The 57,671-nt window shown below is 73.4% G+C and carries 41 protein-coding genes and 1 tRNA gene (1 of these 42 running past the window's edge); 9 read left to right on the top strand and 33 right to left on the bottom strand.

Annotated features, from left to right (window positions below):
- On the bottom strand, positions 1-473 hold the start of the coding sequence (locus tag AC3EVP_RS33945; protein ID WP_435136821.1) for an ATP-dependent DNA helicase. It extends 1,534 nt beyond the left edge of the window; only the first 473 of its 2,007 coding nucleotides appear in the window; it begins with the start codon at positions 471-473; the stop codon falls past the left edge of the window.
- Positions 474-605: 132 nt separating this feature from the next.
- On the opposite strand from AC3EVP_RS33945, the gene AC3EVP_RS33940 reads away from it, so the two are divergent.
- Positions 606-1,775 (top strand): FHA domain-containing protein, encoded by a 1,170-nt coding sequence (locus tag AC3EVP_RS33940; RefSeq protein WP_435136818.1) that lies wholly within the window; start codon positions 606-608, stop codon positions 1,773-1,775.
- A gap of 40 nt (positions 1,776-1,815) precedes the next feature.
- On the top strand, positions 1,816-3,048 hold the full coding sequence (locus tag AC3EVP_RS33935; RefSeq protein WP_435136815.1) for a serine/threonine-protein kinase: 1,233 nt from the start codon (positions 1,816-1,818) through the stop codon (positions 3,046-3,048).
- On the opposite strand, the gene AC3EVP_RS33930 is transcribed toward AC3EVP_RS33935, so the two are convergent.
- The 5 genes from AC3EVP_RS33930 to AC3EVP_RS33910 form a co-directional block, all read right to left on the bottom strand.
- Positions 3,026-3,613 (bottom strand): FHA domain-containing protein, encoded by a 588-nt coding sequence (locus AC3EVP_RS33930; RefSeq protein WP_335978925.1) that lies wholly within the window; start codon positions 3,611-3,613, stop codon positions 3,026-3,028. The two genes, AC3EVP_RS33935 and AC3EVP_RS33930, sit on opposite strands and share 23 nt — an antisense overlap.
- 63 nt (positions 3,614-3,676) lie before the next feature.
- Entirely contained in the window at positions 3,677-5,440 is a 1,764-nt protein-coding gene (locus AC3EVP_RS33925) for an IucA/IucC family protein (RefSeq protein WP_435136812.1), read from the bottom strand.
- A 128-nt stretch (positions 5,441-5,568) separates the two neighbouring features.
- The gene (locus AC3EVP_RS33920; RefSeq protein WP_435136830.1) at positions 5,569-6,366 is read right to left on the bottom strand and encodes a GNAT family N-acetyltransferase; all 798 of its coding nucleotides are present in this window, start codon (positions 6,364-6,366) and stop codon (positions 5,569-5,571) included.
- Positions 6,363-8,186: an IucA/IucC family protein gene (locus AC3EVP_RS33915; RefSeq protein ID WP_435136809.1), complete on the bottom strand. Its 1,824-nt coding sequence runs from the start codon at positions 8,184-8,186 to the stop codon at positions 6,363-6,365. Before AC3EVP_RS33915 ends, AC3EVP_RS33920 begins: the two co-directional genes overlap by 4 nt.
- A gap of 154 nt (positions 8,187-8,340) precedes the next feature.
- A complete protein-coding gene (locus AC3EVP_RS33910; protein ID WP_435136806.1) occupies positions 8,341-9,822 on the bottom strand; it encodes a diaminobutyrate--2-oxoglutarate transaminase family protein in 1,482 nt (493 codons plus the stop codon).
- A 184-nt stretch (positions 9,823-10,006) separates the two neighbouring features.
- Between AC3EVP_RS33910 and AC3EVP_RS33905 the strand changes: the two genes are divergently transcribed.
- Entirely contained in the window at positions 10,007-11,182 is a 1,176-nt protein-coding gene (locus AC3EVP_RS33905) for a trypsin-like serine peptidase (protein WP_435136803.1), read from the top strand.
- A 131-nt stretch (positions 11,183-11,313) separates the two neighbouring features.
- On the opposite strand, the gene hflX is transcribed toward AC3EVP_RS33905, so the two are convergent.
- From hflX to miaA, 5 genes are all read right to left on the bottom strand, one after another.
- Complete coding sequence (gene hflX / locus AC3EVP_RS33900; RefSeq protein ID WP_335978918.1) at positions 11,314-12,813, bottom strand: GTPase HflX; 1,500 nt, start codon at positions 12,811-12,813, stop codon at positions 11,314-11,316.
- A gap of 215 nt (positions 12,814-13,028) precedes the next feature.
- Complete coding sequence (locus tag AC3EVP_RS33895) at positions 13,029-15,245, bottom strand: RelA/SpoT family protein (protein WP_435136799.1); 2,217 nt, start codon at positions 15,243-15,245, stop codon at positions 13,029-13,031.
- A gap of 222 nt (positions 15,246-15,467) precedes the next feature.
- Positions 15,468-16,373, bottom strand: coding sequence for a diaminopimelate epimerase (dapF, locus tag AC3EVP_RS33890; protein ID WP_435136796.1), 906 nt, complete (start codon positions 16,371-16,373; stop codon positions 15,468-15,470).
- A 73-nt stretch (positions 16,374-16,446) separates the two neighbouring features.
- On the bottom strand, positions 16,447-16,902 hold the full coding sequence (locus tag AC3EVP_RS33885; protein WP_435136827.1) for a hypothetical protein: 456 nt from the start codon (positions 16,900-16,902) through the stop codon (positions 16,447-16,449).
- A 354-nt stretch (positions 16,903-17,256) separates the two neighbouring features.
- Positions 17,257-18,189, bottom strand: a complete 933-nt coding sequence (miaA, locus tag AC3EVP_RS33880) for a tRNA (adenosine(37)-N6)-dimethylallyltransferase MiaA (RefSeq protein WP_435136793.1) — start codon at positions 18,187-18,189, stop codon at positions 17,257-17,259.
- Between the two features lie 262 nt (positions 18,190-18,451).
- Between miaA and AC3EVP_RS33875 the strand changes: the two genes are divergently transcribed.
- A complete protein-coding gene (locus AC3EVP_RS33875) occupies positions 18,452-18,706 on the top strand; it encodes an antitoxin (protein WP_335978900.1) in 255 nt (84 codons plus the stop codon).
- 193 nt (positions 18,707-18,899) lie between these two features.
- Here AC3EVP_RS33875 and AC3EVP_RS33870 read toward each other — a convergent pair whose 3' ends face one another.
- A complete protein-coding gene (locus AC3EVP_RS33870) occupies positions 18,900-19,664 on the bottom strand; it encodes a class III extradiol dioxygenase subunit B-like domain-containing protein (RefSeq protein ID WP_435136790.1) in 765 nt (254 codons plus the stop codon).
- Between the two features lie 35 nt (positions 19,665-19,699).
- Positions 19,700-21,220 carry a tRNA (N6-isopentenyl adenosine(37)-C2)-methylthiotransferase MiaB gene (miaB, locus tag AC3EVP_RS33865; RefSeq protein ID WP_435136787.1) on the bottom strand — a complete coding sequence of 507 codons (1,521 nt, stop codon included), beginning with the start codon at positions 21,218-21,220 and terminating at the stop codon, positions 19,700-19,702.
- Positions 21,221-21,367: 147 nt separating this feature from the next.
- On the opposite strand from miaB, the gene AC3EVP_RS33860 reads away from it, so the two are divergent.
- Positions 21,368-22,378 (top strand): TAXI family TRAP transporter solute-binding subunit, encoded by a 1,011-nt coding sequence (locus AC3EVP_RS33860; protein ID WP_335978895.1) that lies wholly within the window; start codon positions 21,368-21,370, stop codon positions 22,376-22,378.
- A 90-nt stretch (positions 22,379-22,468) separates the two neighbouring features.
- Here AC3EVP_RS33860 and AC3EVP_RS33855 read toward each other — a convergent pair whose 3' ends face one another.
- Positions 22,469-23,905 carry a sensor histidine kinase gene (locus tag AC3EVP_RS33855; protein ID WP_435136783.1) on the bottom strand — a complete coding sequence of 479 codons (1,437 nt, stop codon included), beginning with the start codon at positions 23,903-23,905 and terminating at the stop codon, positions 22,469-22,471.
- A 22-nt stretch (positions 23,906-23,927) separates the two neighbouring features.
- The gene (locus tag AC3EVP_RS33850; protein ID WP_435136780.1) at positions 23,928-24,677 is read right to left on the bottom strand and encodes a response regulator transcription factor; all 750 of its coding nucleotides are present in this window, start codon (positions 24,675-24,677) and stop codon (positions 23,928-23,930) included.
- A gap of 366 nt (positions 24,678-25,043) precedes the next feature.
- Here AC3EVP_RS33850 and AC3EVP_RS33845 point away from each other — a divergent pair, with 366 nt between their 5' ends.
- Positions 25,044-26,810 carry an FAD-dependent monooxygenase gene (locus AC3EVP_RS33845; RefSeq protein WP_435136777.1) on the top strand — a complete coding sequence of 589 codons (1,767 nt, stop codon included), beginning with the start codon at positions 25,044-25,046 and terminating at the stop codon, positions 26,808-26,810.
- Positions 26,811-26,843: 33 nt separating this feature from the next.
- Here AC3EVP_RS33845 and recX read toward each other — a convergent pair whose 3' ends face one another.
- From recX to AC3EVP_RS33810, 7 genes are all read right to left on the bottom strand, one after another.
- Positions 26,844-27,422 carry a recombination regulator RecX gene (gene recX, locus AC3EVP_RS33840; RefSeq protein ID WP_435136774.1) on the bottom strand — a complete coding sequence of 193 codons (579 nt, stop codon included), beginning with the start codon at positions 27,420-27,422 and terminating at the stop codon, positions 26,844-26,846.
- 4 nt (positions 27,423-27,426) lie between these two features.
- Positions 27,427-28,572 carry a recombinase RecA gene (gene recA / locus AC3EVP_RS33835; protein ID WP_435136824.1) on the bottom strand — a complete coding sequence of 382 codons (1,146 nt, stop codon included), beginning with the start codon at positions 28,570-28,572 and terminating at the stop codon, positions 27,427-27,429.
- 225 nt (positions 28,573-28,797) lie between these two features.
- On the bottom strand, positions 28,798-29,916 hold the full coding sequence (locus AC3EVP_RS33830) for an AI-2E family transporter (protein WP_335978887.1): 1,119 nt from the start codon (positions 29,914-29,916) through the stop codon (positions 28,798-28,800).
- 83 nt (positions 29,917-29,999) lie between these two features.
- Positions 30,000-30,194, bottom strand: coding sequence for a DUF3046 domain-containing protein (locus tag AC3EVP_RS33825; protein WP_335978886.1), 195 nt, complete (start codon positions 30,192-30,194; stop codon positions 30,000-30,002).
- Positions 30,195-30,234: 40 nt separating this feature from the next.
- The gene (locus AC3EVP_RS33820; RefSeq protein WP_335978885.1) at positions 30,235-30,552 is read right to left on the bottom strand and encodes an AzlD domain-containing protein; all 318 of its coding nucleotides are present in this window, start codon (positions 30,550-30,552) and stop codon (positions 30,235-30,237) included.
- The gene (locus AC3EVP_RS33815) at positions 30,549-31,262 is read right to left on the bottom strand and encodes an AzlC family ABC transporter permease (protein ID WP_435136768.1); all 714 of its coding nucleotides are present in this window, start codon (positions 31,260-31,262) and stop codon (positions 30,549-30,551) included. The genes AC3EVP_RS33820 and AC3EVP_RS33815 overlap by 4 nt, the downstream gene beginning before the upstream one ends.
- A 75-nt stretch (positions 31,263-31,337) precedes the next feature.
- The gene (locus AC3EVP_RS33810) at positions 31,338-32,174 is read right to left on the bottom strand and encodes an AraC family transcriptional regulator (RefSeq protein WP_335978882.1); all 837 of its coding nucleotides are present in this window, start codon (positions 32,172-32,174) and stop codon (positions 31,338-31,340) included.
- A 92-nt stretch (positions 32,175-32,266) separates the two neighbouring features.
- On the opposite strand from AC3EVP_RS33810, the gene AC3EVP_RS33805 reads away from it, so the two are divergent.
- The gene (locus AC3EVP_RS33805) at positions 32,267-36,955 is read left to right on the top strand and encodes an ATP-dependent helicase (protein ID WP_435136764.1); all 4,689 of its coding nucleotides are present in this window, start codon (positions 32,267-32,269) and stop codon (positions 36,953-36,955) included.
- A 115-nt stretch (positions 36,956-37,070) separates the two neighbouring features.
- A complete protein-coding gene (locus AC3EVP_RS33800) occupies positions 37,071-37,910 on the top strand; it encodes a DNA-formamidopyrimidine glycosylase family protein (RefSeq protein ID WP_435136761.1) in 840 nt (279 codons plus the stop codon).
- Between the two features lie 449 nt (positions 37,911-38,359).
- Here the strand turns inward: AC3EVP_RS33800 and AC3EVP_RS33795 are convergent, their stop codons facing one another.
- From AC3EVP_RS33795 to AC3EVP_RS33755, 9 genes are all read right to left on the bottom strand, one after another.
- The gene (locus AC3EVP_RS33795; RefSeq protein ID WP_335978877.1) at positions 38,360-38,830 is read right to left on the bottom strand and encodes a Dps family protein; all 471 of its coding nucleotides are present in this window, start codon (positions 38,828-38,830) and stop codon (positions 38,360-38,362) included.
- Between the two features lie 247 nt (positions 38,831-39,077).
- A complete protein-coding gene (locus AC3EVP_RS33790) occupies positions 39,078-39,479 on the bottom strand; it encodes a helix-turn-helix domain-containing protein (protein ID WP_335978875.1) in 402 nt (133 codons plus the stop codon).
- Between the two features lie 131 nt (positions 39,480-39,610).
- Entirely contained in the window at positions 39,611-40,237 is a 627-nt protein-coding gene (locus AC3EVP_RS33785; protein ID WP_335978874.1) for a CinA family protein, read from the bottom strand.
- Complete coding sequence (pgsA, locus tag AC3EVP_RS33780; protein WP_435136756.1) at positions 40,234-41,115, bottom strand: CDP-diacylglycerol--glycerol-3-phosphate 3-phosphatidyltransferase; 882 nt, start codon at positions 41,113-41,115, stop codon at positions 40,234-40,236. Before pgsA ends, AC3EVP_RS33785 begins: the two co-directional genes overlap by 4 nt.
- The gene (gene rimO, locus AC3EVP_RS33775; protein ID WP_435136753.1) at positions 41,112-42,788 is read right to left on the bottom strand and encodes a 30S ribosomal protein S12 methylthiotransferase RimO; all 1,677 of its coding nucleotides are present in this window, start codon (positions 42,786-42,788) and stop codon (positions 41,112-41,114) included. The genes pgsA and rimO overlap by 4 nt, the downstream gene beginning before the upstream one ends.
- Before the next feature lie 132 nt (positions 42,789-42,920).
- Complete coding sequence (locus tag AC3EVP_RS33770; RefSeq protein WP_435136750.1) at positions 42,921-43,742, bottom strand: helix-turn-helix domain-containing protein; 822 nt, start codon at positions 43,740-43,742, stop codon at positions 42,921-42,923.
- A 316-nt stretch (positions 43,743-44,058) separates the two neighbouring features.
- Positions 44,059-46,860, bottom strand: coding sequence for a DNA translocase FtsK (locus AC3EVP_RS33765; RefSeq protein WP_435136747.1), 2,802 nt, complete (start codon positions 46,858-46,860; stop codon positions 44,059-44,061).
- A gap of 200 nt (positions 46,861-47,060) precedes the next feature.
- Positions 47,061-47,768, bottom strand: coding sequence for a response regulator (locus AC3EVP_RS33760; RefSeq protein ID WP_335978864.1), 708 nt, complete (start codon positions 47,766-47,768; stop codon positions 47,061-47,063).
- Between the two features lie 310 nt (positions 47,769-48,078).
- A complete protein-coding gene (locus AC3EVP_RS33755; RefSeq protein ID WP_435136744.1) occupies positions 48,079-53,637 on the bottom strand; it encodes a hybrid sensor histidine kinase/response regulator in 5,559 nt (1,852 codons plus the stop codon).
- Positions 53,638-53,965: 328 nt separating this feature from the next.
- On the opposite strand from AC3EVP_RS33755, the gene AC3EVP_RS33750 reads away from it, so the two are divergent.
- Positions 53,966-56,593, top strand: coding sequence for a SpoIIE family protein phosphatase (locus AC3EVP_RS33750; protein WP_335978860.1), 2,628 nt, complete (start codon positions 53,966-53,968; stop codon positions 56,591-56,593).
- Positions 56,594-56,678: 85 nt separating this feature from the next.
- Here AC3EVP_RS33750 and AC3EVP_RS33745 read toward each other — a convergent pair.
- Positions 56,679-56,751: transfer RNA gene (locus AC3EVP_RS33745), tRNA-Thr, on the bottom strand.
- Positions 56,752-56,813: 62 nt separating this feature from the next.
- Positions 56,814-57,539: a DegT/DnrJ/EryC1/StrS family aminotransferase gene (locus AC3EVP_RS33740; RefSeq protein ID WP_435136740.1), complete on the bottom strand. Its 726-nt coding sequence runs from the start codon at positions 57,537-57,539 to the stop codon at positions 56,814-56,816.
- Positions 57,540-57,671 lie beyond the last annotated feature (132 nt).

Below are 57,671 nucleotides of genomic sequence, written 5' to 3'. Positions count from 1 at the left end.
TCGTCGGCCCAGTCCCGCAGCCGCAGCAGGTCCTTGCCTAGCTTGCTCGTGGGCGCGGCGGCCTCGAAGGGGTCGAAGAGGCCGTCCTCCTCGTCCTGCGGCACTCCTTCGTGCAGGCGGTGCAGGCACAGGTAGTTGGACCGGCCCTTGAGCATCGCGAACTGCGGCTCGCGGCGCAGCAGCGGCTTCAGCGCCTGGACCGTGCGCGGCAGGTCCCGCTCCACCAGCTGCCGCTGGAGGGCGAGGGTGGCGGTGGCCACCACCACGGGCTCGCCGTGCGCCAGGGCGGGCACCAGGTAGCCGAGCGACTTGCCGGTGCCGGTGCCGGCCTGGACGAGCAGATGGGACTGGTCTTCCACGGCGTCGTGTACGGCCTGCGCCATGGCGACCTGGCCTTCCCGCTCCACTCCGCCGACGGCGGTGACGGCGGAGTGCAGCAGGTCGGTGAGAGCGGGTGGGGTGGTGGCAGTCATAGGAGGGCCAGCCTACGGCGCCGCACCGACAACGCCGTCCGGGTGAGACCGGTCCGGTCACCGCGCGGACCTTCGCCGCACCGTCCCGGTCAGGCGGTGCTAGCTTCTGGTCACATGCAGTGCGAGAGCCGTATGACGCTTGATGCCTCGGCCGCGGAATATGTGATCGACGTGGCGAACGTCGTACGGGCGCCGGCCCTGGGCGGGGACCGGGCCGCGGACCTCGGCCGCTTCGAGGCGCTGCTGGACGCTCTGGCGGAGTTCGCCCGCGACCCGGCGGTGCAGGTCTATCCGATCACCGACCGCTCGCTGCTGACCGACGGACGGCTCACCCCGCAGGAGCGCGCCCGGCTCGACCGCTGGTACCGCGACCGGCTGCTGGAGGTCCTGCCCCGCGCCGACGACCGCATCCTGGAGCTCGCCGACACCCTCGAACTGCACGTGGTCAGCGCGGACAACTTCCTGGACTTCCACCGCGCCTATCCCTGGATACCCGGTGACCGGGACCACTTCCTGCGCCCGCTGCTCGGGCCGGACGGGGTGCTGGTGGTGCGCCCCCGGATCATGCCGGTGCCCCCGGAGTGGCAGATCTCGCGCAAGGAGGAGGAGGGCCTGCTGCTGGAGGCGGGGGTGCTCAGGCGCTGGGCGCCGTCGGCGCACCGCGATGTGCTCAGCCGGGAGTGGCGCTGCCCGGAGGCGCACTGCCCGCTGTTCGGGGCGGGCGAGCACCCGAGCGCCGCGCTGCCCCGCCGGCGGGGCAGGCGGGTGCTGTGCCCGACCCACGGGGTGCCGCTGGAGGATGCCGGGCCGCGGCCGCGCCGCGCCCAGATGAAGGTGCTCATGGACGGCACCGTGCGCGGCCGCTTCATGGTGACGGCCGGGCAGCCGCTGGCGGTCGGGCGGGCACCGGCGGGCGGCGGGGTCGCCCTGGGCGCCTGGATCGACGACAAGGCGGTGGACTCCGTCAGCCGCACCCATGTGGTGCTGGAGTACGACGGGACCGGGCTGACCGTCGTCGACGAGCGCAGTGCCAACGGCACCCGTATCCGGCGCCGCCGCCCGTCAGGTGACGAGATGCTGCCGCTGTTCCACGGCACGCGCTGGCAGTTGCGCCGCGGGGACGCGGTCGTGCTGCACGAGCGGCTGGAACTGCTGCCCAGCGGCCGCCAGTTCGTGTTCGAGGACGACGCCACCGACGGTACGGTCGGAGCGCAGCAGGCCGCCGCGGCCGCGGAACCGACGATGGTCGGCCTGCCGTCGGACCTGTGGCGGTTGGCCGGCGAACCGCCCCCGCAGGGGTGAGCGCCGGGCAGCGGCGGTGTACGCACGGGAGGGCGCGCGGGTGAGCGGGAACATGGTCGGCGGGAGTGGCGGGCCGCCGGACGGGATCGGCGCCGGGACGCTGCTCGGTGGGCGCTTCCTGCTGGCGGACCGGCTGGGCGGGGGCGGCTTCGGCCAGGTCTACGCGGCCGTCGACCAGGGTTTGGGACGCCGGGTGGCGGTAAAGGTGCTGACCTTGCGCGCCGAGTGGGCCGAGGACGAGCGCAAGGAGCGGCAGGGCCGTTTCCGCCGGGAGGCCGTCGCCGCCGCGGCGCTCGGCCATCCCAACGTGGCGACCGTCCATGACGCGGGCGAGCACGAAGGCCGCCCCTTCCTGGTGATGGAGCTGCTGACCGGCCAGGACTTCGGCGCGGTGCTGCTGGACCGGGGCGGCCTGCCGGTCGACGACGTCCTCGGCTACGGCGCCCAGATCGCCGCGGGCCTCCAGCATGCCCACGAACACGGGCTCGTGCACCGCGACATCAAGCCGGAGAACCTGATGCTGCTGCCGGACGGCACCGTCAAGATCTGCGACTTCGGCCTCGTGGTGCAGAGCGACCCGCGGCGCGTGCGCCACACCGACCCGCAGGCGGTGCTGGGCTCCCCGCCGTACTTCTCGCCCGAGCAGGCGCACGGACGGGAGGTCACCGCCCGGTCCGACCTGTACTCCCTGGGCTGCGTGCTGTACGCGCTCCTCGCGGAGGGGCCGCCCTTCTCCGCGGGCAATGTCATCGGGTACGCCTACGCGCATGTGCACGAGACGCCCGAGCGGATCGAGCGGCGCCGGCCGGAGGTGCCGCCCGAGCTGGCGCACCTGGTGCACGAACTCCTCGCCAAGGACCCCGCCGACCGGCCCCCGACCGCGGAGTTGGTGGCCTCCCGGCTGCGGGCCATGCGGCGCCCGCGGCGTGTGCCGCGGACGCCGACCTCGTTGGACCGGGGGACGCAGCACGTGGTGTGGACCCTGCTGGAGGAGGGCGAAGGGCTCCTGACGGCGGGGCACTTCGCCGACGCGGACCGCCGGTACTGGCAGGTGCTCCAGCACCTGGCCCGGCAGGACGCCGACCGGGCGCCGGCGGCCTTCGCCGCCCGGTTCGGGCGGGCGCGGGCGCTGGAGGGGCTGGGCGGCGCGCCGGCGGCCGCCACGCGTCTTGCGGAGCTGGCGCGCGAGACGTCCGCCACCCTGGGTGCCGAGCACCCGCTCGCCAGGTGTGTGGCCTCCTATGCGGCGGTCAGGGCAGTACCCGGACCGTGACGTCCGCGGCGAGCCGGACCACGTCGCCCGGGTTGAGGACCGCCGGCTCGTTGGGCGGGAGCCGGTAGCCGTGCAGGAAGGTGCCGTTCATGGAGCCCTCGTCGGTGATGGACGCCGATCCGTCCGGCTCCACCGCGACGGTGGCGTGCAGCCGCGACAGGTTGTCGTGGGCGGCGAGGAAGGCCACGGCGGGGCACAGGCGCCGCTCGCGGCCGAGCCGGATGTGCCGGCCTGGCTCGACCGCGACGACCTGTCCGCCCGGGAAGCCCAGCCGCAGCGCGAGCGCCGGCGCGTCCCTGCGGGTGCTGTCGCTGCCCGCACCGGCGTCGCCCCTTCGGCCGATGACACGGGTGTGCTCGGTGTGCGGGTCGGCGGCCGGACGGGCGTCCGCGGGCTGCGCGGACGCCATGGCGTCGACCGCGCCGGCCGGCGCCATGGCGTCCGGCCCGGCGGGGGCCGCCATGAGTGCGAAGGGCACGTAGCAGCCCTGGCAGACGAGTTGCCCGGGCTGGGCGCCGGTGGTGCCGCACGCCGGGCACCTGCCGCCGCCAGTCTCCTCGCCCATCCCACTCCCACCGTCGGGCCGTTCGCCGGTGCGGCCGTCGTCGGACCGATCGTAGCGGTGCGGTCAGGGTCCGCAGAGCGGGTTGGCCACGGTTCCGTGCACGGCCGCGTGGGGGCGGCTGGGCCGGTCGCGGTAGCCGTCGAGGTGCAGGCGGTTGCGGTTCAGGCACAGCCGGGCGATCCGCGGGGTGAACAGGTCGAACAGCGCGAACCGCTCCTTGAGTTCCGGGAAGCGGTCCTGGTGGCGGAGGATCTCGTCGCGCACCAGGGTCCAGAACTCGTTCTCGGGCACACCGAGCTGCTGTTCGCACAGCGGCGCGAGATAGCGGAACACTCCGATGAACAGACCGGAGTGGATGAACTGGGTGAGGAATTCCGGCGCCTCGGTGAGCAGCACGGCGCGGACGTCCGCCGGCATGGTGGCGTGTTCCGGCAGCCGGTGCGCGGAGACGTTCACGTCGTCGACGAAGTCCTTGACCGCCAGCCGCACCGGAACGTCGTGCTCGTCGTAGACGACGATCGCGTTCTCCCCGTGCGGGGAGAAGACCGTGCCGTACCGGTAGAGGAAATGCAGCAGGGGCGGGAGAAGCGCGGCGAACAGGTGCCGCAGCCACACGCGGGGGGAAAGCCCGGAACGGGCGACCAGCTCGGCGGTGAAGGCGCGGCCGTCGGGGTCGGTGTGCAGAAGCGCGGCGAGAGTGCGGGCGCGCTCCCCGGGTGCGAGGTACGCCGTCAGCGGCTCACGCCAGATGCAGCCGAGCAGTTCGCGGTACTGGTACGGCACCTGCGGCATCTTGTCGTACTGGGGGTGGGCGACGGTGACGGAGGCCACCTCGCCGAGGAGGATCACCCGGGTCTCGTCGCGCAGGAAGCGGTCGTGGTCGCGCAGGGTGTGCACCCAGGCGGTGACGGCGGGGGCGGCCAGCGTGCGTTCGGTGGGCAGACCGCGCCAGACCAGGGTGTTGAGCACTGCCAGCGGGAGCTTGACCGTTCGCCGGTGCGGGCGACTGGTGTTGAGGAAGGTGCGGACGGACTGCTGCGGCAGCCGGAGGTCGTTGTCAGTGGTGAGGTGGATGATGGACCCGTCGGCGATCGCGGGTGCGAAGAGCGGGGCGACGACCTGTTCCCACTGCCAGGGGTGCACGGGCAGCAGCAGGTAGTCGGCGGGTTCGCGGCCGTGCTCGGCGAGGGTGCGGTGGAAGGTGTCGAGGACGTCGGGGGCGAGTTCCTCGGCGTAGAGCTGGTCGGAGGTGGTCAGGGTGCCGGTGCCGCGGTATTCGGCGAGGTCGCGGTGGACCGCGATCCAGGGCAGCAGGTGGCGTCTGCGGGCCTCGGGCGCCCAGTGCGCCGCGTCGGCGTCCGAGAACCCGATACGGCCCTTGTTGGCCACGAGCCAGGGGTGCCCGGTCTGGTGCCCTTCGAGTTCCGCGTAGCCGAGGTCGGCGAGTTCGGCGACCGGCAGCGCGGTGGCGTCCAGCCGCAGATCGGCGCGGAGCGTGGTGAGCAGTTCTCTGATCAGGTGGCCGGTGGTGTCGCCGCTGAGGCCGAGCACGCTGTCGTGGCCGTGCGCCAGGAAGTGCATCGGGTCACCGGTCGGGGTGATGCTGCCCGCGTCCACGTACCAGCTGCCGTACGAGCCGCGGCGCGCTCGGAAGCGGTAGGTCACGTCGGGGGTGAGGTCGACCCGGTAGGTGTCGGGGCCCGACGCCGGGTCGGGTAGGGGCGCGATCACGTCTTCGTAGGCGAACTCGGCGAGCATCTTGGCGAGCAACCGCCGGGCCGCGCGCTCCCAGGCGGCGCCGGACTCGGTCAGGGGTGTGATCGTCACGGGGTGCTCCTGCGGACGGGAGGGACAAGAGGGCTGCTGGCGAGGCGGCCGTCACCGGTCGGACGGCCGGCGCGGCCACGTGCACATGGCAGGTGGCCGGCCGCGGTCGGGCGCGGCCGGCCACTGTGTCAGATGCGATGGCGCAGGGCTCGGTCACGGATCATCAGGGCGGCACGTTTGTCCGGCAGGTCCACCTCCTCGGACAGTCGGAAGCCGGCGGCGAGGAAGGCCGCCACGGACGGGGTGTTGCGCAGGTCGGGTTCGGCGATCACCCGGCCGCAGGCGGGACGGTGGTCGAGGACGAGGTCGGAGACGGCGCGCAGCAGGGTGCCGCCCAGGCCGCGGGCCCGGTCGGCGACACCGCCGATGAGCAGGTGGACCCCGGTGTCGTGCGGCCGGGCCGGGTAGTAGCGCGCGACCGGGTCGAGGTCGGCGCGGTAGATCTCCCAGTAGCTCATCGGGGTGCCGTCGAGGACGCCGAGGCAGGGCACGCTGCGGCCGTCGGCGTCGAGTTGGGCCCGTACGTGGTCTGCGGTGACCTGCTGGTCGCCGGCCAGCTCCCAGAACTCCGCGACTGCCGGATCGTTCATCCACACGGTGAGGGTCGCGAGGTCCCGCTCGAGGTCGACCGGGACCAGTCGGAAGGTGCCCACTGCCGTCTCGGCCGCCCGCCAGGTCGCGATGCGGTCGAGCAGCCCGCTCGCGCCGCCGCCTGCCGCCCCCGCCTCCCCGCCGGGCGGCGCTGCCGTCGCCGCTCCTTCCGCGAACAGCGCGAGGACTTCCGGGGGCAGTTTCAGGTCGAGGGTGTCCTCGGTGCTGGAGTCGGCGTTCGGCAACGGTGCTCCTTCCTGTCCCGACCGGACGCGAGACGGGCGCGCGGCCGGGACATGGCGGGCGGTAGGAGGGGTCGGGGCGCCGCCGGTCAGCGGGCCAGCGGATTGGGCAGGGTGACGTACACGGACTGGGTGTCCACCGGCCCGACGAGTTCGTCCATGCCGTGCAGCCGGGTCAGCAGGTTGGCCTTGCAGCGCAGGTGCGGACTGTGCAGCAGGCGCTCGGGCAGGCTGCTGGAGCCGCCGGCGGCGTCGGTGAGGAAGCGGCGGAAGGCGGCGAGCAGGACCTCCTCGTCGGCGAGCCGCTGGGCGCCGAACGCGCCGATCAGGCCGAGGACGTTGTTGATGCCGAGGTAGTAGGCGAAGCGCTCGTCGGCCACCTCGTCGGTGACGAAGGTGTCGCTCTGGGCGCCGATGCCGGGCAGTTGGCGCTCCAGCGCGTCCCGGTGCGACTCGCGGAAGTAGTAGCCCTGGTTGTCGCGGTAGTGTCCGCCGTTCGGCCAGCCGTCGGCGTCGAGCAGCACGAGCGTGTTCTGCTGGTGCGCTTCGAGGGCGATGCCGGCCTCGCCGTCCAGCCACAGCACGGGCCGGACCACCTCGTCGAGGTAGCGCAGGAACCATTCGGTGGCGACCGCGGTCGCGGGCCGGCCGGTGCGCTCGGCGAGGCGGCCGACGATGACCGCGAGCCGGGAGGCGAGGGCGGGTGCGGGCATGCCGGGCCAGGGCCGGGGCGAAGTCAGCCCGGCGACGCAGTGCGCCTGCGCCCCGGGGCCGAACGGGCTGTGCCGCAAGGCGACGTCCAGGCCGGTCACCGGGCGGCCGTCCGGGTCGTCCACGGCGAGCCAGGCGGGGTCGCGGACGATGTCGAAGCGGGGGTGCGCCTCGTACCAGCGGGTGGCCAGCCCGCTGCGCAGCAGCCGGTGCACCTCGGCACCGCGCTGCAGTTCCTTGCGGAGGTTCTCCCGGCGGGAGTTGGTGATGCGCAGCGCCAGGGACAGCTTGAGCATGATCTGCGTACCCGGCCGGTAGACGGTGCGTACCGAGGAGGTGGGGTGCCACTGCTCGCCGACGGGGCCGAGGTCGTGCAGCAGGCCCGCCTCGAACAGCGCCCGCACGGCGGGCCGGTGGCCCACCTCCCGGGCCTGCCACGGGTGCAGCGGCAGCGGCGCGGTCCCGGCGGGCAGCGCCAGGTCGGGGCCGGCCAGCGCCGTGAGCAGGTCGGGTGCCGGCACCGGCCGGCCGCGCTCGGTCCACGCCGAGTCGGTGGCGAGCAGCGACCGGTCGACCGCGAACCAGTGCAGGGGGAAGGAGCCTCGCAGTTCGGGTGAGTAGGCGGCCGCCTCCGCGTCACCGAGGCCGTCGCGGCTCTTGGGCGTGGGGTGCAGCGGGTGCCCGAGGATCAGCGCCTGCTCGGAGTCGAGGAAGGGCAGTTCGGGCTCGCTGCTGCCGGGGTGCCGGCGCCGGTCGGCGACGAAGACGGCGGTGCGCCGTACCGAGTCGGCCACCCTGGCGACCAGGTCGGCGCCCTCCTCGGGGTCCGCGCCGCTCTCCCGGGTCAGCAGCGCGGCGAGTTCGACGGCGGTCAGCGGCCGGTGGTCGGCGGCGGCGAGCCGGGCGGGCCCGAAGCGGTGGTGGCCGGTGGCGGACCAGTGGTGGACGACCGCGCCGACGGCGGTGCCGGCCGCGGGCAGCGGCACGCGCAGCATCCCGTCGGACGGTTGTGGCAGGCCCTTCTCACGGGTCCAGCAGCGCAGCAGCGCCTCGGTGCCGGCCGCGTCGGCCACGGCGTACGGCTCGTCGCGTGCCAGCGGGTCGGTACCGGTCGGGTTCCAGGGGGTGCGTGCCCGCTGCTGGGGCACGGAGGTGGCGGTGTCGTGGCGGTCGATGCCGGCGGGGTCCACGGGTGCGGTCATGCCTGGGGCCTCACTTGTCGGTACGGCGCTGCGGCGGTACGGCGGGGAAGTACGGCGGTGGGGGTGCGCGCCGGTCTGTCGGGGTGCTCCGGCACCGCGGCGGCGCGCGCCGGGGCGGCTCGGTGGCGCGTCGGGCAGGCGCCGGGGCCGGCTCTCACGAGGCACCCGCCGTCCAGGCGTCGGCGCGGGCGGCGCGGGCGCCTCGGTCGGAGCCGCGGGTCCCGGCAGGGCGGGTCCCGGCGGGGCCGCTTCCTTCGGCCTGGTCGGCCGCGGCGATGGCGTCGGCGAGCCGGTCCAGTACGGCGTCGGCCTGCTCGTCGGTGATCGTCAGCGGTGGGAGGAGGCGGACGACGCTGGAGTGCCGCCCGCCCAGTTCGATGATCAGACCGCGACGCAGGGCCTCCTGCTGGACGCGGGCGGCCAGGCGCGGCGCGGCCGGAAGCGTTCCGCGGTCGTCGGGTTCGGCTGCGGTGTCGACGAGTTCGACGCCGATCATCAGGCCGCGGCCGCGTACGTCGCCGATGCAGGCGTGGTCGCCGGCCAGCGCGCGCAGTCGACGCAGCATCAGGGACCCGACCTCCTCGGCGCGCCGGTGCAGCGCGTTGCGCGCCACGTAGCGGATCGTGGCGGCGCCTGCCGCCATGGCGAGTTGGTTGCCGCGGAAGGTGCCGGCATGGGCACCAGGGTGCCAGGCATCCAGCTCCTCGCGGTAGACGATCACCGCGAGCGGGAGGCTGCCGCCGATGGCTTTGGACAGCACCATGACGTCGGGCACGATCCCGCTGCGCTCGACCGCCCAGAACGTCCCGGTGCGGCCGACTCCGGTCTGCACCTCGTCGGCGATCAGCGGGATGCCGCGGTCCGCGGTGATCTCCCGCATCCGGCGCAGCCAGCTGCCTGGAGCGGGGATGACGCCGCCCTCGCCCTGCACCGGCTCCAGCAGCATTGCCGCGGGCTGCCGTACGCCGCCCTTGGGGTCGTCGAGCAGGCTGGCGGTCAGCCGTGCGGACAGTTCCGCGCCCTGCTCGCCGCCGGTCCCGAACGGGCAGCGGTAGTCGTACGGGTAGGGCAGCCGGGTGACGCGGGTGTCGGCCTCGACGGTGGCCCGTGCGGCGGTGTCGCCGGTCGCCGCGAGGGCCGCAGCGGTCATGCCGTGGTAGGCGCCGGAGAAGGCGACCAGGCCGCTGCGGCCGGTGGCGATCCGGACGAGCTTGATGGCCGCCTCGACCGCGTCGGTGCCGGCGGGGCCGCAGAACTGGATGCGGCCGCGGTCGGCGAGCCCGGGCGGCAGCGTGTCGAACAGCGCGGTGGTGAAGTCGTCCTTCACGGGCGTCGCGAGGTCCAGCACGTGCAGCGGCGCCCCGGAGTCCAGCACGCGCCGCACGGCCTCCAGGACGACCGGGTGGTTGTGGCCGAGCGCCAGGGTGCCGGCACCTGACAGGCAGTCCAGGTAGCGGCGGCCGTCGGCGCCCTCGACGGTCATACCGCGGGCCCGGACCGGCACCACCGGCAGCGACCGCGCGTACGTGCGCGCCGCGGACTCCCGCTGCGCCTGTCTGTGCAGGATCGCTTCCCCCGAGTCGAAGTCTTCGGCGGGTGCCGTGAGTTGTCCCGGCACGCTCGAAGTGGCCACCACGTGTGTTCTCCTCCTGCTCGGTGTTCCGCCCCGCTGTCCCCCATACGTACCAACGACGCGGTCACCGACCGATCACGGGCCGCCACCGGACTTTCCGCCCCGGGGACGGCCGCGCCCGGGGAACCGTCCATGATTTGGGGCAGCACAGTTCTCACCAATGCGTGAACCAGGGGGAGTTACATCCATGCCATCGATACGCAGGCCGCTGGTCGCCGCAGCGGCCGCCGTACTGCTCGCGGGCGCGGCCACCGCGTGCGGGTCGTCCGGGAGCCATACCGACGCCAAGGCGACGGCCTCGCCGAGCACCGCAGCGGCGGTCAGCAAGTCGTTGCCCAAGCTGCCCACGTCGCTGCCGACGAGCCTGAGCGACCTGAAGAAGTGGGAACAGGCGTACAAGGACGGCGGCTGGAAGAACTGGGACAGGACGACCTGGCTGCGCAAGGCCCAGGACTTCGTGAACCCGGTGATCGACGGCCTGTGGAGCGACGACCGGATGAAGGGCGCCGACCAGGACGACAAGCAGGTGCCCGCGGACGTGTCCGCCGACCAGGGGAAGACCGACCCGGTGCCGGCTCCCGAGACGGCCAGGAAGGTCAGCACGCCCTACCACGACAACGCGCCGGCCGTCGGCAAGCTGTTCTTCGACAGCCCCAAGGGTCCGATGGTCTGCTCGGCCACAGTGGTCGACGACCCGGCGCACCCGGGCAGGTCGAACCTGGTGTGGACGGCCGGGCACTGCGTGCACGCGGGCAAGAGCGGGGGCTGGTACCGCAACATCGCGTTCGTGCCGGACTACAACGACAGCGGTGAGAGCGCGTCGGCCCTGGCGCACGCGAGCGTGGACAAACTCGCCCCGTACGGCGTGTGGTGGGCGGACTGGGCCGGTACCTCGGACCAGTGGATCAGCACCGGCTCCGAGCAGGGCGGCGGCGGCTCGCCGTACGACTTCGCGGTGCTGCACGTGACCCCCGCCAAGGGCTCCGGCGGCAAGTCCCTGCAGGAGACGGTCGGGGCGGCCATGCCGGTGTGGTTCGACGCGCCCTCGACGACACAGATCAAGACCGTGGGCGCGTGGGGCTACCCGGCGGAGGCGCCGTACGACGGCCAGCGGATGTACGCCTGCCAGGGCACGCCGGGCCGGCTGTCACTGCTGGCCTCCGCGCCGACGGAGTACCGGCTCGGCTGCACCATGACCGGCGGCGCGTCCGGCGGCGGGTGGTTCGCCACGATGCCCGACGGCAAGGTGGGGCTGGTCAGCAACACCTCGGTCGGCCCGCTGACGGCGACATGGCTGGCCGGCCCCCGGCTGGGCGCGGACGCGAAGAAGCTGTACGACAAGGTGAGCAAGAAGTTCAGCTGATCCGTACGGCGGCTGCGGCGGGAAACGGTGCGGGCCCGCCTCCTTGAACCGCGGGGAACGCGGGCAGGAGGCGGGCCCTCACCGTGTGCGCTACGGACGCCTGTTGTGCCGTCGCCAGGGCGGCGCGGCGGTCAGCGCTGTGCGGCGAGGGTGAACGGCGCCAGTTCGGCCGCCAGATCCTCGTGCACCTGCACCCGCAGCAGGGTGCCCTCGCCGGTGTGCTCCTCGGAGAGCACCTCACCACCGGCGTGCACCCTGGAGACGAGTCCGCCGTGCGTGTACGGCACCAGCGCCTCGACCTCCACCTGCGGGCGCGGCAGCGCCTCGTCGATCAGCTCCAGGAGCTCGTCGATCCCCTGGCCGCTGCGCGCGGACACCGCGATGGCGTGCTTCTCGGTCCGCAGCAGCCGCTGGAGGACCAGCGGGTCGGCCGCGTCCGCCTTGTTGACCACCACGATCTCCGGCACCTGGAGCGCCCCCACGTCGCGGAACACCTCGCGGACCGCCGCGAGCTGCTCCTCCGGCACGGGATGCGAGCCGTCCACCACGTGCAGGATCAGGTCGGCGTCGGCGACCTCCTCCATCGTGGACCGGAACGCCTCGACCAGGTGGTGCGGCAGGTGCCGGACGAAGCCGACGGTGTCCGCGAGGGTGTACAGGCGGCCGTTGGGCGTCTCGGCGCGCCGGACCGTCGGGTCCAGGGTGGCGAACAGTGCGTTCTCCACCAGGACTCCGGCTCCGGTGAGCCGGTTGAGCAGCGAGGACTTGCCCGCGTTGGTGTAGCCGGCGATGGCGACGGACGGCACCTTGTGGCGCCGCCGCTCCTGCCGCTTGAGGTCGCGGCTGGTCTTCATCTCCGCGATCTCCCGGCGCATCTTGGCCATCTTCTCGCGGATGCGCCGACGGTCGGTCTCGATCTTGGTCTCACCGGGTCCGCGGGTGGCCATGCCGCCGCCGGAGGAGCCGGAGCCACCGCCACCCATCTGCCGGGACAGCGACTGGCCCCAACCGCGCAGCCGCGGCAGCATGTACTGCATCTGCGCGAGGGAGACCTGCGCCTTGCCCTCACGGGACTTGGCGTGCTGGGCGAAGATGTCGAGGATGAGGGCGGTGCGGTCGACCACCTTGACCTTGACGACGTCCTCGAGGTGGATGAGCTGTCCGGGGCTCAGCTCACCGTCGCAGACCACGGTGTCGGCGCCGGTCTCGACGACGATGTCCCGCAGTTCCTGCGCCTTGCCCGAGCCGATGTACGTCGCCGGGTCCGGCTTGTCGCGCCGCTGGACCACGCCGTCGAGCACGACGGCCCCGGCGGTCTCGGCGAGGGCGGCCAGCTCGGCGAGCGAGTTGTCCGCGTCGTCGGCGGTGCCGGAGGTCCACACCCCGACGAGCACCACGCGCTCCAGGCGGAGCTGGCGGTACTCGACCTCGGTGACGTCCTCCAGCTCGGTGGAGAGTCCGGCGACCCGGCGCAGAGACGCGCGGTCGGAACGGTCGAACTGGTCGCCGTCCCGGTCCCCGTCGATCTCGTGGCTCCAGGCCGCGTCCTCTTCCATCAGGGCGTCGGCCCGAAGGCTGTCCGGGAGGCGCTGGCGGTCGTGCGAAGAAGAGGAGGAAGCGTTGGAGGTCATCGGGTCCTTCGGTCGTACGGTCGGTGTCCGGCGGCCGTGTCGGCGCCGTCACTCTCGATGGTCGCACGCCGGGGGCGAAGGGTCACGTGACTTTCGCCGCGCCGACCGGCGGGTCCCGCGCGACGCGGGCGCGGCGAACGGCACTCGCACAGATTCACTCGCAGGAGTGAGCTGCCGGGAACAGCGGAAAGCAACCGGTCGTTTACACAGTGTGATCAATTACGGATGGCAGCGACAGCAGGCTGGGCCCGGTACACGTCGTACACGCCCGGCACCGACTTCATCGCCCGCATCAGCGCCGCGAGCGCTTCGGGCGCGGGCAGCTCCACGGTGTAGGTGTGCCGTACGCGGTGCTCCTGCGGCGGCTCCACAGCCGCGGACACGATGCCGATCCCCTGGGCCGCGATCACCTCGGTGAGGTCGGCGAGCAGCCTCGGCCGGCTGAGCGCCTCGGCGAGGACGGTGGCACGGAAGTTCCCGCCGGAGCTTCCGTCGCGCCAGCGCACGGGCACGGCGGTGCGTCCGGCGTCCGCCATACGGGAGCCGGCCGGGCATCCCGCCCGGTGCACTGCGACGGTGCCGCCGCGGATCACGAATCCGGTCACGTGATCGGGCGGCACCGGTGTACAGCAGCGCGCCAGGCGTACCGCCGCGCCGGGCAGGTCCGTCACGGCCACCGGCTCGGTGTCGGGCGGGCTGTCGACCGCGGGCACGGGGCGCGCGGCCGGTTCGGCGGCCGGCGTGTCCTCGCCGGCGTCGGCGGGGTGCTGGGTCAGCCAGCGGGTGATGGCGATCCGGGCGGCAGGCGTGGTGGCGTACTCCAGCCACTCCGGGTCGGGGCCCTCGGGCTCGGGCGCCGTCGCGGCGGTGTCGTCCATCAGGAGCTGGAGCGCGTCGCCGTCGCGCAGGCGGGTGCCCAGCGGCGCCAGCCTGCCGTTGACCCGGGCGCCGACGCAGGCGTGGCCCGCCTCGCCGTGGACGGCGTAGGCGGCGTCCACGCAGCTGGCGCCCGCGGGCAGCCGGAGGGTGCCGGGGGTAGCGCCGTCCTGGCCGGTGAAGACGGTGATCTCGCGGTCCTGGGCGAGGTCGTCGCGCAGCGCCGTCCAGAAGGTGTCCGCGTCGGGGGCCGCGCGCTGCCACTCCAGGAGCCGGGAGAGCCAGCCCGGTTGGGTAGGGTCGGGCCCGGCCCAGCCGTCGCCGCCGGCACCGGTGGCGCCCGCCGCTTCCGGGCTCTGCGGCGCCTCGGCGGCGTAGGGATTGCCGAGGGCGATGACCCCGGCCTCGGCGACGCGGTGCATGTGCTTGGTGCGCACCAGCACCTCGGCGACACGGCCGTGCCGGTCGGCGATCGCGGTGTGCAGCGATTGGTAGAGGTTGAACTTGGGAGCGGCGATGAAGTCCTTGAACTCGGCGATGACGGGAGTGAAGCAGGTATGCAGTTCACCGAGCACGGCGTAGCAGTCGGCGTCCTCGTCGACGACGACGAGCAGGCGGCCGAAGTCGCAGCCGCCCAGCTCGGTCACACCGCGCTTGCGCATGAGCCGGTGCACGGACACGGTGTGGCGGGGGCGGATGCCGACCTCGGCGGTGATGCCCGCGTCGCGCAGCACCCCGCGCAGGTCCTCCGCGACGACGGCGAGCGGGTCGGGCCGCGCGGCGGCGGCCTCGATCATGGCGCGGGTACGGGCGTGCTCCTCGGGGTGGAGGATGGCGAAGACCAGGTCCTCCAGCTCGCTCTTGAGGGCCTGCACGCCGAGCCGTTCGGCGAGCGGGATGAGCACGTCGCGGGTGACCTTGGCGATCCTGGCCTGCTTCTCCGGGCGCATCACCCCGAGGGTGCGCATGTTGTGCAGCCGGTCGGCGAGCTTGATCGACATCACCCGCACGTCGTTGCCGGTCGCGAGGAGCATCTTGCGGAAGGTCTCGGGTTCGGCGGCGGCGCCGTAGTCGACCTTCTCCAGTTTGGTGACGCCGTCGACGAGGTAGCTGACCTCCTCGCCGAAGCCGCGCCGGACCTGGTCGAGCGTCACCTCGGTGTCCTCGACGGTGTCGTGGAGCAGGGAGGCGGTCAAGGTGGTGGTCTCCGCGCCGAGTTCGGCGAGGATGAGGGTGACGGCCAGCGGGTGGGTGATGTACGGCTCGCCGCTCTTGCGGGTCTGCCCGCGGTGGGAGGACTCGGCGAGCACATACGCCCGGCGCAGGGTCTCGACCTCGTCGCGGCCGGCCTCGGGATGTCGGGCGCGGTGCACCTTGATCAGGTGCTCGATGGCGCCGGGCAGTCTGCCCCTGCTGTGGCCGCTGCTCCCGAGGAGTGCCACCCGGCCCAGACGTCGCAGGTCGATCCGTCGCATGTCGATGCGGCGCAGCCCGCGCCGGACGATATCGGCGGCGTTGTCCGCGCTCTCCGCGTTCACCGCGTTGTCTGCGCTCATCGGGGCCTCCCGGCAGCGTGGACCGGCTGCGGGAACTCACCACGCCCCGTGGGGCCGCGCCGGTGATTGATGCTATCGAGCCCACCACGCGCGGCTGCCACGCTCTCGCCGAGAGTGATCCCCATCACCCGTTCGAGGGAAGGCGTACGGGCATGGTGACCTGATACGTCCGGTTCTCGGGGTGCGAGCGAAGACCGGCCCCTGGGCCGGGCCCGGCGCCGGTCAGCGGCCGGGTGCGGCGAGCCAGGCCGGGTCGATGGCGCCCTCGGCGACGATGACGGCCGGACCGGTCATCTCGACCTGTCCGTCGGCGCGCTCGGTGATCACCAGGCGACCGCCGGGCACGTCGACGGTGTAGGTGACCGGCTGGCCGGTGACCGCGGGGTCGAGACCGTCCCGGCGGGCGGCGGCGACCATGACCGCGCAGGCGCCGGTGCCGCAGGAGCGGGTCTCGCCCGAGCCGCGCTCGTGCACGCGCATGGCGACGTGGGCGGGGCCGCGGTCGACCACGAACTCCACGTTGGTGCCGTTCGGGTAGGCCGCAGCGGGGCTGACCGCCGGGGCTCGCAGCAGGTCGCCGGCCTCGTCGAGGTGGCCGACGAAGGCGACCGCGTGCGGGTTGCCCATGCTGACGTGCACTGCGGGCCAGGTGCGGCCGTCGACGCCGACGCTGACGGCGCCGCCGGGCAGTTCGGCAGCGCCCATGGTGACGGTGACGTCCCCGGGCGTGCCGTCCGCGCCGTCCTTGCCGATGTGGGCGTACCGCACGCCGGCGCGCGTGGCGATCGCGAGGTCGCCGGCACCGGTGCGGCCGGTCCGCTGAAGGTAGCGGGCGAAGACGCGTACGCCGTTGCCGCACATCTCGGCGACGCTGCCGTCGCTGTTGCGGTAGTCCATGAACCACTCGGCCTCGGCGGCGAACGCGGCCGCTTCGGGGTGGGCCGCCGAGCGCACGACCCGCAGCAGGCCGTCGGCTCCGATGCCCGCCCGCCGGTCGCACAGCTTTGCCACGTCCTCGGGCGACAGGTCGAGCCGGCCGTCCGGGTCGGGGACGATCACGAAGTCGTTCTCGGTGCCGTGTCCCTTGAGGAAGGCGAGGGGGGCGTCGGCGGCGCGCGCGTCAGTCACAGCTCCGATCGTACGCGGTCGGCCGCCGGGCGCAGGACGGCGCTCGCCCCCGCGCTGACCTGCGCTCGGACCGTCAGCGCAGCCGGGCGACCCGCCAGACGGCGAGCAGCGCCAGCAGCAGGATCAAGGCGGCGTAGCCGGCGACGTAGCGCCAGTCGGCACGCTCGCCGGAGCCGCGTGCGGGCAGCCCCGGCCAGGTCTGGCCGATCCGGCGGGCCGCGGCCAGCCCCCACCCGGCCGCGCAGCAGCACAGCAGCAGGCCGAGCATCGCGACCACCGGGCCGGTGTCCCCCGACTCGAAGGCGAGTGGGAACGCGAACATCAGCGAGCCGCCGACAGCCAGGGCGATGATCGGGGCGATCTGCCAGATCCGCAGCCGGCGCTGCGGCCGCAGTTCGCGGAACGACGTGCCGTCCTCGATGGCGGGCAGGTCCGTTCCGGCCTCGAGGGGATCGAGGTCGTCCAGCACGCCGAGCGGTTCCAGCCGGTCCAGCCGGTCCAGGTTGGCGTAGCCGTCCAGGGCGCCGATCGACCCGAGGGGATCGCCGGTGTCGTCAGGGTCGGCGGGCGCGTCCGGCGCGGCTGCCGCGTCCGCGGCCCGGGCGCCGCCGAACTCGTCCGGATCGGTTGCCGGCTCCGGGGAGTTCAGCGGCTCCAGCGCGTCCAGCGGCGGACGTGAGTCGGGGATCTGGCCTTGGTGGTGGTTCCGGTTCCGGCCCCTGGCTGAGCAGGCGGAGTCGGTCGAGGTGTCGCGCCCCGGTGGGGTGTCGCGCGGGCCGGCTGCCATTGCCACGCGCCCTCCCGTATGTCGACACAGTAGCTCGGAGCACGATGATGGCACGCGCGGAGGGCCGCTCCGGGACGCCGGGGCGTCCCGATGCCATCACGTGATCAGGCTGTGACCGCTTCTTGGAGCTTCCCGCGCCAACACCAGCGCCTGCCGGGTGAGTTCCGCTCCGCGCGAGGTGAGCCAGTGCACACGCGGGTCGCGCCGGAACCACGAGTCCTGGCGCCGCGCGAAGCGCTTGGTGGCTCGTACGGTCTCCTCCAGCGCCTGCTCCTGCGTGCAGTCGCCGGCGAACCACGCGAGCACCTGCTGGTATCCCAGGGCGCGGGACGCCGTACGGCCCTCGCGCAGCCCGGCCGCCTCCAAGGCGCGCACCTCGGCGACGAGTCCGGCCTTCCACATCCGGTCCACGCGCAGCGCGATCCGCTCGTCGAGTTCCGGCCGCGGCACGGCGACGCCGATCTGCACGGTGTCGTAGACGGGCTCGGGGCCGGGCAGGTTGGCGGTGAAGGGCTGCCCGGTGATCTCGACCACCTCCAGCGCGCGCACGATGCGCCGGCCGTTGCTGGGCAGGATCGCGCGGGCGGCCTCGGCGTCCACCGCTGCCAGCCGGGCGTGCAGCGCGCCCGGCCCCCGCATGTCGAGTTCGGCCTCCAGCCGGGCGCGGACGGCCGGGTCGGTGCCGGGGAACCGCAGGTCGTCGATGGCGGCGCGGACGTAGAGTCCGGAGCCGCCGACGAGAACGGGCACCTTGTCCTCGGCGTGCAACCGGTCGATCTCGGCGCGCGCCAGGCGCTGGTAGTCGGCGACGTTGGCCGCCTCGGTGACGTCCCAGATGTCGAGCAGGCGGTGCGGCACGCCCTGCCGTTCCTCCTCGGTGAGCTTGGCGGTGCCGATGTCCATGCCCCGGTACAACTGCATGGAGTCGGCGTTGATCACCTCGCCGCCCAGTTCCCGCGCCAGAAGGACGCCCAGGTCGGACTTGCCGGCCGCGGTGGGGCCGACGACGGCGATCACGCGCTTCTTCACCCTGCAAGTCTCCCAAACTCCGCCGTGCCGCACCGAGCGGGTGACGACCGCCCGGCCCCTGTGATGATCGCAGGTGACCGCCCGCCCGGTTGTCCACAGGCAGTGGCCGCCGGCGACGCGAAATGCGGGCGGCGCGGGTAAAGTCGAAGGTGAGGGGCGTCACCTGCACCTCGGTGCGCCGCGGGCCCTGCTCATCGCAGGCGCCGGCGCATTCCGGCCGTCCCGTGGCCGTCGCTTCAGGGAACCCCAGGGAAGGTGCCAGATGAGTTTCATGGACTCGCTCAAGGGCAAGCTCGACGCGTCGAAGGGCAAGGCCGCGGAGCTGGCCAAGCAGCACGGCGGCAAGATCGAGCAGGGCCTCGACAAGGCGGCGCACACCGTCGACTCGAAGACCGGCGGCAAGTACAGCAACCAGATCAACTCCGGCGTGAGCAAGGCGAAGGACGCCGTGAAGGGGTACAGCGAGAAGGGCCACGACGAGAAGGGCCCGGACGCCAAGGACCCCGAGGCCGGCTGACGCCGGGCACCTGACCCGCCGGGCCCCGGCCCAGGCTCACCGCACGCGAGCCGGGGGCCGGCACGCACCGCCGCGCAGGCGTGCACCCCGCAGGACCGGACGGCCGCGGACCCCACCATCCGCGGTCAGTCCATGTCCGGCCCCCACCGCGACGCTCTCGGCCCCGCGAGGCCGCGTACGGACTCGGACCGGCTCAGGTCCAGGTCGCGACGAAGTAGCCGACCCCGTACGGCGCCGCGTCGTACAGCAGCTCGCCCGTCGGCCCGGTGCCGCGGGCCGCGCCCGCCAGCACCTGCCACGGCGCTCGGCCGGCCGCCTGGAGTTCCCGGGCCAGGCCAGCGTCGAGCCGCTCCAGCGCCGCGGTGTCGGCCGCGCCGAGAGCCCGGGCCACCCCGGCGTCGAAGGGCTCGGCCCGTTCGTCGAGATAGCCGGGCGCCTTGACCGTACGGCGCGCACTGCCGTCGCCCATGACCAGCAGCGCGACCCGGTGCGCCGCGTCGGCCACGGCCCGGCCGGCCAGCGCGCACCGCTGCTGTTCGAGCTCCTCCCCCACCCCGAGCCCCTCCACCGGCGCCGCCTGCCAGCCGCGCAGCAGCCATGCGGCCACGGCGAGGGAGGACGGCAAGGGAGCCTGCGCACCGGGCCCGGCGTCGTCCGCGCCGTCGGCCGACTCGGCATGCGGCGCGCCGCCCGGCCGGTCCGTCGGCGGCTCGCCGAGCGTCACATCGAGCGGGACGCCATAGCCGCGGAAGGAGCCCTTCGCGCCGGCTGGGAAGACCCCCCGCCCCGGGCGCTGCGCCGGCCCGACGACCACCAGGCGGTCGGGGCGGGCCGCGGCCAGCACCCCCACGGCGTCCGCGCAGGCCGCCCGCAGGGTGTCCAGCTCGGGCGCGGCACCGGCCGCGACCTCGGGTACGAGCAGCGGTGGGCAGGGGCAGACGGCGGCGGCGACCAGCATGTCCGGAACCCTACCGGCCCCGGCGCCCGGGCTCCTCAGCCGAGCGCACAGCCGCCCGTCGCAGCCGGCTCCGGGGCAGGTGCGGGCGCCCCGATCGTCGGCAGGCCCAGCATCACGCCCGCGGGTTTGGCCGCGGCAGCGCCCTGGCGCCGCTCCCAGGCGTCACCGGCGCGGGTGCGGCGCACCGCCAGCGGGGGCCGCTCGGCGAGCAGGTGGTGCGGGGCGCCGTAGGTGATCTCGACCGTCACCATGTCGCCGGGCCTGATCTCCTGCTCCGGCTCCTGCTCCGGCCGGGCGAAGTGCACCAGCCGGTTGTCGGGAGCGCGGCCGGACAGCCGGCGGGTGGCGTCGTCCTTGCGGCCCTCGCCCTCGGCGACGAGCACCTCCACGGTCCGGCCGACCTGCTTCTTGTTCTCCTCCCAGGAGATCTCGTCCTGGAGCGCGACCAGGCGCTCGTAGCGCTGCTGCACGACCGCCTTGGGGATCTGGCCGTCCATCTCGGCCGCGGGGGTACCGGGGCGCTTGCTGTACTGGAAGGTGAACGCCTGCGCGAAGCGCGCCCGGCGCACCACCTCCAGGGTCTGCTCGAAGTCCTCCTCGGTCTCGCCGGGGAAGCCCACGATGATGTCGGTGGTGATGGCGGCGTCCGGCATCGCGGCCCGCACCTTCTCGATGATGCCGAGGTAGCGGTCCTGCCGGTAGGACCGGCGCATCGCCTTCAGCACCCGGTCGGAGCCGGACTGGAGCGGCATGTGGAGCTGGTGCATCACGTTCGGCGTCTCGGCCATGGCGGCGATCACGTCGTCGGTGAAGTCGCGCGGGTGCGGGGAGGTGAAGCGGACCCGCTCCAGGCCCTCGACGGCGCCGGTCGCCCGCAGGAGCTTGCCGAACGCCTCGCGGTCGCCGATGTCGGAGCCGTAGGCGTTGACGTTCTGCCCCAGCAGCGTGACCTCCACGACGCCCTCGGCGACCAGGGCCTCCACCTCGGCGAGCACGTCGCCCGGCCGCCGGTCCTTCTCCTTGCCGCGCAGCGCGGGCACGATGCAGAACGTGCAGGTGTTGTTGCAGCCCACGGAGATCGCGACCCAGGCCGCGTACGCCGACTCGCGGCGCGAAGGAAGCGTGGAGGGGAACGTCTCCAGCGACTCGACGATCTCGACCTGCGCCTCGTCCGCGATCCTGGCCCGCTCCAGCAGCACCGGGAGCTGCCCGATGTTGTGGGTGCCGAAGACGACGTCCACCCAGGGCGCCCGCTTGACGATGGTGTCCCGGTCCTTCTGCGCCAGGCAGCCGCCGACCGCGATCTGCATGCCGGGACGCGCGTCCTTCTTCGGCACGAGCTGGCCGAGGTTGCCGTAGAGCCGGTTGTCGGCGTTCTCCCGCACCGCACAGGTGTTGAAGACCACGACGTCCGCGCCGTCGGCGCCCTCGGGCGCCCGTACGTACCCCGCGTCCTCCAGGAGGCCGGCCAGACGCTCGGAGTCGTGGACGTTCATCTGGCACCCATAGGTGCGGATCTCGTAGCTTCGCTGGAGAGCGGTGTCCTGCGCGGTCATGCACCCAGGGTAGGCGCTGCCCAGGCCATCACCGAACCCGGTTTGCCGCCGGGCCCGCGGCCGCCGCGCACCGTACCGCGCCCCGCGGCGACGGGTCCCCAGGTCGCGTCTTCCTTCCCGGCCGCGCGGCTGGCAGGATCGCGGGCCATGGACCTCACCCGCCCCGGCCGCGTGCTGGGCCGCCGGCTCGGCACCCGGCGCGCCCTCCAGGTGCTGCTGGCCACGGCCTCGGCGCTGGCGCTGCTGCTGTGGTGGCTGCTGCCGACCGGCGGGCCGTCCTACCCCAAGTCACCGGTGTCGCTGGCGACCGGGGTACGCAACGGGGTCTACGAGAAGTACGGCATGCTGCTCAAGAAGGACCTGCGCACCGCGCTTCCCGGGGTGCGGGTCGACCTGGAGCACACCGAGGGCTCGGTGGAGAACATCGAGCAGGTGGCGGACGGCCGCGCCGACTTCACCATCGCCGCCGCCGACGCCGTCGCCTCGTACGACGGCCCGCACAAGGACGACCTGCGGGCCTGCGCGCGGCTGTACGACGACTACATGCAGCTCGTCGTACCGCGCGACTCCTCCGTGCAGTCGGCGCGGGACCTGCGCGGGCTGCGGGTCGGCGTGGGGCAGGCCGGCTCGGGGGTCAACCTGATCACCAGGCGGCTGCTGACGGCCGCGGGCCTGGACATCGACAAGGACGTCACGGCGGTGCCGGTCGGGATCGACCAGGCTCCTTCGATGCTGCTCGACGGCAGGCTGGACGCCTTCTTCTGGTCCGGCGGGCTGCCGACCGCCGCGGTGAGCGCGATGGCCTACCCGACCAACCACATCCGGCTGGTCCAGCTCGGCGACCTGGTGACCAAGCTGCACTCCATGGGGTCGCAGATGCAGTACTACCGGCAGGCGATGATGCCGCCCGACGCCTATCCCCGCGCTCAGGGCGGCCAGGCCGTCGCCACCATCGCGGTCGCGAACCTGCTGGTGACGACCGATCACGCCGACGCGGGTCTGGTGCAGCGCCTGACGAAGGCGGTCATCGACAGCAGGGACTCCATCGGCAACGTGGTGCACGCCGCTCAGCTGGTGGACCTGCGGACCGCCGTCTTCACCGACCCGCTGCCCCTGCACGTGGGCGCCGCGCGCTACTACCGCTCCGTGAAGCCGTAGCCCGGTCCGCGCACCACGCCGCCCGCTGATCCCCGCGGGTGCCCCCGCCGATCCCCGTCGGCGCCGCGCCGCCCGCGCACCGCCGCGTCCTCACTCCCGCACCTGAGTCGACGTCACCGGCGCCCGGCGCGGCACCGCCAGCCGCACCTCCAGGCCGTGCGGCTCCCGGCGGCCGAACCCGATGCTGCCGCCGCCCTGGCTGAGCAACGCCCGCGCGATCGACAGTCCCAACCCCGAGCCCTGCACGTTCTGATGGCGGGCGCTGCGCCAGAAGCGGTCGCCGATCCGGTCGAGTTCGTCGTCGGTCAGGCCCGGGCCGCTGTCGGCGACGGCGACGGCGACCTGCTCGTCGTCGACGGCCACCCGCACGGTGACGGAGCTGCCCTCGGGGGTGAACTTGATCGCGTTGTCGATCACGGCGTCCAGGGCGCTGGACAGCGCGATCGCGTCGGCCCACCCGGTGGCGTCCGGCTGCGCCGGCTCCCCGAACTCCACGGTGACGCCCTCCCGCTCGCCGCTCGGCCGCCAGGCGTCGGCGCGGGTCCGGGCGAGTTCCGCGATGTCGATGACGGCCAGGTGGCTGCCGGAGCTCTCCGCGACGGCGAGGCCGAGCAGGTCGTCGAGCACCTGGGCGAGGCGTTGCCCCTCCTCCTTCACGGACTCGGCCTCGGTGTGGCCGTCGGGCAGCTCCAGGCCGAGCAGCTCGATCCGCAGGAGCAGCGCGGACAGCGGATTGCGCAACTGGTGGGAGGCGTCGGCGACGAAGGCGCGCTGCTGCTCCAGCACGGCTTCGACGTTGTCCGCCATCTCGTTGAACGACCGCACCAGGCGCCGCAGTTCCGGCGGCCCCCCGGACGGCTGAACGCGCGACTTCATCCGGCCGGTGGCGATGTCGTGCGTGACCCGGTCCAAGGTCGCCACCGGCCGCAGCACCCAGGCGGTCAGCCGCACCGCGAGCAGCACTGCGATGGCCATCGCGGCGAGTTCCCCGGCCGCGAGCAGCAGCCAGCCGTGCAGGATGCGCGAACGCAGCGCCCCGGTGGGCGAGTCCGTGACGACCACCGCGACCACGTCGCCGTCCCGCACGATCGGCGAGGCGATCGCGAGCAGGCGGTGCTGCCACGGCCACACCTGCTGCGGGTTGTGGACGCGCCGCCCCAGCAGCGCCGAGTCGTACGCGTCGTACAGCTCCCCGCTGGAGGGGACCCGCCAGTTGTGCGGCGCCGCGGCCATCGAGGTGCGGTCGCGGTAGAACACCCCGGCCCTGATGCCGTAGAGCTGCTCGTAGCGGTCGAGTTCGGTCACCAGGGTGTGCAGCCGCTCGTCGTCCTCCGGATCGACCGCGGTCTCCTCGTCGCGCGCGGTCACGAACTGCGCCAGCGCCGCGAACCGGGTCGTGTCGTCGATCCGGTCCACCACGACGCGCTGCTGCTGCGCGGCCGCCTGGCTGGCGGCCAGCGGGAACCCGAGCGCGAGCAGGACACCGGCCATCAGCACGATGAGCAGCGGCAGCAGTCGGGTGCGCACGGGCGGTCCTGGGCTCCTGGCGTCAGCCGGCCGGCACGACGAGGCGGTAGCCGACCCCGCGCACCGTCTCGATCATGGCCGGGGTGCGCAGCTTCGCCCGCAGCGACGCGACATGCACCTCCAGGGTGCGGCCGGTGCCCTCCCAGGCGGTGCGCCACACCTCGCTGATGATCTGCTCGCGGCGGAAGACCACCCCCGGCCGCTGGGCGAGCAGCGCGAGCAGGTCGAACTCCTTGCGGGTCAGTGCCACCGGCCGGCCGTCGACGGCGACCTGCCGCGTGGACGGTTCGATCACCACCGCGCCCAGCGTCATCGGCGCGGCGCCGTCGGCCCCCGGCAGGGTCACCACGGGGCTGCCGTTGGGCGGTGTGGCCGGCCCCGCGCTCTGGGCGGCGCCCGGCCGCAGCGGCGGGCGGCGCACCACCGCGTGGATGCGCGCCAGCAGTTCACCGATGTCGTACGGCTTCACCACGTAGTCGTCCGCACCCAGGTTGAGGCCGTGGATGCGGGACCGGACGTCGGAGCGGGCCGTGACCATGATCACAGGGGTGGCGCTGCGGCGCCGGATGCGGCTGCACACCTCGAAGCCGTCCTGGTCCGGCAGTCCCAGATCCAGCAGCACGCAGTCGTACTCCGGGCCGCCGTCGGGCAGCAGCGCCTGGATCGCCTCGCCGCCGCTGCGGGCGTGGCGCACGTCGAAACCGTGTTTGCCGAGTACCGCGGAGAGGGCGGAAGCGACTCTGTCGTCGTCCTCCACCAGCAGCAGTCGCATGCGTCACCTCCTCCTCATCTGCGTGAACCTTCGCGTCGACGGGATTCCACCGCCCGGCCCGCCGGGTGGGTCATGGACCTGTCGACCGAATCCACGCCGATCGGGACCCGCACGTCAAGGGGGTACCGGCCCAGGCGGCGGACCGTTACCCAGCCGGTACGCGCCGGGGACACCCGGGGCACGGATCGGCGGGGCGGCCGGTGACGGACCGGCGCCGCGACGTGCGCCCCGGATGCCTCGCGTGCGCGGCCGGCGTGCGCCCTGTGAACCGCCCCGCACCGCGCCGAGGCGCGACCGTCGCTTGACGTGGGCAGGCGCAGTGAGTTGCATACGCTTTGTGACCGCAACTCTTCCGGGGGCCGCTGCGTGGACCCCGTGATCGTCGCGGGGGCCGGACCGGTGGGTCTGGCCCTCGCCCTCGCGCTGGCCCATCGCGACGTGCCCGTGATCCTGCTGGACGAGGCGGAGGTGGTCGGCGGCGCCGAGGGTCTGCGGCAGGCGCGCACCTGCGTCCTGGGGCCGGCGACCGCGGCACTCGTGGAACGCCTCGGCTACGAGGGCCTGAGAGGCGACGGCGCGACGTGGACGGGGTGGCGCACGCTGCGGCGGCGTACCGAGGTGCTGCGGCTGGACTTCGCCGACGATCCGGCGGGCGCGCCGGTCCATGTGGCGCAGCACCTGCTGGAGCAGGGGCTGCGGGCGGCGGTGCTGGCCCGCGGTGCGGTCCGGGTGGTGTCCGGCTGCCGGGTGGACGCGGTGGAGCAGGACGCGCGGGGCGTGACCGTGCACACCAAGGGCGCTGAGGAGACGTGGTGGCGCGGCAGTTACCTGGTGGGGTGCGACGGTCCGCGCTCCACGGTCCGCAAGCTGCTGGGGGTCCGCTTCCCCGGCCGTACGGCGGTGGACCGGCACGCGGTGGTCGCGGTGCGGGCGGAGCTGCCCGAGCCGGGTGTGGCGCTGCTGCACCGCGATCCGCCGGGGGATTCGGCCGGGCAGGAGATCACCGCCCGCCCGCTGCCGAACGGGCGGTGGCGGATCGACTGGCTGCTGCCGGCGCAAGGCGGACGTCTCACCTCCGACGCGGTGGTGGAACGGCTCAGGGCCGCGCTGACGGCCTGGTGCGGCAAGATGGTGCCGTACGAGCTGGTGGGCTCGGCCGACCATCCCGTCCACCAGCGGCTCGCGCGGAGTTGGCGGGCCGGGAGGGTCTTCCTCGCCGGGGACGCGGCGCATCTGATGGGTGCGCTCGGTGCCCAGAGCGTCGAGGAGGGGCTGCGGGACGCCGAGAACCTCGCCTGGAAGCTGGCGCTCGCCGTGCACGACGGTGCCTCGGAGCTTCTGCTCGACAGCTACGAGGCGGAGCGGCGGGGGGCGGCCGGTACGCGGCTGCGCGCCACTGACCAGGCCCTTCCGCTGCTGCGGTCGAGCGGTGCCTGGCAGACGGTCCGCCACTCCCTGCTGTCGGGTTCGGCCCGCGGCCAGGTCGAGTTGCTGACCGACAGCTATCTCGGACGCGGCGGGGTGGCCGCTTCGGCGGTGTACGGCCGGTCGCCGCTGTCGGTTCCCGCGCCCCGGGGCGCCGGGCGGTCGGGCGGGTCGGCGTCGCCGCTGGTGGCCGCGTGCGACACACGGCCCGGTGAGGCGGTCGCTGACGTGGCCGTCACCGCGCTGGACGGTACGCAGGGCCGGTTGCGCGACCGGCTCGGGCGCGGGCTGGTCGTGGTGCTGGTCGCGCCCGGCACCGGGGTGTGGGAGTCCCGGCACTGGCTGACCGCCGGGCTGATGCCCCGGCTGGCCTCGGCGGTGTCCGCACTGCCCACTCCGGCGGAGCTGCTGGTCACCGAGACCTATCCGGGGGCGACGGCGCACACGGTGCTTCTGGTCAGACCGGACGGGCACCTGGTGGCCGCGATGGTGGGCTGCCGGCCTGCCGAGCTGTACTCCTACGCGGACCTGGCCCGCGGCGGTCCGCCCACTGCCGGGAGCGGCGGGCTGGGCGATCCGGCGGAGGGCGCTGCGCGGCGCGGGGGCGAGGACGGAAGCGGAGGCGAGGACAGAGGCGGGGGCGACCGCCCCGGCGGTGGCTCAGGGGGCGGCTCGGCCGGCCACCAGGTCAGCGGGCGGGCCGGCTGACCTGGCAGGTGGCGGCGGCGCGCCCGCCGACCGCTATTCGCTCTGCCATGCCCACAGCTCCTCTTCGGCGTCGATGCTGTCGTCTCCCTCGGCGGCCAGTGCGTCCCGCACCACGCGCAGGGACATGCCCTCCGGGTATCCCTTGCGGGCGAGCATGCCCGCGAGGCGCCTGATCCGGCGGTCCCGGTCCAGACCGCGGGTGCCCGGCAGGCGGCGCCGCACCAGCTCGCGGGCGGTCTCCTCCTCCTGGTCGGAGTCGAGCAGTTCGACGGCCTCGGTCACCAGCTCCGTGTCCACCCCGCGGTGGCGCAGTTCGCGGGCGAGGGCACGGCGGGCCAGGCCGCGGCCGCGGTGGCGGGACTCCACCCAGGCGTTGGCGAACGCCTGGTCGTCGATGAGGCCGACGTCCTCGAACCGCTCCAGGACCTGTTCGGCGACGTCGTCCGGGATCTCCCGCTTGCGCATGGCGTCGGCGAGCTGCCGCCGGGTGCGCGGTGTCCCGGTGAGCAGGCGCAGGCACAGCGCCCGCGCCTGCTCACCGGGATCGAGCGGCGGCTCTCGCGAGGCCCTCGACTCGGAAGAACCGCCGCGCCTCTGGGACTTGCGCTCCATGGCGTCAGACCTTGGCGGCGGTGGCCTTGGTCGCCTTCTTGGGAGCCGGGACCTCGGCCTTGGCGGAATCGGCCTTGGCGGGTTCTGCCTTGGCGGACTCGGCCTTGGCCGGCGTGGTGGCACCGGCCGCGTCGGCGCCCGCCGCCTCGGACTTCGACACGCCGACGCCGAGCTTCTCCTTGATCCGCTTCTCGATCTCGTCGGCGAGGTCCGGATTGTCCCGCAGGAAGTTCCGGACGTTCTCCTTGCCCTGGCCGAGTTGGTCGCCCTCGTACGTGTACCAGGCTCCGGACTTGCGGATGAAGCCGTGCTCGACGCCCATGTCGATCAGGCCGCCCTCGCGGCTGATGCCCTGGCCGTAGAGGATGTCGAACTCCGCCTGCTTGAAGGGCGGCGAGACCTTGTTCTTGACGACCTTGACGCGGGTGCGGTTGCCGACCGCTTCGGTGCCGTCCTTGAGCGTCTCGATCCGGCGGATGTCGAGCCGGACCGAGGCGTAGAACTTCAGGGCCCGGCCACCGGTGGTGGTCTCCGGCGAGCCGAACATCACACCGATCTTCTCGCGGAGCTGGTTGATGAAGATCGCGGTGGTCTTCGACTGGTTGAGCGCGCTGGTGATCTTCCGGAGCGCCTGGCTCATCAGGCGGGCCTGGAGGCCGACGTGGGAGTCGCCCATCTCACCCTCGATCTCGGCCCGCGGCACGAGGGCTGCCACGGAGTCGATCACGATGAGGTCGATGGCGCCGGAGCGGACCAGCATGTCCACGATCTCCAGCGCCTGCTCGCCGGTGTCCGGCTGGGAGAGCAGCAGGTTCTCGACGTCGACACCGAGCGCCTTCGCGTACTCGGGGTCGAGGGCGTGCTCGGCGTCCACGAAGGCCACGGTGCCGCCGGCCCGCTGGGCGTTGGCCACCGCGTGCAGGGTGAGGGTGGTCTTGCCGGAGGACTCCGGGCCGTACACCTCCACGACGCGGCCGCGGGGCAGCCCGCCGACGCCGAGCGCCACGTCCAGCGCGGTCGACCCGGTCGGGATGACCTCGATGGGCTCGTTCGGCCGGTCGCCCAGCCGCATGACGGCGCCCTTGCCGAACTGCCGTTCAATCTGCGCGAGCGCGGCGTCGAGCGCCTTCTCGCGGTCGTTTCCTGCCATGGACTCCACCCGGGATGTCTGGTTCGATCGCTTCACGTCCATGACGCTAGCGCCTGGCACTGACAACGCGCTCGCACGTCGCCCCGGACCTGTGGACAACTCCGGCCGACATCTGCGACCGGCACCGGCCGGAGTTCGCGCCGCCGCGGCGGAAAGCCCGCCGGACACCATCCATATGAATGGATGTTCGATTTTTGTGTCAAGCGACCCGCCGCGCGCCCGGCGTCACGCCCGGGGGTCGACGACCTCGTAGCGCCTGATGTAGGTGGTGAAGAAGCCCTGGAGCGTGGCGGTGGCCGGGATGGAGATGAGCGCCCCGACCGCGCCGAGCAGCGCCGTCCCGGCGATCACCGAGCCGAAGGCGACCGCCGGATGGATGTCCACCGTACGCGCGGTGATCCGCGGTTGGAGCAGGTAGTTCTCGAATTGCTGGTAGACCACGACGAAGCACAGCACCCACAGCGCGTCCCACGGGTCCTCGGCGAACGCGATGAGGATCGGCAGGGCGCCGGCCAGATAGGTGCCGACGGTGGGGATGAACTGCGAGACCAGGCCCACCCAGACCCCGAGCGCCGGGGCGTAGGGGACGCCGAGCACCTGGAAGAGGATGTAGTGGGCGAGCCCGGAGATCACCGCCATCAGGGCCCGTGAGTAGAGGTAGCCGCCGGTCTTGGCGACCGCGATGTCCCAGGCGCGCAGGACCTCGGCCTGATGCGCGGGCGGCAGCATGGAGCACAGCGTGCGGCGCAGCCGGGGCCCGTCCGCGGCCAGGTAGAAGGTGAACAGCACCACGGTGAAGACCTGGAAGACCGTGCCGAGGACCGTGGTCGAGATGCCCCACACGCTGGCGGCTCCGCTGGTGAGGTAGGAGCGCACCCAGTTGGAGTGGAGCACCTGGTCGTGCAGCTTGCCGCCGGTGTCGATGTGCGTGTGGAAGGTGCGGTTGATCCACCGCACCACGTCGTCGGCGTACTGCGGCAGGTTGCGGACGATGGCGCCGACCTGGTCGACCAGCAAGGAGCCGACCGCCAGCAGGAATCCCGCCGCGGCCAGCAGCAGCACGAGCATCACGATGCCGGTGGCCAGCCCCCGGCGGATGCGGCGCCGGGACATCCAGTCCACCGCGGGCTCGACGGCCAGCGCGCAGAAGAACGAGACCAGGACGTTGACGAGCAGGCCGACGAGCCGGTCGAAGACCCAGTGCGCGAGTTGGTAGCAGGCGAAGAGGGCGAGGCCGAGGAGGAGCGCGCGGGGCAGCCAGCGCGGCATCCGCGCGCGGGGCGGCTGCGGTCCGGCGCCGGGCGCATCAGGCGCCGGGCCGGAGGACTCGTCATGTGCCGCCACAGGGCAAGTCTGTGCCCTGCCTGCGGCCAAGTCCTGCTATAGGGGCATTCGTACCATTCCGGGTGGCCGTTCCGGGTGGAGGGTCAGCGCCGCGCGGCAGGCACGTCCATGGCCACGCAGACCGCCCGCCAGACGTCCTTCGCCTCCCAGCCGTCCTCCAGCGCCTGGACGACCGTACGGCCGCCCAGCTCGGACATCACGTGGTCGCGCGCGAAGGAGTCGGCGTAGGTGTCGCCGAACTGCGCGCGCATCCGCTCCCAGAACATCGTCAGCCGCATGGGTGCCAGTATCCCCCGGCGCGGGCGGTACCCGTACGGTCTACACCGCCCGTACCGCGGCGGTGACCAGGACCGCGGCCGCGACCACCACGAGGAACGGCGCGCGCAGGAAGAGGGCGACGGCCGCCGCCGCCAAGCCCGCGGTCCGTGCGTCGACCGCGAGGCGCAGGGCGTCGGTGCCGAAGGTCTGCAGCGCGGTCAGCGCGGCGAGCAGCGCGATCGGCACCAGCGCGGCCAGCCGCTTGACGAGCGGCCGCTCCAGGAGCCCCGCGGGCACGGACAGGCCGAGGAGTTTCACCCCGTAGCAGCCCAGGGCCGTCACCGCGATGGCGGTCCAGACGCCTTCCGGCCCGGTCATCGCGCACCCTCCTTCCGCACGGCCAGCACCAGCGGGGCGGCCAGGGCCGCGACCAGCACCGGCACGCCGGCGGGCAGCAGCGGCAGGCAGGCCAGCGCGAGCAGGACGGCGAGCGCGGCCACCATCCGCTCGGTGCGGCCCTTGACCATGGGGGCGAGCAGGGCCAGGAAGACGGCCGGCCCGGCCGCGTCCAGCCCCCAGGCGTCGGGGTCACCGAGCGCCGACGCTCCCAGGGCCCCGAGCAGCGTGGTGAGGTTCCACAGCACGTACAGGCTCGCGCCGGTGACGGTGAAGCCGAGTCGGGCGGCGGCCCGCCCGCGCTGGGCGAGGGTCACCGCCGAGGTCTCGTCGATGACCCACTGGGCGGCGAAGGGGCGTACGGCCGCGGGCAGGCGCAGGAGCTGGGAGAGCCGCAGGCCGTAGAAGGCGTTGCGGGTGCCCAGGAAGAACGCCCCGGCGGCCGCCGCGAACGGGCTGCCGCCCGCGCCGAGCGCGCTCACCAGGGCGAACTGCGAGGCCCCGGTGAAGACGAGCAGCGACAGGACGCAGCTTTGGAGGACGGACAGCCCCGCGCCCGCCGATGTCACTCCGAAGGCGAATCCGGACAGTCCGACGGCGACCCCTACGCCCAGGGCGTCGCGGACCACTGCTGCGCGGGGCCTGGCGGGCGGCCGCTCGGCGTCCGTCCCGGCTGTCTGCTCTGTTTTCACTCGATCAGGTTAGGAAGGCCGTCCCCACCGGTCTTGTACGTTCTTGCGGCGCCGAACGCCCGGTCGAGGAGCGGGTCAGCGCGCCCGTACGGCCTTCCGGTCCCGTTGGTACGCGCCGGGCGGCACACCGATGATCCGGTTGAAGTGCCGGTTGAGGTGGGGCTGGTCGGTGAAGCCGACGGCGGCCGCCGCGTCGGCCGGGGCGGCGCCGGCGTCCAGCAGGCGACGGGCGGTCCGGACGCGCTCGCCGGTCAGCCACGCGTGCGGAGGCAGGCCGTAGGCGGCCTTGAAGGCGCGCAGCAGCGCGAACGGGCCGGTGCCCGTGGCGGCGGCGAGCGCGTCGAGGCCGGGCGGGTCGATCAGGTTCGCGGCCAGCAGGTCGCGGGCCCGGGCGGCGGCTGCGGGGGCTTCCGCACGGCCCGGGCCGCGGCGCACGGCGTCCGCGCTGTGCCGGGCCAGCAGCCGTGCCACCACCAGGCGCAGGAACGTCTCGGCGGCGAGCGCGTCGTCCCGCTCGGCCGCTTCGTGGACCGCGGAGACCAGCCGCGCCGCGGCCGGGTCGGCTGCGACCGGGACGGTGAAGGAAGGAGTACCGCGCAGTCCGCGGGTCTCGGCGGCGACCGCCGACACGACGTCCGCCGACGGGTAGAGGACCCGGTAGCTCCAGCCGCCGGCGGCGCCCGCGTACGCGGTGTGCGGGACCTCCGGATTGACCAGGACGACGCCGCCGGCGCCGACCAGCTCGGCGCCGGCGGGCAGTCCGGTGCCCTGCACTCCCCCGGTGACCGCGGCGATCACGTAGCTGTCGTGGACGTGGCGGGAAAAGGTGTGCCGGACGTAGCGGGCCCGGAGCAGATCGACTCCGGGAAGATCGGGGTGCTCCCAGAATCGGGCCTGCTCACGCGCGGTCATGGGGACATTCTGGCGTGACCGCGCCAGGAGTTGTCCACAGCCGGATGAGCGGCCTTCGGCGCGGTGTCGGTCCCGCGAGGCAGGATGGGGTCATGTCCAGTCCGTCCGCTCCGTCCGGCCCTCCGTCCGATCCGTCCAGCAGCCTCGACTCCTTCTCCCCCGCGACGCGCGCGTGGTTCAGGGGAGCGTTTCGCGAGCCCACCGCGGCCCAGGCAGGCGCGTGGTCCGCCATCGCGGCGGACTCCGACGTCCTGGTCGTGGCGCCCACCGGCTCGGGCAAGACCCTGGCCGCGTTCCTGGCCGCGCTGGACCGGCTGGCCGCCACCCCGCCGCCGGCGGAGGCCCGCCGCCGCTGCCGGGTGCTGTACGTGTCGCCGATGAAGGCGCTCGCGGTGGACGTGGAGCGCAATCTGCGCAGCCCGCTGGCCGGCCTGAGGCAGGAGTCCGTGCGGCTCGGACTGCCCGAGCCGGAGGTGCGGGTCGGCATCCGCTCCGGTGACACGCCCGCGGCCGAGCGCCGTTCGCTGGCCACCCGCCCGCCGGACATCCTCATCACGACCCCCGAGTCGCTCTTCCTCATGCTCACCTCGGCCGCGCGGGAGGCCCTCAGCGGGGTCGAGACGGTGATCGTGGACGAGGTGCACGCAGTCGCGGGCACCAAGCGCGGCGCCCATCTGGCGCTCTCCCTGGAGCGGTTGGACCGGTTGCTGGACCGGCCGGCCCGCCGGATCGGGTTGTCCGCCACGGTCCGTCCGGTGGACGAGGTGGCCCGTTTCCTCTCCCCGCAGCGCCGGGTCGCGATCGTGCAGCCGCCGTCCCAGAAGCGGTTCGAGCTGTCGGTGGTGGTGCCGGTGGAGGACCTGGGCGAGCTGGGCGGTTCGCCGGTGATGGACGCCGCGGAGCACACCGGCCCGGCCGCGGGCGCCGCGCAGCGGCCGTCGATCTGGCCGCATGTCGAGGAGCGCATCGCCGACCTGGTGCAGGCGCACCGCTCCACGATCGTCTTCGCCAACTCCCGGCGCCTGGCCGAGCGGTTGTGCAACCGGCTCAACGAGATCGGCCAGGAGCGCGCCGAGGGCGGGCAACTGCCCGAGGCGCACTCCCCCGCGCAGGTCATGGCGCAGTCGGGTGCCGCCAAGGGCGCGCCCGCGGTGCTGGCCCGCGCGCACCACGGCTCGGTGTCCAAGGAGCAGCGGGCGCAGGTGGAGGAGGATCTCAAAGCCGGGCGGCTGCCCGCCGTGGTCGCCACGTCGAGCCTGGAGCTGGGGATCGACATGGGCGCGGTCGACCTGGTGGTGCAGGTGGAGTCGCCGCCGTCGGTCGCGTCGGGGTTGCAGCGGGTGGGCCGGGCCGGCCACCAGGTGGGGGCGGTGTCCACCGGGGTGGTCTTCCCGAAGTACCGCGGCGACCTGGTGCAGTCCGCGGTGGTCACCGAGCGGATGCGGGAGGGGGCCATCGAGTCGCTGCGGGTCCCGTCCAATCCGCTGGATGTGCTGGCTCAGCAGATCGTGGCGATGACCGCCCTGGACACCTGGGACGTGGACGAGTTGCTCGCCCTGGTCCGGCGGGCGGCGCCGTTCGCGTCGCTGCCGCACTCCGCGTACACCGCGGTGCTGGACATGCTGGCGGGCCGCTATCCGTCGGACGCGTTCGCGGAGCTGCGTCCCCGTCTGGTGTGGGACCGGGTGGCCAACACCCTCACCGGCCGGCCGGGCGCCCAGCGGCTGGCGGTCACTTCCGGCGGGACCATCCCGGACCGTGGGCTGTTCGGGGTCTTCCTGGCGGGGGCGGACCCGAAGAAGGGCGGTGGCCGGGTCGGGGAGCTGGACGAGGAGATGGTGTACGAGTCCCGGGTGGGCGACGTGTTCACCCTGGGCACCACGTCGTGGCGGATCGAGGACATCACCCGCGACCGGGTCCTGGTCTCCCCCGCCCCCGGAGTGCCGGGGCGGCTGCCCTTCTGGAAGGGCGACCAGCTGGGGCGGCCGCTGGAACTGGGCCGGGCCCTGGGCCGGTGGCTGCGGGAGGTCGGCGCGCTGTCCGACGAGGCGGCCCGGCAGCGGTTGGGGGCGGCCGGACTGGACCCGTGGGCGATCGGCAACGTCCTGTCGTACCTCGCGGAGCAGCGGCAGGTGTGCGGGCACGTCCCGGACGACCGCACCATCGTCGTGGAGCGGTTCCGGGACGAGCTGGGCGACTGGCGGGTGATCATCCACTCCCCGTTCGGCGCCCAGGTGCACGCGCCGTGGGCGCTCGCGCTGGGCGCCCGGCTCCAGGAGCGCTACGGACTGGACGCGCAGGCCATGCACGCCGACGACGGGATCGTGCTGCGCCTGCCGGACGCCGACCTGATGGGCCTGGACCTGCTGGACACCGATCCGATGGCGGGGGGCGCGGAGTTCGATCCGGAGCAGTCGCCGGTGGGCGCGGGCGACGTGGCCTTCGACAAGGGCGAGGTCGAGCAGCTGGTGACGGACCAGGTGGGCGGGTCGGCGCTGTTCGCTTCGCGGTTCCGGGAGTGCGCGGCGCGGGCGCTGCTGCTGCCGCGCCGCAGCCCCGGCCGGCGGACACCGCTGTGGCAGCAGCGGCAGCGGGCGTCGCAACTGCTCCAGGTGGCGTCGGAGTTCGGGTCGTTCCCGATCGTGCTGGAGGCGATCCGCGAGTGCCTCCAGGACGTGTTCGACGTGCCGGGCCTGGTGGAGCTGATGGGCGACATCGAGGCGCGGCGGGTCCGGCTGGTGGAGGTGACCACGCAGGAACCGTCCCCGTTCGCCCGCTCGCTCCTGTTCGGCTATGTCGCGCAGTTCCTCTACGAGGGCGACTCACCGCTCGCCGAACGCCGGGCGGCCGCACTGTCGTTGGACTCGCGGTTGCTCGCGGAGCTGCTGGGGCAGGCAGAGCTGCGCGAGTTGCTCGACCCGGACGTGCTGGCCGATCTGGACAGCGAGTTGCAGTGGCTCACCGAGGACCGCCGGGTCAAGGACGCGGAGGGGGTCGCGGACCTGTTGCGGGTGCTCGGCCCGCTGACGGGCACCGAGTTGGCGGTGCGGGGGGCGGAGGAGCAGTGGGCGGCCGAGCTGGAGGCGGCCAGGCGCGCGATCCGGGTGCGGATCGCCGGGGAGGAGCACTGGGCGGCGGTGGAGGACGCCGGGCGGCTGCGGGACGCGTTGGGCACCGCGCTGCCGGTGGGTGTGCCGGTGGCGTTCACCGAGCCGGTCAAGGACCCGCTGGGAGACCTGCTGGCGCGGTACGCGCGCACGCACGGCCCGTTCACCAGTGGCGAGGCGGCGGCGCGGTTCGGGCTGGGCGGGGCCGTGGCGGACGGCACGCTGCACCGGCTGGCGGCGGCGGGGCGGCTGGCGCAGGGCGAGTTCCGTCCCGGCGGGGCCGGCCAGGAGTGGTGCGACGCGGGGGTGCTGCGCAGGCTCCGGCGCCGTTCCCTCGCCGCGCTGCGGCAGGAGTTGGAACCGGTGCCCCCGGCCACGCTCGGGGTGTTCCTGCCCCAGTGGCAGCATGTCGGCACCCATGGTCTGCGGGGCATGGACGGGCTCGCGCGGGCGGTGGAGCAGTTGCAGGGCGCGGCGGTGCCGGCGTCGGCACTGGAGAAGCTGGTGCTGCCGTCCCGGGTGGCGGGCTACACCCCGGCGATGCTGGACGAGTTGACGGCGTCCGGCGAGGTGCTGTGGGCCGGGGCGGGGCCGCTGCCCGGCAAGGACGGTTGGGTCTCGCTGTATTTGTCCGAAAGTGCGCCCTTGTTGCTGCCGCAGCCGCAGCCGTTGGAGTTGACGGAGCTGCACACGGCGGTCCTCAGCGCGCTGTCCGGCGGGTACGGCCTGTTCTTCCGGCAGATCGGGGAGCAGGTGCGGGCCGCCGGGCTGTCGGCGAGCGATCCGGAACTGGCCGACGCGGTATGGGACCTGGCCTGGTCGGGACGGCTGACGAATGACACGCTCGCCCCGCTGCGGGCTCTGCTCGGCTCGGGCCGCACTGCGGGGGCGACCGCGCACCGGGCACCGCGTTCGGTGCCGCGCGGCCGGTACAGCGCGCTCGCCTCGGCCCGCTCCCCGCGCGCCACCGCCTCCCGGTCCGGGCCGCCCACCACCGCGGGCCGCTGGTCCCTGGTTCCCACGCCCGAGGCCGATCCGACCCTGCGGGCGCACGCGCTGACCCACACCCTGCTGGACCGGCACGGCGTGATCACCCGGGGCGCGGTGGCGGCCGAGGGGGTGGCGGGCGGCTTCTCGGCGGCGTACCGGGTGCTGGCGGCGTTCGAGGAGACCGGGCAGGCCCGGCGGGGCTATGTGGTCGAGGGGTTGGGCGCGGCGCAGTTCGCGATGGACGGGGCGGTGGACCGGCTGCGCGCGCTGAACACCGCGCGGGAACGGCAGGAGGGACATCCCGACCAGTCCCGCACCGTGGTCCTGGCCGCCGCGGACCCCGCCAATCCGTACGGCGCCGCGCTGCCGTGGCCGGAGCAGCCGGCGGGCGTCTCCCACAAACCCGGGCGCAAGGCGGGCGCCCTGGTGGTGCTCACCGACGGCGAGCTGACCCTCTATGTGGAGCGCGGCGGCAAGACCCTGCTGGCCTGGCCGCTGGACGAGATACGGGTCGCGGCCGCGGCGGACGCCCTCGCGCTCGCGGTCCGGGAAGGTGCGCTGGGCCGGGTGACGGTGGAGCGGGCCAACGGCGAGTCGGCGCTGACCTCGCCGTTGGGCCGGGCCCTGGAAGCTGCGGGCTTCCACGCCACCCCCCGCGGGCTGCGGCTGCGGGAGAGTCGCTAGCGGGGCCCGCCCCGGCCCGGGCGCGCCCAGCTCCCCTCGGCCCAGCTCCCCTCGGCTCGGCTCCCCTGCACTCCGCTCGGAACACGGGTTCCCGCGTCCCAGGCATCATGGAGGGGTGCCCGAAGGAGACACGGTCTGGCTGACCGCCCACCGGCTGCACGCGGCGCTGGCCGGGCAGCCGCTCGTGCGGGCGGACCTGCGCGTGCCGAAGCTGGCGACCGTGGACCTGGTCGGACGGCAGGTACTGGAGGTGGTGGCGCGCGGCAAGCACCTGATGGCGCGGCTCGAGGGCGGCATGACGCTGCACAGCCATCTGCGGATGGAGGGGGCGTGGCATGTGTACGGGGCCGGGGAGCGCTGGCGGGGCGGCCCGGTGCACCAGGTGCGGGCGGTGCTCGGGACGGCCGGGCGGGTCGCGGTGGGTTACCGGCTGCCGGTGCTGGAGCTGCTGCGTACCGAGGCGGAGGGCGAGGCGGTCGGCCACCTCGGGCCGGACCTGCTCGGGCCGGACTGGGACGCGGCCGAGGCGGCCGCCCGGCTGGTGGCGGACCCGGACCGCCCGCTCGGCGAGGCGCTGCTGGACCAGCGGAACCTCGCCGGGGTCGGCAATGTCTACGTCGCCGAGCTGTGCTTCCTACGCGGGGTGACACCCTGGACACCGGTCCGGGACGTGCCGGCGCCGGAGCGGCTGGTGGCGCTGGCCCGGCGGCTGCTGGTGGCGAACAGGGCACGCCCCGGCCATGTGACGACCGGGGACACCCGGCGCGGGCGCACCCACTGGGTCTACGGGCGGGAGCACCAGCCGTGCCTGCGGTGCGGCACTCCGATCAGGTCGGCCCGGCACGGGTCGCAGGCGAAGTCGCAGGATCGGGTCGCCTACTGGTGCCCGCGCTGCCAGCGCGGCCCCGCACCAGGTCAGAGCCCTGGTACGGGGTCCGTACCGCCCGGAGGCTGACCGCCGGGCGGACCGTGGCCCGCCGCCGCGGGGGCGGTGGGCGGCTTGGCGCGACGCCGTACGGGCACCGCGTGCATCGGGATGAGCCCGAGGCTCCAGCCACCGGCGACGATCGCGGCGTGCAGACCGCCGGCCGGGCCGCCGGAGGCGCCGGGCCGCGGCAACCCGAACCGCAGGACCGCCAGCCACCACAGCGCCCCGCACGTGACGGCGAGCGCGGTGCGAACGCCCTTCCCGCGCCGGGCCCTGCCCACGCCCTCGGACCCGGCCCCGGCCCTGGCCCTGGCCCTGGCCCTGGCCCTGGCCCTGGCCCTGGCCCTGGCCGCCAGGGTCGCAGGCGCCATGTCCGGAGGCGGCGCGGCTATCGGCCCCGGGCCGAACCGCCGTCCCGACCGTGCCCGCGCCCTCGCCCGCCGCGTGCGGGTCTTCCGAGTGCCGTGCACGGCGCCTCAGACGTTCTCCGCCTGGAACATCCAGTGGAACTTCTCCAGGTCGGCGGTGATGCCGATGAGGATGTCCTGGGTCACCGGGTCCGGCTTGTCCGTGCTCTCGATGCGTTCACGCATCCGGGTGATGCAGGCGTCGAGGGCGGCGACCATGATCTCGACGACCTCGCTGTCCTTGACCCACCCGTCGGTGACCGTGTCGATGCCGCTGGTCTTGGCGACGCTGCCGGCACGGCCGTCGGGGCTCACCCCGATCGCCGAGGCGCGCTCGGCGACGGTGTCGGAGGCGGTGCGGGCGGCATCCACCACGTCGTCGAGCTGGAGGTGGATGGAGCGGAAGCGGGGACCGATGACGTTCCAGTGCACCTGCTTCGCCAGGAGCGACAGGTCGATCAGGTCCACCAGGGCACCCTGGAGGGCGTCACCGACGGTCTTGCGGTCCTGCTCGGCCAGCGGGCTCTTCACGACAGTCATGCGCTTGTCTCCTCGCGGATCGACGCGTTGGGGTCTGGCTGATCCCGTTCCGACCCTCTTCGCCTACCCTGCATCCCCGCACCACACATGGCAAAAGACAGCGCCCCGGCCGGCCCCGCCCACAAGCACCTGCAAGCACCTGCAAGCACTCGCAAGCAGCCGCACGCACGCCCCCGAAAACGCGCGAAGCCCCGCCCCGGGACACTGACGTCCCGGGCGGGGCCCACGCGAAGAGCTCGAAGAGCTTCTAGGCGGCGACGACGTCCACGGCTTCCGCGGACTTCTTCGGCGCCTTGATGGTGATCCGTTCGTCCGGCGCGGACGGCACGGCCGTGACGGAGGTGACGGACGTGACCGCACCCAGCAGCGGCCGCATCGGCGCGGCCGGGGTCTCGGCGGCCGCGGACTGTGCCAGCTCCGCGAGCGACAGGTCGTCGCTGACCTCGCGCATCACCTCGGACATCGGCACGTCCAAGGCGTCGCAGATCGCCGAGAGCAGTTCGGAGGACGCTTCCTTCTGCCCCCGCTCGACCTCGGAGAGATAGCCCAGGGACACCCGGGCCGACGACGAGACCTCACGCAGAGTGCGGCCCTGGCGCTGGCGCTGCCGACGCAGCACGTCACCCAACAGGCGACGGAGCAGGATCATCGGTGGCTCCCTCCTCGGACCGCGGATCCGCAACCTTCTCGCCCCACCGTACCGCCTCGGGCACCGCCCGTGCGGGGAGCGAAGACGTGTTCACTCAGGGCTGCAAACATCACTTCCCCCCGTCTTCTTCCCTATCCTTGGCCGCCGATACTCGTACCGGGACCGTTACGTGTGCCCGTTGGGCCCTTGCCGTCCTGCTGTCCTTCGGCCGGGGCCGCGGTGGACTCCGGACCCGCAACCGTACTCCTCCGGAGTTCTCCGGTGAGCAGTTCCAGGACAGCCGCCACCGACGCCTGCCGGATCGCGCCGCGGTCGCCGTCGAGCAGGAGCGGCGCGACGACGGTGCCGTGCGGCCCCGCGGCGGCGACGAAGACGGTGCCGACCGGCTGCCCGTCCTGCGGGGTCGGGCCCGCGACGCCGGTGGTCGACACACCCCAGTCGGCGCCGAGCCGGTCGCGTACGCCCTCGGCCATCGCGCGCGCCACGCCGGCGTCCACCGCGCCCCGTTCGGCGAGCAGGCCGGCGTCGACGCCGAGGAGTTCGTGCTTCAGTTCGGTCGCGTACGCCGTGACGGAGCCACGGAACGCCTGCGAGGCCCCCGGCACCGCGGCCAGCTCGGCGGCCACCAGACCGCCGGTGAGCGACTCCGCGACCGCGAGCGTCGCCGAGCGGCCCACGAGCAGCCGCAGCGCCTCACGCGCCGCCTCAGCCGCTTTCCCGGCCCCGCCGGGCGGCCCGCCCGGGTGCCCGGCGCTCACACGCCCTGCCGGCGCTCGCGTTCGGCCCCGGACTCCGCGGCCCCATCGGCTGCTGCCTCCGCCGAACCCTCCGCCGAACCGCCGGCCGATCCCCCGGCCGAACCCTGCGCTTTTGCCCGCGCCGCCAGCCCGGCCCGCCGCAGCACCACCGCCTGCCGGACGTAGTCCGCGCCGGTCGCCACCGTCAGCACCACCGCGACCGCCATGATCCAGGCCCGGATGCTGGCCAGCGGACCGGTGAGCACCAGGACGTACATGCCGACGGCGACGCCCTGCGTGAGCGTCTTGAGCTTGCCGCCGCGGCTGGCCGGGATGACGCCGTGCCGGATCACCCAGAAACGCATGAGGGTGATGCCGAGTTCACGGAAAAGGATGACCCCGGTGACCCACCACGGCAGGTCGCCGAGTGCGGACAGCCCGACCAGCGCCGCACCCATGATCGCCTTGTCCGCGATCGGGTCGGCGATCTTGCCGAAGTCGGTGACCAGGCCGTAGCGCCGGGCCAGTTCGCCGTCGAAGAGGTCGGTGATCATGGCGATGGCGAAGGCGGCCCAGGCGAAGGAGCGCCAGGCGGGGTCGTGCCCGTCGTCGTGCACCAGCAGCAGGACGAACCCGGGGACCAGCACGAGCCGGGACATCGTCAGCAGGTTCGCGACGTTCCACAGCCCGGCCTGCCCGGCTGTCCGCCGTGCTGCCCCGGTCCGCCCGGCGCCGTCGGCCACGGTCGCCCCGGCCGCTCCGCCGACGCTCCCGCCGGCGATCCGCGCCCCGGTGGAGGCCCCGCTCCGCCCACTGCCGCCGCCGGCACCCGCCGCGGCCGGTTGCGCCGCGGCAGCCGCCCGAAGTCGCGGCGGCGTGGGCTCGGCGCCTCCGCTCATCTGCGCACTCCCTCGGAACACTCCGTGCCCTGCGCACCGGACGCACCGGCCAATTCGGGCAGCACTTCGGCGATCAGGTCCACGCCCTCGGTGCCCGTCACCTTCGCGGTCACGAACGTCCCGGGCGCCGGCCGCCACACCCCGCCGGAAGCCCCAACGCCCGCCGCACCGGCGGCGTTCCCGGCGGGCGGCAGCAGGATCACCTGGCCGTCGGTCTCCGGGGCCTGGTGGTCGGCGCGTCCGGTGGTCTCGCCGGTCTCCTCGTCGTAGGACTCGACGAGGACCCGGACGGTGGAGCCGAGCCGCTCCTCGGCGCGCTGCGCGGTGAGTTCCTCCGCCAGCCGGGAGACCCGCGCGAGCCGGGCGGCGACCACGTCCTCGTCGAGCTTGTGCGCGAAGCCGGCGGCCTCGGTGCCCTCCTCGTCGGAGTAGCCGAACACGCCGATGGCGTCGAGCCGCGCCTCGCTGAGGAAACGCTCCAGCTCGGCGAGGTCCTCCTCGCTCTCGCCGGGGAAGCCGACGATGAAGTTGGAGCGGACCCCGGCCTCGGGCGCCTTCGACCGGATCGTGTGCAGCAGTTCGAGGAAGCGTTCGGTGTCGCCGAAGCGGCGCATGGCGCGCAGCACGCCCGGCGCGGAGTGCTGGAACGACAGGTCGAAGTACGGCACCACGCCCGGGGTGCCGGTCATCACGTCGATGAGCCCGGGCCGCATCTCGGCGGGCTGGAGGTAGCTGATCCGCACCCGCTCCACGCCCTCGACGGCGGCCAGTTCCGGCAGCAGCGACTCCAGCAGGCGGATGTCGCCGAGGTCCTTGCCGTAGGAGGTGTTGTTCTCGCTGACGAGCATGACCTCCTTCACGCCCTGCCCGGCCAGCCAGCGGGTCTCGCCGAGCACGTCGGAGGGGCGCCGGGAGATGAACGAGCCGCGGAAGGACGGGATCGCGCAGAACGTGCAGCGGCGGTCGCAGCCGGAGGCGAGCTTCACGGACGCGACCGGTCCCGAGTCGAGCCGCCGGCGCAGCGGGGCGCGCGGTCCTGACGCGGGCGCGACGCCCTCGGGCAGGTCCGGCACGTCCCGGACGCCGCCTTGTTCGGCAAGCGCGCCGCCTCTGCTCCCGTCGGCCCCGTCGCTCCCGCCGGCCGCGTGGCCCCCGTCCGCCCCAGCCGCGCCCTGGCCGTGCCCGGGCAGCGCCACCGCGCCGCGCGCGCCCTCGCCGCCGGCACCGGAGACCGCGCGCTGCCGCTCCGCGGGGCTGACCGGCAGCAGCTTGCGCCGGTCGCGCGGGGTGTGGGGGGCGTGGATGCCGCCGCCGAGGATGGTGCGCAGCCGGTCGGAGATGTCGGCGTAGTCGTCGAAGCCGAGGACGCCGTCGGCCTCCGGCAGCGCCTCGGCGAGGTCCTTGCCGTACCGCTCGGCCATGCAGCCCACCGCCACGACCGCCTGGGTGCGGCCCTGTGCCTTGAGGTCGTTGGCCTCCAGCAGGGCGTCGACCGAGTCCTTCTTGGCGGCGTCGACGAAGCCGCAGGTGTTCACCACGGCCACGTCGGCGTCGGCGGCGTCCTCGACGAGCCGCCAGCCGTCCGCCGCCAGCCGTCCGGCGAGCTCCTCCGAGTCCACCTCATTGCGGGCGCAGCCGAGCGTGACAAGGGCGACGGTACGGGGTTCGGGCATAGGGACCAGACTACCCGGTGGCCTGTCAGGGGCTTCGCCGCGCGGTCGGCCGAACGCAGGTCCGCCTGCTGCCCGCGCGCGGGCGGGCGCCCCAGGTGGGGCCGCCCGCGGGCCCCGGGGACCTGGCCGGTCTCAGCCCTGCGTCGGGTCGCCCGGCGTGTACGTCAGCCGTACGACCTGTCCCTTGTCGCCGGCGGGGCCCAGGTCCTTGCCGTTGACGAAGAGCTGGACCGCGCCCGCGTTGCCGACGATCAGCTTGATCTTCTTGTCGTCGGTCCAGGTCTTGGATTCGCCCTCCTTGAGGGACGCCTGGAAGAGCTGCTTGCCGGTGCCGTCGGTGGCCTGGATCCAGCTCGCGCCGCCCTGCGCGGTCACCTTGACCGTGACCTTCCCGGGCGGTGCTTCGGCGATGGCGCTGCCGGTGTCGGTCGGCTGCGGGTTGGTGGGCGCGCCGTTGCCCTGGGGCGCGGATGTCGTCGTCGCGGGGGCGGTGGGCGAGGCGGTGGCGCTCGTGGTGGACTCGGCGGTGGACTTCCCGCTGCCGCCGCTGCCGCTGACCGCGGTGTACCCGACGAAGCCGATGACGGCCACGATCGCGGCGACCATGGCGGCGGTCCAGTTCGGGCGGCGCGGCTCGGACTTGATGCGCTCCGCCTCGTACAGCGGTGCGACCGGGGGCGGCGCGGAGTCGGTGTCGTGGTCGGCGGCGTACTGGGCGACCAGCGGGTCGGGGCCGAGTCCCACCGCGCGGGCGACGGCGCGGATGTGGCCGCGGGCGTAGACGTCGCCGCCGCAGCGGGAGAAGTCGTCCTGCTCGATCGCCTGGAGGATCGGCACCCGCACCCGGGTGGCGGTACTGACCTCGTCAACGGTCAGTCCCGCCTCGGTACGGGCCTGGGCGAGGGCGCGGCCGACCGAAGGACGGTCGGCGGGGGGCGAGTTGCCGATGGACACGAGGGCGCCTTTCGAGCGTGCAGCCGCCTGCTGGAAGGTCAGTCTAGGGGCGGTACGAATCACCGGGGCAGGTGGTCTGGGGGTTGGGGCCGCGCCCGCGGGCAGGTGGGGTGTCCGCGGGACGACGGTCGTCCGGCCTGTACAGCTTGACGCGTGGACCGGAGAAACGGTTGCCCTTGAACGTGCCCCGACTCGGCCGGGATCACACGTGCCACGACTCCACTTGTGTGACGAATGGTACGCACGTCCGGGTGCGTCCGCGGGTAGCACCGCCCGGCGGCCCGCGACGCCCGCGGCGGGGTGCCGCCGGGGCGTCTCAGGCCGGTGCGTCGCCGCCGCGGATGACCGCCAGCACCCCGTCCAGCTCGTCGCCCTTGACCAGCACGTCGCGTGCCTTGGAGCCCTCGCTCGGGCCGACGATGCCGCGCGACTCCATCAGGTCCATCAGTCGCCCGGCCTTGGCGAAGCCCACCCGCAGCTTGCGCTGGAGCATCGAGGTGGAGCCGAACTGCGTGGAGACCACCAGTTCGGCCGCCTGGCACAGCAGGTCCAGGTCGTCGCCGATGTCCTCGTCGATCTCCTTCTTGGGGCCGCTGCCGACGGTGACGTCGCTGCGGTAGGTCGGGGTGAGCTGCGCCTTGCAGTGCTCGACCACCTTGGCGATCTCGTCCTCGGTGACGAACGCGCCCTGCATCCGGATCGGCTTGTTCGCGCCCATCGGCAGGAACAGCCCGTCGCCCTTGCCGATGAGCTTCTCCGCGCCGGGCTGGTCGAGGATGACCCGGCTGTCGGCGAGGGAGGAGGTGGCGAAGGCGAGCCGGGAGGGCACGTTGGCCTTGATCAGGCCGGTGACGACGTCGACGCTCGGCCGCTGGGTGGCCAGCACCAGGTGGATGCCGGCGGCGCGGGCGAGCTGGGTGATGCGGACGATGGAGTCCTCCACGTCGCGCGGCGCGACCATCATCAGGTCGGCCAGCTCGTCCACGATCACCAGCAGGTAGGGGTACGGGGTCAGTTCCCGTTCGCTGCCCTCGGGGGTCTTGGCCTTGCCCGAGCGCACCGCCGCGTTGAAGTCGTCGATGTGCCGGAAGCCGTACGCGGCGAGGTCGTCGTAGCGCAGGTCCATCTCGCGCACCACCCACTGGAGGGCCTCGGCGGCGCGCTTGGGGTTGGTGATGATCGGCGTGATCAGGTGCGGGATGCCCTCGTAGGCGGTCAGCTCCACCCGCTTGGGGTCGACCAGCACCATCCGCACCTCGTCCGGGGTGGCCCGGCACATCACGGAGGTGATCAGGCAGTTGATGCAGGAGGACTTGCCGGAGCCGGTGGCGCCGGCGACCAGGACGTGCGGCATCTTCGTGAGGTTGGCGACGACGTAGCCGCCTTCGACGTCCTTGCCGAGCGCGACGGTCATCGGGTGGTCCTCGCCGGCGGCGTCGGCCGAGCGCAGCAGGTCGCCGACGTTGACCATCTCGCGGTCGCTGTTGGGGATCTCGATGCCGACCGCGGACTTGCCGGGGATCGGGCTGATGATCCGCACATCGGGGCTGGCCACGGAGTAGGCGATGTTCTTGGCGAGCGCGGTGATCCGCTCCACCTTCACCGCGGCGCCCAGCTCGACCTCGTACCGGGTGACCGTCGGGCCGCGGGTGAAGCCGGTGACGACCGCGTCGACCTTGAACTCCTTGAACACCTGGGTCAGCGAGGCGACGACCGCGTCATTGGCCGCGCTCCTGGTGCGGCCGGGGCCGCCGCGCTCCAGCAGGTCCAGGGAGGGCAGGGCGTAGGTGATGTCGCCGGACAGCTGGAGCTGCTCGGCACGCGGCGGCAGCGGAGGCTCGCCGTCGGTGCGGTCCGGCGCCTTGGTCAGGTCGGGTACGGAGCCGGCGGTGTCCTGGCCGCCGGTGTCATCGGCGCGGGCGGCGGGCACCGGCTTCGTGAGCCGGCTGGTGAGGTCGGCGACGAGCGGGGAGGGCTGCACACCGTGCAGCACCGCGCCGTCCAGGGCCGCGGCCGCCGCGGCGGCGACGTCCACCGGGTCGAGGTCGAGGTCCTCGCCCTTGGCCGCGGGCGCAGGCTCGGCACGCTTGCGGGACCTACGGCGCGGCTTGTCCTGCTCCTGAGGGCCGGGCCCGCCCATGCCCGAGCCGGCCTCGTCGCCGTCACGCTCTATGTCGTACGGGTCGGCGTCGGCGCCCTGGCCGGCGCGGGACTTCGTCAGGCGGGCGGGCACCCGGCGCACCGGGGAGTCGTCCTCGTCCGCGCCGGCGGAGAACCCGGAGGCGGTGTCCGCGCCGTCGTCGAAGAAGTCCTCGAGCGGAATCGCGTCGGGGTCCGGCGGCGGCGCGTACAGGCCCACCCGGACACCGGCGGCCCGCAGCCGCTGCGGGATGGCGTTGACCGGGGTGGCGGTGACCACCAGCAGCCCGAAGACGGTGATCAGCACGAGCAGCGCCGCGGCGAGCGCGGAGCCGACCGTGTAGTGCAGGGGCGCGGCCGCGGCCCAGCCGATCAGGCCGCCGGCGTCGCGCAGCGCCTGGGCGCCGTCGGCGCGGGACGGCGCGCCGCAGCCGATGTCGATCAGGCCGAGCACGCCGAGCACCAGAGCGGACAGGCCGATCACGATCCGGCCGTTGGCCTCGGGCTGCTCGGGGTGGCGCATCAGCCGGACGGCGACCGCGCCGACCAGGAACGGCACCAGCAGGTCCAGCCGCCCGAAGGAGCCGGTGACCAGCAGCGCGACCAGGTCGCCGACCGGGCCGTCGAGGTTGGACCAGGTGCCGGCGGCGACCACCAGGGTCACGCCGAGCAGCAGCAGCGCCACGCCGTCCTTGCGGTGGGCCGGGTCCAGGCCGCGCGCACCGCGCCCTATGCCGCGGAAGATCGCGCCGACGCCGTGGGCGATGCCCAGCCACACCGCGCGCACCAGCCGGTACAGGCCGCCGGTGGGTGAGGGCGCGGCCGCGGGCGCGGGTCTGGCCGCCGCGGCCTTCTTGGCGGGCGGTCGGGCGGCAGCGCTCTTGGCCGCGGTCTTGGCCGCGGGCTTCTTCGCCGCTGCCTTCTTGGCCGGAGGCCGCGCCGCGGCTTTCTTGGCGGTGCCGGACGTACGGGGGGCCATGGGCCGAGGTTACCGCCCTTGTGATCGAGTGACACGCCTGCACGGGGATACGCCCGTTCGTGTCGGAACACGCCGGGCACCGGGTTGACGCCGCGTCACGTGCCGGGCGCGTCCGGCGTTGCGGGCGGCCGGTGCGCGGGCGGGCGGTGCGCGGGCGGCGGGCCGGGGCGTCCTGGCCCGCGGCCGCCCGCGCCGCCGCCTCAGCCGCTGTGCTGCCGGCCCAACTCGCCGCCGCCGCCCGGGCCGCTGGGGTCCAGCGCGTCCAACGCCCGGCGCAGCCCGGTGAGTTTGCGCTCCAGGTGGGCGGCCGTGGCGACCGCCGCGGCGTCCGCGCTGCCGTCGAGCTGCTTGCCGAGCGCCTCGGCCTGCTCCTCCACGGCGGCCAGCCGCGCGGACAGCTCCGCGAGCAGGCCGACGGACTCCTTCGCGCCGGCGGCACCGGCCGCCTCGACCGCGGCGCCGGACGGCGCGCCCTGCTCCAACTGCAGCCGCAGCAGCGCCGCCTGCTCGCGCAGCTGGCAGTTCTTCATGTACAGGTCCACGAACACCGAGACCTTGGCGCGCAGCACCCACGGGTCGAACGGCTTGGAGATGTAGTCCACCGCGCCCGCCGCGTAGCCGCGGAAGGTGTGGTGCGGGCCGTGGTTGATCGCGGTGAGGAAGATGATCGGGATGTCCCGGGTGCGCTCCCGCCGCTTGATGTGTGCCGCGGTCTCGAACCCGTCCATGCCCGGCATCTGGACATCGAGCAGGATCACCGCGAAGTCGTCGGTCAGCAGCGCCTTGAGCGCTTCCTCCCCTGACGATGCACGGACCAGGGTCTGGTCCAGCGCCGAGAGGATCGCCTCCAGCGCCAGCAGATTCTCCGGCCGGTCATCGACCAGGAGGATCTTGGCCTTTTGCACCACGCCATGCCCTCCTCGCCCCGGCTTGGGGCCTCCCCGACTCGCAACGCCGACGGAAGCGCCGATCGCCGCCCCCGGGGGCAGCAATGTCCCGCCGCCCGTCCTTGTGCCGGTCATGGTAGTCGCACCCTGCCGGTCGCCACACCCTGTCACCGCCACGTCACTGAGCACATAACGGAAACGCAAGCGGAGACCGTAAGGTTCCCAGATCCCGGGCGACTCACACCTCACTTGAGTGCTCAAGTCGGCAAAATATTCAGCCATCTTCGCGCAAAGTCGATCATCGGACGGCGCCCGGCCGCCCGCCGGCGGCTCACCGGGCGTGCATCCAGTCCGCCATGAGCGCCAGCAGGTGGTCGGTGTCCACCGGCTTGGTCACGTAGTCCGACGCGCCCGACTCGATCGCCTTCTCCCGGTCGCCCTTCATCGCCTTCGCGGTGAGCGCGATGATCGGCAGCCCCGCGAACTGCGGCATCTTGCGGATCGCCGCGGTCGTCGCGTACCCGTCCATCTCCGGCATCATGATGTCCATCAGCACCACGGCGATGTCGTCGTACTGCTCCAGGACGTCGATGCCCTCGCGGCCGTTCTCCGCGTACAGCACCGTCAGCCCGTACTGCTCCAGCACGCTGGTGAGCGCGAAGACGTTGCGGATGTCGTCGTCGACGATGAGGACCTTCTCGCCGCTGAAACCGCCGCTGAAGGCCGGGTACGGGCCCCCGTGCGCCGTCTCGCGCGCCGCGGTGTCCGCGTCGGCCTCAGCGCCTCCCGGAGCGCCCGCCCGGCCGTTCGCAGCGGCACCCGAGCCACCCGTCACACCCGACCCGTTCGCCGCGCCGGACCCGCCGGACCCGCCGGACCCGCCGGACCCGCCGTACCCGGACCGCCCGGCCCCGCCGTCGCCGCTGCCCGCGCCGTTCCCGCCCTGCTCCGGCCGGGTCGGGCCGGGCGCGGGCTGCGCGGAGCGGCGGCGCAGCCGGGCCAGGCTGCTGCCGGGGCTGCGGGTACGGCCCTGCGCCCGCTGCTCGCCCTCCAAGTCCTCACCGTCGCCGATCGACGGCTGCGGCTGCACCGGCAGCGTGTCGCCGAGGCTCAGCGGCAGGTACAGCGTGAACGTCGAGCCGCGGCCCGGCTGGCTGTCGGCGTGGATCTCACCGCCCAGCAGGCGCGCGATCTCCCGGCTGATCGACAGCCCCAGACCGGTGCCGCCGTACTTGCGGCTGGTGGTGCCGTCGGCCTGCTTGAACGCCTCGAAGATCACCAGCATCTTGCTCGCCGCGATACCGATGCCGGTGTCGGACACCGAGAACGCGATCAGCGGCTGGTCGGGGTCGCGCAGCGTGCCCGCCTCCAGCAGCTGCTCCCGGATCGACTGCGGCGCGTCCGGCCCGGCCGGCCGGATCATCAGCTCCACCGACCCGGAGTCGGTGAACTTCACCGCGTTCGACAGCAGGTTGCGCAGCACCTGGAGCAGCCGCTGCTCGTCGGTGTGCAAGGTGGCCGGCAGCTCCGGCGAGACCCGCACCGAGAAGTCCAGGCCCTTCTCCGCCGTCAGCGGCCGGAACGTCGCCTCCACGTAGTCCACCAGCTGCACCAGGGCGATCCGGGTCGGCGAGACGTCCATCTTGCCCGCCTCGACCTTCGTCAGGTCCAGGATGTCGTTGATCAGCTCCAGCAGGTCGGAGCCGGCGCCGTGGATGGTCTCGGCGAACTCCACCTGCTTCGGCGAGAGGTTGGCGTCCGCGTTGTCCGCCAGCAGCTTGGCGAGGATCAGCAGCGAGTTCAGCGGCGTCCGCAGCTCGTGCGACATGTTCGCCAGGAACTCCGACTTGTAGCGCATCGACACCGCGAGCTGCTCGGCGCGCTCCTCCAGGACCTGCCGGGCCTCCTCGATCTCGGTGTTCTTCACCTCGATCGCGCTGTTCTGCTCCGCCAGCAGCTCGGCCTTCTCCTCCAGCTCCTCGTTGGACCGCTGCAACGCCCGCTGCCGGTTCTCCAACTCGTCCGAGCGCTCCTGGAGTTGCTCGGTCAGCTCCTGCGACTGCTTGAGCAGCCCCTCGGTCTTGGTGTTCACCGAGATCGTGTTGACGCTGATCGCGATGATGTCGGTGATCTGGTCGAGGAAGTCCTTCTGGATCTGCGTGAACGGCTGGAACGCGGCCAGCTCGATCACCCCCAGCACCCGCCCCTCGAAGAGCACCGGCAGCACGATCACATGGGCCGGCGGCGCCTCGCCCAGCCCCGAGACGATCTTCAGGTATCCCGGCGGCGCCTGCTCGATCAGGATCGAGCGCTTCTCCACCGCCGCCTGCCCGATCAGCCCCTCGCCCGGCAGGAACACCGACGACATCGTGCGCCGCGAGAAGCCGTAACTGCCGATCAGCGCCAGCTCGTACTCCTCACCGGACTCCGCGGTGTCCCGCGCGAGGAAGAACGCGCCGTGCTGCGCCGACACCACCGGCGTCAGCTCGCTCATGATCAGCGCCGCCACGTCGCGCAGGTCGCGCCGCCCCTGCATCAGACCGGAGATCCGGGCCAGGTTGCCCTTGAGCCAGTCCTGCTCCTTGTTGGCGAGCGTCGTCTCGCGCAGGCGCACGATCATCGTGTTGATGTAGTCCTGGAGCTCCAGGATCTCCCCGGCCGCGTCCACGTCGATCCGCAGGTTCAGATCGCCGCGGGTCACCGCCGTGGCCACCTGCGCGATGTTGCGCACCTGCGAGGTCAGGTTGTTGGCCATCAGGTTCACCGACTCGGTGAGGTCCTTCCAGATCCCCGACACGCCCGGCACCCGCGCCTGCCCGCCCAGCCGCCCCTCGGTACCCACCTCGCGGGCGACCCGCGTCACCTCGTCACCGAACGCCGACAGCTGCCCGACCATGGTGTTGATCGTGGTCTTCAGCTCCAGGATCTCGCCGCGCGCGTCCACGTCGATCTTCTTCGACAGGTCACCGCGCGCCACCGCCGTCGTCACCTGCGCGATCTGCCGCACCTGACCGGTCAGGTTGGACGCCATCCCGTTGACGGACTCCGTCAGGTCCTTCCAGGTGCCCGCGACCCCCGGCACCCGCGCCTGGCCGCCGAGGATGCCCTCGGTACCCACCTCGCGCGCCACCCGGGTGACCTCGTCACCGAACGCCGACAGCGTGTCCACCATCGTGTTGATGGTGTTCTTCAGCTCCAGGATCTCGCCCCGGGCGTCCACGTCGATCTTCTTCGTCAGGTCGCCGTTGGCGACCGCCGTGGCCACCGAGGAGATCGACCGCACCTGCGACGTCAGGTTCGACGCCATGCCGTTCACCGAGTCGGTCAGGTCCTTCCAGATGCCCGACGCGTCACGCACCCGCGCCTGACCGCCCAACTGGCCCTCGGTACCCACCTCGCGCGCCACCCGGGTGACCTCGTCACCGAACGCCGACAGCGTGTCCACCATCGTGTTCACCGTCGTCACCAGCGCGAGGATCTCGCCCTTCGCGTCGACCGTGATCTTCCGCGACAGGTCCCCCGCCGCCACCGCCGACGTCACATCGGCGATGTTGCGCACCTGGGAGGTCAGGTTGTTCGCCATGAAGTTGACCGACTGCGTCAGGTCCTTCCACGTACCGCTGACGCCCTTGACCTCCGCCTGGCCGCCCAGAATGCCCTCGGTACCCACCTCACGGGCCACCCTGGTCACCTGCTCCGCGAACGACGACAGCTGGTCCACCATCGTGTTCAGGGTGTTCTTCAGCTCCAGGATCTCGCCCTTGGCGTCCACGTCGATCTTCTGCGACAGATCACCGCGCGCCACCGCCGTCGCGACCTGGGCGATGTTGCGCACCTGGCCGGTCAGGTTGCCGGCCATGAAGTTCACCGAGTCCGTCAGGTCCCGCCACACACCGGCCACACCCGGCACCTGCGCCTGACCGCCCAGCCGCCCGTCCGTACCCACCTCACGGGCCACCCTGGTGACCTGCTCCGCGAACGACGACAGCTGGTCCACCATCGTGTTGATGGTGTTCTTCAGCTCCAGGATCTCGCCCCGCGCGTCCACGTCGATCTTCTGCGACAGGTCACCGCGCGCCACCGCCGTCGTCACCTGCGCGATCTGCCGCACCTGCGACGTCAGGTTGCCCGCCATGAAGTTGACGGAGTCCGTCAGGTCCTTCCAGGTACCCGACACCCCGTCCACCCGGGCCTGACCGCCCAGCCGCCCCTCGGTCCCCACGTCCCGCGCCATCCGCGTGACCTGCTGCGAGAACGAACTCAGCTGGTCCACCATGGTGTTCACGGTGTTCTTCAACTCCAGCATCTCGCCGGAGACATCCACCGTCACCTTCTGCGACAGATCACCGTTCGCGACCGCCGTCGTCACCTGCGCGATGTTCCGCACCTGGGCCGTCAGGTTCCGGAACGCGTTGTTGACGGAGTCCGTCAGGTCCTTCCACGTCCCCGCCGCACCCGACACCTGCGCCTGGCCGCCCAACTGGCCCTCGACACCGACCTCGCGCGCGACCCGCGTCACCTCGTCACCGAACGCCGACAGCTGGTCCACCATCGTGTTCACGGTGTTCTTCAACTCCAGCATCTCGCCGGAGACGTCCACCGTCACCTTCTGCGACAGATCACCACCGGCCACCGCCGTCGTCACCTGCGCGATGTCCCGCACCTGCGCCGTAAGGTTCCGGAACGCGGTGTTCACCGAATCCGTCAGGTCCTTCCAGGTGCCCGCCACCCCCGGCACCTGCGCCTGACCGCCGAGCTGGCCCTCCGCGCCGATCTCCCCCGCGACCCGCGTCACCTCGTCGGCGAACGTCCGCAGCGTCTCCGTCATCGCGTTGATCGTCTCGGCCAGCTGCGCGACCTCGCCCCGCGCCCCGATGGTGATCTTCTGCGTCAGATCGCCGTTGGCGACCGCCGTCGTCACCTGCGCGATGTCCCGCACCTGAGCGGTCAGATTGCCCGCCATCAGGTTCACCGAGTCCGTCAGGTCCTTCCAGACCCCGGCCACCCCCGGCACCTGCGCCTGGCCGCCCAGCTCACCCTCGGTGCCCACCTCACGCGCCACCCGCGTCACCTCGGACGAGAACGACGAGAGCTGGTCCACCATCGTGTTGACGGTGTTCTTCAGCTCCAGCATCTCGCCCGCGACATGCACCGTCACCTTGCGCGACAGGTCACCCTTCGCGACCGCCGTCGTCACCAGCGCGATGTCCCGCACCTGCGCCGTCAACCGGTACGCCATCGTGTTGACCGAGTCCGTCAGGTCCTTCCAGGACCCGGACACGCCCCGCACCCGCGCCTGCCCGCCGAGCTTGCCCTCGGTGCCGACCTCGCTCGCCACCCGCGTCACCTCGTCGGTGAACGCCGACAACTGGTCCACCAGGCCGTTGACCGTCCGGCCCACCTTCAGGAACTCCCCGCGCAGCGGATGCGCCGACCCGTCCGCGTTCTGCGCCCGCAGGTCCATCCGCTGCTCGAGATCGCCCTCGGCCACCGCCGACAGCACCCGCCCGACCTCCGACACCGGCCGCACCAGGTCGTCCACCAGCGCGTTCGACGCCTCGATCGCCGCCGCCCACGCACCCTCCGACGGCCCCGTCTCCAGCCGCTCGGTCAGCTTCCCGTCCCGGCCCACCACCCGCCGCACCCGCGCCAGCTCACCGGTGAGGTGCTGGTTACGGTCCGCGACCTCGTTGAAGACCACCGCGATCTCCGCCAGCGGCCCGTCCCCCGACACCGGCAGCCGCTTGCGGAAGTTCCCGTCCCGCATCGCCGACAGCGCCCCCAGCAGCTTGGTGAGCGCCGCCGAGTCCACCTCGACGGTCCCACCCCCACGGGATCGCCCGTTCTTCGTACGCGTGACCGTGGCCCGCGCCGACGCGCCAGACTCCACCGTGTGCCTCCCGGAGGGTCGACCGACCCGCAGATGAGCAAGCTTGCAACCTTCAGAACATGCCCAGTGTTTCACTACGGCCCACCCCTCCCATAACAGTTCGGCCGCATCCGCGGAACTGCGACCACGATCGGGGTGGAAACACGGGTAACCGGCGCACACACGGTCGGTGCGGGTAGGTAACGTGAACGGTGCTGCCCAGCCGGAAGGTCCAGCCTCCCGACGGGCGCACACGCAGGGGAGCCGCCGAGTGACGTTCCAGCAACCCGGAAACGCCCCGGCAGCCGCGGGCGCCCCGCCCGCCCGGACACGAACCATGAGGAGATCGGTGATCACGGCGCGTGCAGCGGCCACCTTCGAACCGGTGGGACGGTCCGTCGCGATCGCCCGCGCCTTCGTCCGCGACACCCTCCACGGCTGGGGCTTCGCCGACGTGGTCGACGACGCCGTCGTCCTGACCAGCGAACTGGTCACCAACGCGGTCGTCCACGCCGGCACCGCCGCCGACGTGCAGTGCCTGCGGTACGACACCGCCGTCCGCGTCGAGGTCGCCGACCACTACCCCGAGCGCGAAGTCCCCATGCAGACCCGCGGCCGCCAGTTCCGCGAGACCGACAACGAAGGCGGCCGCGGCCTGCTGCTCTGCTCCGCCCTGGCCAGCCGCTGGGGCGTGGAGTACTCCGCCGCCGGCAAGTACGTCTGGTTCCAGCTCGAACTGCCCCAGCGCCCCACCGGCACCCGCTCCGCCGGCCCGGTCCTGCCCACCGCCAGCCTCCCCGTCGCCGACGAGAGCGTCCGCGTCGCCGTCGTCCAGGTCGACCGCGCGGGCACCATCACCCGCTGGAACGACGACGCCACCGACCTGTTCGGCCACACCGCCGCCGACATCGTCGGCAAGTCCCTCGCCGACCTCGCCGCCTGGCCGCAGACCCCCGGCACCGGCATCGGCCTCGCCGACGCCCTCCAGCTCTCCCGCTGGGAAGGCACCTACGGCCTGCGCGACGCCGGCGGCCGCGTCCTGCCCGTCTACGGCTCCCACCTGCGCGTCCGCGACACCGCCGGCGAACCCTCCACCGTCTGCCTGCTGGTCCGCGCCGAGGAGCGCGCCGTCCTCCAGACACCTAACCGCGGCAGCCACGGCACCGACCCCCACGCCTCCCAGCGCGGCAAGGCCACCGACGCCTTCGAGGTCTTCATCGGCTCCCCCGCCCCCGACGACCTCGACGGCCTCCTCCAGCGCACCGTGGAACGCGCCCGCGACATGCTCGACGGCGACGCCGCCTACCTGCTGCTGGCCACCGACGACGAGACCGAACTCGAAGTGCGCGCCTCCACCGGCCTGCCCTCCGCCCGCCAGCGCTTCGCCCGCGTCCCCGTCGAAGCCGGCACCGGCCGCTACGGCAGCGCCCGCATGCCCGCCGTCCACGAGGACCTCACCGCCGTACCCGGCGCCGTACCACTGCTGTCCGGCACCGGCATGCGCTCGGTCGTCACCGTCCCGCTCAAGGTCGAAGGCCGCCTCACCGGCTCCCTCGGCGTCGCCGCCGAAGCCCCCGGCCGCTACAGCAACCAGGAGGCCCTGCGCCTCCAGTTCGCCGCCGACCGGATCGCCCTGGCCGTCGAGAGCGCCCGCCTCACCGAACTCGAACGGCTCCGCCGCGGCTCGCTGTCCTTCCTCGTCGAAGCCTCCGACCTGCTCGCCGGCACCCTCGAACGCGACCAGACCCTGGCCCTCATGGCCCAGATGACCGTGCCCACCCTCGCCAGCTGGTGCGCCGTCTACACCATCGCCGAGCAGTCCGAACCCGAACTCGCCTTCGTCCTCCACGAGGACGAGGACCGCATCGACGGCATCAAGGCCCTCCTCCAGCAGGTCCGACCGCCCGAGCCCGACCCCACCCCCGGCGCCCGGATCTGGACCGCGCCCTCCGACGCCGCCCACTCCAGCGCCCTGCGCGCCTCCCTGCGCAGCCTCGGCGTCGGCACCACCCCCGGCGCCCGCTCCACCACCACCCCGGGCGTCGCCCTGGCCACCGCCGCCGCCGTCGGCGGCGAAACGGTCGTGCTGCCTCTGGTCGCCCGCAACCGCGTGATCGGCATGCTCACCCTCGGCAAGCCCACCGACGAACGCTTCCGGCAGGAGATCCTCGAACTCGCCGAGGACCTCTCCCGCCGCGCCGCCCTCGCCCTGGACAACGCCCGCCTCTACAGCGAGCGCACCGCCATCAGCCAGGCCCTCCAGCGCAGCCTGCTGCCGCCCGAGCTGCCCCACATCCCCGGCGTCGAGGTCGAGGTCGTCTACCGCGCCGCCGGCGAGGGCAACGAGGTCGGCGGCGACTTCTACGACCTCTTCCCGATCCGCGAGGGCTGCTGGGGCTTCGCCATCGGCGACGTCTGCGGCACCGGCCCCGAGGCCGCCGCCGTCACGGGGCTGGCCCGGCACGCCCTGCGCCTGCTCGCCCGCGAGGGCTTCGGCGGCCCCTCCGTCCTGCAACTCCTCAACGCCGCCATCCTCGACGAGGGCGCCCGCAGCCGCTTCCTGACCCTCCTGTACGGCGAGCTGTGGCCCCGCGAGGACGGCAGCGCCGAACTGCGCATGGTCTGCGCCGGGCACCCGCTGCCGCTGCGCCTGCGCCCCGACGGCAGCGTGGAACCCGCCGCGGAACCGCAGCCCCTGCTCGGTGTCATGGACGACCTCGACCTCTACGAGCAGTCCGTCACCCTCGACCCGGGCGACGTCCTGCTGTGTGTCACCGACGGCGTCACCGAGCGCCGCGAGGGCAGCCGCATGCTGGGCGACGACGGCCTCGCCGACGTCCTGGCCACGTGTACGGGCCTGACGGCCGGCGCGGTCGCCGCGCGCATCCAGCGGGCCGTGGAACGCTTCGCCGCGGACGCGCCCTCCGACGACATGGCGATCCTCGCGATGCGGGTCCCCACGCTGCCGACGCCCTGACCTTGGCGCGCTGACTCCGGCGCGCCGACTCCGGCGCGCACGGAAAAGGCCCCCGCCGAACGGCGGGGGCCTTTCCTTTTCGCAGAGCCCCAATACGGAATCGAACCGTAGACCTTCTCCTTACCATGGAGACGCTCTACCGACTGAGCTATTGGGGCGCGTCGATGGGAAGATCGTAGCCCATCGACGGCCGTGCGCGAAAACGGCCGTCGGACGATGGTCAGACGATCCCACCGAGCCGGTTGCAAACCGTCGCCATGTGGGTCAACTCACGCTGGGTCAGGGCCGAGTGGACCGGCAGCGACAGCGAATCGGCGGCCACCAGCTCGGTCTGCGGCAGTTCCGCCGGCGGGGCGGCCCGGTGCGCCGGCATCCGGTGCACCGGCACCGGTACGGCCAGGGTCGCGCGCACCCCGCGCACGGCGAGCGCCCGCAGGTAGGCGTCCCGGTCCGGCCGGCCATTGCCCGGCACCCGCACGGTGTACTGGTGGTAGAGATGATGCGCGCCAGGCTCGGTGTACGGCACCACGACCCCGGTGAGCGCGGAGTCCAGGAAGCGGGCGTGGGCCCGGCGGCGGGCGACGGCGCCGACGTCCTCGCTGCTCGGGGTCTCCTCGACCACCGCGAGCCCGTGCCGGCTCGCAAGGCCCTCCAGGCGGTCCATGGGGGCGGGGTGCCCGAAGACGTTCACCGGCAGCAGGGCGGCGGTGCGGGCGGTGACGCAGGCCGCCACGGACGCGGGGTCCACACAGAAGGTCCGGGGGTCGATGTCGGCGAACACGGGGGTGGCTCCGGCCAGCCGGGTCCCGTCGGCGGGCGCGCCGGGACCGTACGACGGCACGATGACCTCGTCGCCGCGGCCGATGCCGAGCGCTTTCAGGGTGTCGCGCACCGCGGTCGCGGTCATCTCGCAAGCGATCCCGGGCCGCCGTCCGGCAGTCGTCATCTGCTGCACGTCTCCACACCTCCGCCTGTCGGGGTGCCCAGGTTCCCGTTGCGACGTGAACATGAGGGTAACGAGCAGCAAAAAGGCCCCAACCCCCGGGACAAGCCTCGGGGGTTGGGGCCTTATTCAAAT

Source organism: Actinacidiphila sp. bgisy144, assembly GCF_057708105.1.
This window is presented reverse-complemented; position numbering and strand designations above follow the sequence as displayed.

Coding starts and splice junctions, on each gene's coding strand:
- AC3EVP_RS33940 (WP_435136818.1), top strand. CDS start 606: ATGACGCTTGATGCCTCGGCCGCGGAATATGTGATCGACGTGGCGAAC.
- AC3EVP_RS33930 (WP_335978925.1), bottom strand. CDS start 3,613: ATGGGCGAGGAGACTGGCGGCGGCAGGTGCCCGGCGTGCGGCACCACC.
- AC3EVP_RS33915 (WP_435136809.1), bottom strand. CDS start 8,186: ATGACCGCACCCGTGGACCCCGCCGGCATCGACCGCCACGACACCGCC.
- AC3EVP_RS33905 (WP_435136803.1), top strand. CDS start 10,007: ATGCCATCGATACGCAGGCCGCTGGTCGCCGCAGCGGCCGCCGTACTG.
- hflX (WP_335978918.1), bottom strand. CDS start 12,813: ATGACCTCCAACGCTTCCTCCTCTTCTTCGCACGACCGCCAGCGCCTC.
- AC3EVP_RS33895 (WP_435136799.1), bottom strand. CDS start 15,245: ATGAGCGCAGACAACGCGGTGAACGCGGAGAGCGCGGACAACGCCGCC.
- AC3EVP_RS33875 (WP_335978900.1), top strand. CDS start 18,452: ATGAGTTTCATGGACTCGCTCAAGGGCAAGCTCGACGCGTCGAAGGGC.
- AC3EVP_RS33870 (WP_435136790.1), bottom strand. CDS start 19,664: ATGCTGGTCGCCGCCGCCGTCTGCCCCTGCCCACCGCTGCTCGTACCC.
- miaB (WP_435136787.1), bottom strand. CDS start 21,220: ATGACCGCGCAGGACACCGCTCTCCAGCGAAGCTACGAGATCCGCACC.
- AC3EVP_RS33860 (WP_335978895.1), top strand. CDS start 21,368: ATGGACCTCACCCGCCCCGGCCGCGTGCTGGGCCGCCGGCTCGGCACC.
- AC3EVP_RS33850 (WP_435136780.1), bottom strand. CDS start 24,677: ATGCGACTGCTGCTGGTGGAGGACGACGACAGAGTCGCTTCCGCCCTC.
- recX (WP_435136774.1), bottom strand. CDS start 27,422: ATGGAGCGCAAGTCCCAGAGGCGCGGCGGTTCTTCCGAGTCGAGGGCC.
- recA (WP_435136824.1), bottom strand. CDS start 28,572: ATGGCAGGAAACGACCGCGAGAAGGCGCTCGACGCCGCGCTCGCGCAG.
- AC3EVP_RS33825 (WP_335978886.1), bottom strand. CDS start 30,194: ATGCGGCTGACGATGTTCTGGGAGCGGATGCGCGCGCAGTTCGGCGAC.
- AC3EVP_RS33820 (WP_335978885.1), bottom strand. CDS start 30,552: ATGACCGGGCCGGAAGGCGTCTGGACCGCCATCGCGGTGACGGCCCTG.
- AC3EVP_RS33810 (WP_335978882.1), bottom strand. CDS start 32,174: ATGACCGCGCGTGAGCAGGCCCGATTCTGGGAGCACCCCGATCTTCCC.
- AC3EVP_RS33805 (WP_435136764.1), top strand. CDS start 32,267: ATGTCCAGTCCGTCCGCTCCGTCCGGCCCTCCGTCCGATCCGTCCAGC.
- AC3EVP_RS33795 (WP_335978877.1), bottom strand. CDS start 38,830: ATGACTGTCGTGAAGAGCCCGCTGGCCGAGCAGGACCGCAAGACCGTC.
- AC3EVP_RS33790 (WP_335978875.1), bottom strand. CDS start 39,479: ATGATCCTGCTCCGTCGCCTGTTGGGTGACGTGCTGCGTCGGCAGCGC.
- pgsA (WP_435136756.1), bottom strand. CDS start 41,115: ATGAGCGGAGGCGCCGAGCCCACGCCGCCGCGACTTCGGGCGGCTGCC.
- rimO (WP_435136753.1), bottom strand. CDS start 42,788: ATGCCCGAACCCCGTACCGTCGCCCTTGTCACGCTCGGCTGCGCCCGC.
- AC3EVP_RS33765 (WP_435136747.1), bottom strand. CDS start 46,860: ATGGCCCCCCGTACGTCCGGCACCGCCAAGAAAGCCGCGGCGCGGCCT.
- AC3EVP_RS33740 (WP_435136740.1), bottom strand. CDS start 57,539: ATGACGACTGCCGGACGGCGGCCCGGGATCGCTTGCGAGATGACCGCG.